This is a genomic window from Cupriavidus sp. GW822-FHT06G04, from assembly GCF_058799075.1.
Genome location: NZ_JBXALD010000009.1, coordinates 227,168 through 284,838 on the forward strand (window position 1 = coordinate 227,168; position 57,671 = coordinate 284,838).

Below are 57,671 nucleotides of genomic sequence, written 5' to 3' on the forward strand. Positions count from 1 at the left end.
CTCCGGCGACGGCGCACCGTGCACGGTCGGCACCGGCGCCTGCGCCAGGGCGATGACAGGAAGCAGAAGGCCGCACCAGCACCAGCATTTCACCCCGCGGCGCGCGGGCTTGCGCATGGCGATCACTTGGTCGCTCCTTGCTTGGATGGGTCAGCCGGTCTGCAGACGGCATTGGCCTCGTCGAAATAGGCATTCAGGTCCTGGACCTCCGGCAGCGCGAAATCAAGTACACACGATTTGCCGTCAAGGCTTTGCACTTTCATTCCGGCCGCCGCCTGTGTATTGGGCAAGAAAATGGTGCCGTCGTTAAGAACGGTCGTCAGGAAGGTGCCGGATGCATCGGTAACCGTGGCGTTGCGCGGCAGAGGCTTGCCTTCCGTATCGACTGCGTGCAATAGCAGGCGCCTTACCTTGACGACATCGAAATCGACGTAAGTGACCGATCCTCGGCCAGGATTGATTTGGCGGAAGGCGTTGGTGATATCGATATTGCGCGGCAATGACTTTGTGGCGACCTCAACCCGGCTCGACGTGTACGCGGGTTCGTTCGAAATCACCGCTTGCCCCCAAGGATCGGTCCACACGGGGCCTTGCGGCGTGGAAATCTTGATGCCCTGCACATCGCCGAGCGACGCGATGCCGAACGTATCCCCCACAGCGTAGGGCGAGAAGGTCACCCCGTGCTTGTGCGCGACAAGGCCGCCATTCATGCCGACGTTATAGGACGTACTAGAGCTGCCATATTGAGAGACGCCAAGGTTGAGATGCGTGTAGTAAGGCGTCATCGACGCAGTGGCCGATGCCGCAGCAGATCCCTCGGAAGGCCGCCCCTCCGCATTGACGCTATAGCTGAAGCCATCGTTGACCGCTTCGTTATACGTTGCGCCGATCCGGGTTTCGCCCTGAACCCGGTTGACATAGCCGCGCACGCTGCGGCGGCCAAGCGGAATCGACACGCTGGCGTAGATCGAATTGCCATTGTTTTCCCCGTCACCGCCCAGGGATTTCTCCGCGTTGATCGATACAGTGGCGTATTTGAACGACTTGCCCCACGAGGCGGTCACACGCTGCGTCACAACGTTGGTAAAAAGCGTGGACCGGCTATAGCTGATCGTGACGCCGCCCAGCAGTTGCTGACTCCAGGAAATGCCGGCCGAATACTGGCTGCGATAATGGTTGTCGACCCACGCGGAGGTGGTCTCCTGCGTGGTATCGGTCAGCGACCGGTAGCCTTCCGTCTGTTGCGTCGCCGAGGCATTGACGCTGAATCCATTACCGATCGTCGACGAAAGCGAACCCGTCAGCTGTGCGCCGCGCTCGCCCTGTCGCGTCGCATTGGAAAACAGCCCGCGAAGGCTGACATTAGTCGAGTTCTTGAACACTCTGGCATCGGCGCCTGCGCCCACACTCTGGTATTGAGTGCCGAACATCAGGCCGCCGGTCAACCCCACGTTCTTGCCCGCACGCCACGTCCCGGTGCCCGTGGCCATCCAGGGCTTGACCGGCGTTTCGTCACCGAGTTGTCGTAGCTTGCCGACGGCAAACGAATAACCCGGGGCGATCCCGAGCGAGCCAGCATTCAATTGCGCCGCAGGCACAACGAACTTCCGTGCCGCCCCGTTTGCCTCGATGACCGTGACTTCCACGTCATTGCTGCCGTTCAGCAGCGGCACATTGCTCAGCGTGAACGGCCCCGGCGGGACCATGGTGTTGTAGATCAACGCGCCGGCCTGGCGGACCTCCACGCGAGCCTGCGTCTGTGCGATGCCATCGATACTCGTGCCGTTACCCGTGCTGCGCTTCAGCGCCAGTTCGGGAATCCACTGCGCACCAGTGATGGCCGGGCCAGGAAAGATCGAATTCCCCACATTGATCTCGCCTGCCTGAAACACGGATTCCCGCTCGACGAACGTCCGTTGCGCATAGGCGTAGAGATGCGAAAAATTCGACGTATTGCCGTCATTGCTATAGGTGTTGCGATTGCGAACGATCCAGTCGCCCGCATTGAACCCAAATTCGTTGGCCGCGGAAAAATAGCGCGTGCTGCCGCCGTCGAAGCGGCTGCCCGTCGCCAGCAGATCGTAGTTGAGCAGCGCTGCCACGCCCCCCGTCGTGTAATCGACTTGATCTACGGCGTCGATCCGTAGCGCATCGGTCGGAACGAGCAGATCGACTGCAGAGCTGCTCGGCTTCAGCGTGATCACCGTGGCTGGCCACGCGCCCTTGAAGTCCAGGCACGACCCCGCCGCATCCGGGGCAGGTGCTTGCGGCGATGCAGATTTGCGATCGACGGCGTCGTCGCCTGGCATCCGAAGGCCGAGCCTGGCCACAAGCCGGGCGTCGAAACAGAGTTGCCCCTCGTCGTCGAATCGCGCCATGCCGGATCCCTTTGACTTCCCGTTGACCTTGAATGTCACCAGCGACATGCCTGGCGTAAAGCGCGCACCGTGCATGAAATAGTCGGCGATGCGCGGATCAATGCCGCGCGATTTCATCATGTCGAGGTCGAAACCCTTCGGTGCAACCGCTGCGGTGGGTTCGGCCGGTTCTGTAGTTTTTGTCGATTGGGTAGGTTCGGTCGGTTCAGCCGGCGCAGCCCGTTCAGCCGGTGCGGCAGACGCAGCCTGTCCGACTTCTGAAATATCCCCTCGTTGCGAACCGGGGCGGACCGGGGCGCTCGTTGCTCTGACGTCCGCCGCCTCGCGCACCTCCTCCGGGCCTGCCGGCATCGTTTGCGCTACCGCGTCCAACACGAAAATCCTTGCTAGGCCAAACGCAAGCAAGGCCAACTGCAGCGCGGTATTGCACAACCCCAATCTTCCGATTGCGCCGCGTGGGCGGCGCCGGATTTCCTTCTTATCAAGTTGCTCCATTGGTACTGCATCACTTCGATGTGCGTTCCGGCGAAATCGGCGCATCGAAGCTGTCGACTGCGAACCCGTAAAGCGTTGCCGGGTACAGGCGCACCGAAACTGGCTGGCCCGGGACCTTGCTCAACGGCACCTTGACAGTTGTTTCCGGCAGCACGTAGGGACGGGGCAGCTCCGCGGCTTCCTGCCCCGGCTGGAACTGCACCGATTGCGCCAGCCGAATGACATAGGGGCTTGGGTTTTCGACGATCAGTTCATCGCCGCTCACGCTGATCCGCAATCGCTTCCAGGGCTCGCGCTCGATCGGCAGACCCTTGGGATGAATCACCAGCGGAAGATCCTGGCGCACGGTCATCGTCACGCGCGCCTCCCCTGCCTTGTCGTCCTTGGGCGGAATGCCTTCGAACACCGCCCGCGCGAGCCGCTCGGTCTTCAGCGGCGTCTTGTTACGCAAGATAAAGCGCACGACCTGCGTATCGTTGCCCTCCACGCGCGTGACTGGCGGCGTCACCACCACAAGGTCCTCCTTGTCTTCCTCGATGTGGTTGATCGAGGTATAGAGCAATTGTGGCGAGGACTCGCTGTTCTTCACGTTCATGGTCGCCTCGCCGTCGGCCTCGTTGACCAACACCACCGATGTCTCCGGCACCATCCCCGTGGAAAGCGCGAGCGGCGAGACCGTCATCGCGCTCAACGCAAGCGCCAGCGAGCGAATTCTGAACATGGAGATATCTCTCATCGTCTTCACCCTTATATCCACCTAAAAAAGATTATTCAATTACGACCCTAACATTAGAATCGCAGCGAAGTTTGCACCTGACAATTACAGCGCCTGAATAGTAATTTTCTCAAAAATCACTTAATTTTCTGGCTTATAAATTCCATGACCATGGTCTTGTGACGAATCGTAGTAGACGTTCCGAAAAACTCCACAAGTTTCGGTAAATTGCGATGGACCCTGTTCATACCCAACCTTAGTGTCGTTATTCACCTCAAAACTCTTCACGGGCATCTTCTCAATGCGCAACAGATCCACAAACGAACCGGAGTCCGAACAAAGAAGGAAAACCATCCTTCATACCGCACAAGCCCAGGCCAATGCTCTGCATGGCATGTACCGCGAAACGCTGACCGAATTTCTGGCCGCTCCAAATGCCGTACCGCTTCCGCGAGCGGCGCGGGCGATGTTCTGGCTCGGAAGGCTGCGCCAATGGCGCGCCATCGAGCTCGACAGTGGCACCACTTGTTCGTCCACCAACTGGCTATCTCTGCAGCTTGGCGTGGTGGAATCCGTGGCGGCCACGCATGCGCTAGCCATTCACAAGGAACAGTGGAGCGGACCGGTCCGGCGTCAGACCTACGAACGCGATATGTCACTGCAGATCGCCATGCTGCTGGCGCTGGGGTGGAACGATCTCGCCGCGTTTGTCCTGCGGTCGTGGTTCGGCGTCGACAGCGACCCCACGGACATGATCGCGCTCAGCGGCATGACCGGGATGATCATCGCCGTGGCCGGGAAAGCACTCGACGTCCCCGTGCCGCAGCCGGCCTTTCAGAAAAGCGACGCCCTGCTGGGCCAGATCGTCGATAGCTGGCAAGCAGATGACAGCGTATTTGGTCCGCTTGCCAAGGAGCTGGCGGAGCGGCACCTGTTTCAGTGCCGGCTCGACACAGACGAGTCGCTCTTTGACTTCGATCACCCTCTAGAACAGGCAATTCCAGTGGAACTGTTGATGCTGCTACGTCAACGCGGCGTGACGCGAACACCCGACTGGCTGTCGCAACATGCGGCACTCGCGCATCCCGCCGCGGTTCTCGTGCAGACTGGCGCGCCAGTCCAGTCGCAGCGGTGCAAGGGCTTCGTCGAACGCGCCAGCCGATTACTGCCGCAGTATTGCGGGCTTACCGACGCCATCGCCAATCAGGCCCAAATCCTGGAGGCCCCTCCGCATTGATTCGACAGGCCAAGTTGGCCGCTCCGTCACAGGGCGCCGCCAGGAGTCGGCGCGATGTGGGGTACCCGCAGCCCGCGTGCTGCCGTTGGCCTCTCGTCTCCAGTCTTTCGCAGCAGATCCTCAGCGGCCGCATCCGCGCGGAAGAACGATGCGCGCAATTAGCTGAAATACGATTGCGGCACCTCTGTGTAACTAGTCAGAATCTTGCGCTCATCATCGGTATTCATCCTCAGATGTGGCGTTCGACATTTTTGAGGTTTCGTAATTTTCGACTTAACGCCCAGACTGCTCGCGTCAATCCTTCAGAATTTTCCAATACATATACGGAACCAGACGAGGAAAAAGGTTTTGTTGCCCCACCAGAAACGGACAGAATATGCACTCCTGCAGCGAGTCAGCCACCACCTAGACTAGTTCCTGCTTATTCCATCAATCTCTGATCGCACACAATGGAATTTTGTGGAATCGTGTGTTTTTCAGTTAACGATGGAGTATTTTCCTTATGTTCGCGAAAGCACGACTCTTTCACACGACGTTACCCCGGCGGATATCGCCGCTTGCCTGAAAAAAGGAATTTGAGGCATGCCTGCAAAAACCATTCGCGTTGCCCTGGCCGACGATCATCCGCTTGTTGTCATTGCGCTGAGAGATTGCTTGCAACGAACCCCCGGCTTTCAGGTCGTTTGCGAATGTACAAACGGTAGTGAACTGGTTGGAGCACTGGCAGAGTTTCCGGTGGACGTTGCCGTGACCGATTTCAGCATGGGCCATGGCGACTCATCGATCGACGGCTTCAACCTGCTGCGTCGGCTGGTGCGTCTGTACCCCGAGACACGTATCGTCATTGTCAGCGCGCAGACCAATCCCGGTGTGGTCACGCGTGCGATGAAGCTCGGCGCCCGCGCCTTCGTCAGCAAGGAGGACGAACTCGATGAGATTGTTCGTGCTTGCGTGCATGTGACGGTCAGCAACGGTCACTTCTATTCGCCGTCGATCCGCGCCGTGCTAGACAACGCGTCGGCGGCGGCCGCGCCCAGCACCGAGCTGACGCTTCGCGAACTGGAAGTCATCCGGCTATATGCGCAGGGGTTTCAACTGAGCGAGATCGCCAAAAAGCTCGGTCGCTCAGTCAGCACGATTTCCAGCCAGAAGACCGTAGCCATGCGCAAGCTCAACGTACAGACAAATACAGACCTGATTCGTTACGCCTACGAAAACGGACTGATCTGATCCTTCCATCGGGCCATGCAACAGATTCTCGACCGCACCCAGGAATCCCTGGCCCAATCCTTCCAGACGCTTGCCCGCAACGCGAGACGGCAGCAGCACCTCTACTACGTCACGGTTGGCCTGCTGATCGTGATCGTCATCGTGTCGGGGCTGTTGCTTGCGGGACTGGCGGCAGCCCGGCACCTCGATGTCAGGCGCAACCATGTGGCGCAGTACGTCAGCACCATTTCGCTTCAATTGCAGGGGGAAACGTCGCTGCTGCGGCGCACCGCGCTGACATTGCGGTTCTATCTCGAGACCGACAGCGTCGGACCGGTTGACGCGGCGGTATTCGATGGAATCCAGCGAAACGGCAAATTCTTGTCGGCAGACGGACGCTATGCGCTGCTTGTGCCACCGGCGACGCAACAAGCCTGGGGACACGCGACGGCGCAGCGCTTGTGGCAGCTTCAGCAAATCGCCACGGCGACGATCACTACGCAGATGGCGTTTCAACAGAACCACATTGCCTATATTGTGGATGCCGATGCCGCCTTCGCCATCATCTTGTCGCCCACGCGGCTGCCCGAATACGTGATCTCCAGCCTTGGGCCCGGCCACGTTTCTGTGCTGCGCGACGCGATAGCCCAAAGCGTACGCGAGCATCCGGGCCAGCCACAGCAACCCGCCTGGATTGGTCCGGTCGAAGACCCGCTGCTGAAAGAACAGGCTGTGACGGCCGTGCTGGCAACTACCACAGCGAACCGCCGGCACAGTGCCTACCTTGCCGCAAGCATTCCCGCAAGCGCCTTCCTGGCGCGCCTGAAGCGGCCGGCCGACCCTGCCATGCTGTTGCTGATCAACCCGGCGAATGTGCCGGTCGATGTGTCGCCGCCAATCAGCCCTGGCCAAATCCAAAGCATCCTGTCGAACGTCCCGCAGACGCCAACCGAATCGCTTGCGATCACGCGCTCTGGCCTGTTGCTGGTGCAGCCGTTGAACCCTGGATTCGGCTCGCTGGTCTATGCGCTGTCGTTCCGGACGCTGGCCGGATCGATTGCCGCAGAACTGATCGCCATTGGCGGCGTCGGCGTCTTCCTGATCGGCTGTATCGTTTTGGTAGCGCGATACTGGGACGTTCACCTGCTGCGCCGCGGTCACGCAGAAGCCGCACGTGCGCTCGAGAGTGAAACCATCAACCATGTTCTTGTGAGTGCCACGCCTATCGGGCTTTGCATCGTGCGTAAGCGCGATAACCAGATCATCACGTCGAATGCGGTCGCCAATGCGTTGCTTGGCCGCGCACAGGGCGCATCGCTGCCCGCCCATATTGCCGACGCGCTGTACGCCGCGTCCGCCGCCCCCGCGCAGCCCGGCCAAGGTGCGATCGCCCAGGTCACCGTCCCGGCATCGCCGGGCGCGTCGTCGCATGATGCGCCCGATGTGGCCGCAGCACTACGACAGTTTCTTCTCGTCACTTGCGCGCCGGTCCGCTATGGCGATGAGGATGTGCTGTTCTGCGCCATCCAGGATGTTACGGCGCAGCACCGGCTGGAGGACCAACTGCGTGCCGCCCGCGAAGCGGCCGAGGCGATGATGCGTGCGCGGTCCAATTTCTTCGCGGCGATGAGCCACGAGATTCGCACGCCGTTGAATGCGCTGCTTGGCAATCTGGAACTGCTGGTCCGCGCGGACGGCATGGGCGCCCAGGCCTCCCGGCTGCGCGCGCTGCAGGTGGCGTCGGACGGCCTGCGCCGGATCGTCAACGACATCCTCGATTTTTCGAAGATCGACGCAGGCGAGATGAAGTTGGCCAATGAATCGTTCCGACCGCTCGAGGATCTGGAAAGCCTGTCGATGTCCTATGCGCCGATGGTCGCGGAACGGCCCATCCGCTTCTACGTGCACCTGTCGCCCACACTGGATGGCGCGTTTTTTGGAGACCGCACGCGAATCTCCCAGATCATTGGCAATCTGCTCGGCAATGCCTTTAAATTCACGGCCTGCGGCAAGATCGTGCTGAGCGCGGAAATCACGGTCGATACCGAGCAGCGCACCATATTTGTCTGCCGCGTACGCGATTCCGGCATTGGCATGCCGCCGACGCTGGTATCCCGCGTCTTCCATCCTTTCGTGCAGGCGGAGCCGGGGACTTCGGCCCGCTATGGTGGAACGGGGCTCGGCCTTTCCATTTGCGCGCGCCTGACAGAACTGATGGACGGACATATCGGCGTGGAAAGCGTCGAAGGCGTTGGCAGCGCGTTCACCATCTCCATTCCGTTGCCGCAAGCGCCCGGTGAGCAGACGGCCCACGAGCCCGCTGTCCGCGGCAGCCAGGCGATGGCTCTGTGCCAGGAGCCGGAATCGGGCAACATTATCGAAGCATGGCTGCAACGCGACGGCTGGCGAACGCAGGTGTTCCACCAGATTGATCCGGCGCTTGGCTGGCTGCGCAACAATCGCCCGCACATCCTGATCGTGACAGGAGAATACAGCCTGCAGACGGTTCAGGCACTGCGCGACGTCCACGGCGCCCAGGCGGTTTGGATCACCCGCAATGGCCCGGAGCACCCGCGTGCGTGCGCGCCGGGGGTATTCGAAGTGACCACGTTCGATCATGCCGCCCTCCTCGCCGCAGCGCTCGCGGCACTGAATGCCGACGACACGCCCACCTTGGTCGATGTGTGCGAGCTTGACGGGGCAACGCGATCATCGGCACGGCTCGACGACCCGGACGCAACCGTCAGGCTGCAGGGTCCACCCCGTACGATCCTGGTGGCGGAAGACAATACGCTGAACCAGACGCTGATCGCCGAACAGCTTGAAGCGCTGGGCTGGCACGCGATCGTCGCCGGTGACGGACGTCAGGCCCTCGCGATCCTTGAGGAAGACGTGGCCGACGTCGACGTCGTGCTGACGGACATTCATATGCCCGTGATGGATGGCTACCAACTTCTGGCTGCTGTCCGTGCGCTACGGCCGGACCTGCCGGTTCTGGCATACAGCGCGGTCACGCGCGACGATCATGCTGGCGACTGGCTCGCGCGCGGCTTCGCCGGCCACATTGCCAAGCCGGCATCGCTGCGGTCGCTCGGCACCGCGCTGTCCGAAATTCCCGTACATCAATTGCACGACGAGGCAATTTCCATGGAAGAACATCAGGACGTCGCCGACGCTTCGCCAATTCCAGCATCGGAATGCGCGCGCTATCGCGCCATTCTCCGCGAGCATCTTCAGCATGACGAGCCCGAACTGGCCGACATCGTGCTTCGCCGCGATGTGGCAGCGCTGGGCCACTGGACCCATCGTTCGGCGGGCGCCTTCCTGATCGTCAGCGAAATCGCGCTCGTGGACATGTGCCGTGCGGTGGAACACCTGTGCGAGGCGTCCCCGCTCCAGTGGACGGACGACATTGCGACTTCGGCAGCGGAGTTGCTGGACAGCATCCGGGAGTTCAGTAACGCGCACGACGCCGACGATACCGCTCCCACATCCCAGAGCTAGCGGCCCAGGCGCCCATCTCGCACGGCGAGCGCCCCACCACACCACCACGCCCCAACACGCCACAACGGGCCCGCACGACCCGGGATTTGCGCAGGCGAGGCAGACGGGACGATAATGACGCGTCCAACGTCGCGCTCATTCTTTTAGCGCGACGATCGGCTTTCCTCCGCAAGTCATCGCCCCCTGTTCCATGCAGCCCCATCAAGGCCTACCCCGGCCCCAGCGTACCTGGGCCATCCATACCGTGTTCTGCGGCCTGATCATGGCCGTGCTGGATGGATCGATTGCCAACATCGCGCTTCCTTCGATCTCCCGTGAACTACACGCTGATCCGGCGCGCACGATCTGGGTGGTCAACGCCTACCAGTTGACCGTCACGGTATGTTTGCTGCCCCTTTCGTCGCTGGGCGATATCCTCGGCTACAAGCGCGTCTACCGTGTCGGACTCGCGACCTTTCTGGTGGGCTCGTTGCTGTGCGCACTTTCGGTCAATTTGCCGATGCTGGTGGCGTCCCGCGTGATACAGGGCATCGGCGGCGCCGGGATCATGAGCGTCAACACTGCACTGGTCCGCTATATTTACCCGCCGACGAAGCTCGGGCGTGGCATCGGACTCAACGCGCTGGTGGTCGGCGTGACGATCGCCGTCGGGCCTTCGCTGGGCGCGTTGATTCTCGGCATCGGCAGCTGGCAGTGGCTGTTTGCTGTCAACGTGCCCTTCGCCATTGCGGCCCTGGCCATTTCTCGTAGCGCATTGCCCGAAACGCCGCCGCAGCCGCATTCCTTCGACTATCCCAGCGCTGTACTGTCGGCCATCGTATTCGGCCTCTTTATCCTCGGTGTCGACGGACTTGGTCATGACGCCCTGCGCGTCGCGGGCATCGCCGGCGTGCTGCTGGCGATTTTCCTGGGATGGATTCTGGTCCGCCGGCAACGTGGGCGCACCGCACCGCTGGTCCCTGTCGATCTGTTCGCCAGCCGGGCCTTTACGCTTGCCGTGGGGACGTCCTTCTGCTCGTTCATGACGCAGATGCTGGCTTTCGTTTCCTTGCCGTTCTATCTCGAATACCAGTTGGGGCGCAGTTTGCAGGAGACCGGCCTGTTGATCACGCCATGGCCGCTCATGGTGGCGCTCATGGCCGTGGTTTCGGGGCGTCTGTCCGACCGCTATCCGGCCAGCATCCTTGCGGGCGCCGGATTGCTCATGCTGTCGTGCGGACTGCTCAGCCTTTCACTACTGGGACCCGACGCATCGAGCCTCGACATCGCGTGGCGCACGGCGTTGTGCGGTATCGGCTTCGGCTTCTTCCAGTCGCCCAACAACCGCGCGATGATTGGCGCCACGCCGCGCGAGCGCAGCGGCGGGGCCAGCGGGGCGCAAGCCACCACGCGCCTGCTGGGCCAGACCACCGGCACCGCGGTGGTGGCGCTGATGTTCAGCCTCGATCAACAAGGCGCCGCTCGCATGGCGCTTCATGTCGCAGCCATCGTGGCCGGCATCGGCGCGGCGATCAGCCTGAGCCGCCTGAGGGACCGACCGATTCCCGCGTCGACCACGTCGGCCGAGCCTGACGCCTAAGACGATTCGAGCCTTGCGTCGCGGAAACGCACGGCTCGTTCCGTCCGCCGCGCCACGGGCTCGCGGCGAATCCGTGTCGCCGTTATTCAGCCTTCGCGCCGGACTCCTTGACCACCTTGGCCCACTTGGCGATCTCGGCGCGCTGGTATTCGGCGAGTTTCTCCGGCGTTCCCAGCACCGGATCCAGGCCCAGCGTCTTCAGCTTGGCCTGGACGTCAGGCAGCGTGAAGATGCGATTCAGCTCCGCGTTCAGACGGCTGACGATTTCCTTGGGCGTGTTGGCCGGCGCAAAGACTGCGAACCACGACGTGGCCTCGTAGCCGGGCAGACCTTGCTCTGCGATAGTCGGGATGTCGGGCGCGGATGCCGAGCGTTGCGCACTGGTTACGCCCAGCGCACGCAATTTGCCCTCCTTCACCACCGGTAGCGCGGACGGCAGATTGTCGAACATCATGGTGATATGCCCGCCGAGCAGGTCAGGAATCGCCATGGCGCGGCCCTTGTATGGCACATGCGTGATCTTGGTGCCCGCCATCGTGTTGAACAGTTCGCCCGCCACGTGCAGCGAAGTCCCGACGCCTGGCGTGCCGAACGTCAGTTGACCCGGCTTTGACTTGGCCAGCGCAATCAGCTCCTGCACGTTCTTGGCGGGCACTGATGGATGCACGACGAGGACGTTGGGCGTCGAGGCCAGCAGGATCACCGGCACGAAGTCCTTGACCATGTCATAGGGCATCTTGCTGTAGAGCGCGCCGTTGATCGAATGCGTGCCGACCGTGCCCAATGCCAGCGTGTATCCATCGGGCGGGGCATGGGCTACGGCCTCGGCGCCGATATTGCCGCCGGCGCCGGGCTTGTTGTCGACCACTACCGGCTGGCCCAGAGACACTTTTTCAGAAAACAGACGCGCAAGAATGTCAGGCGCCCCGCCGCTCGGGAACCCGACCACCATGCGAATCGGCTTGGTGGGATAGGGCTCGGCGGCCTGCAATGCAGGCATCGCCACGACGGCTGCCGTGGCCGCCAGCATGGTCAGCACCCGCCGACGCGGGAAGGTTCTTGCGCGCATGACGTTGTCTCCTGTCTCGTTGTTATGGGCCAGACCGCAACTACACGGCGATATTGCCGAATTCCTTGCTGACCTGATCGTGCAGCCGGCGCATGCCGCGCAGCCAGCGATCGTAGTCCTGACCCTTGCGGCGATAGTACTCGAGCACTTCGGGATGGGGCAGTATGAGGAAACTCTCGTTGACAACGCCTTCGAGCGTCTTCTCGGCAACGTGTTCTGGCGTGACCGACCCCGCCTGCAAGAAGCCCTTGCGCTCGCCACTTTCGCCAAACAGCATTTTCGTCTGGACGCCTTGCGGGCAGATGCAACTGACCTTGATGCCACGGTCGCCGTACGTGATCGATAGCCATTCGGCAAAGCCGATCGCCGCATGCTTGGTCACCGCATACGGCGCCGAGCCGATCTGCGACAGCAGGCCGGCCGCGGACACGGTGTTGATGAAGTAGCCGTCGCCGCGCTCCAGCATCTGCGGCAGCGCGGCCTTTGCGGCATGGATGTGCGCCATCACGTTGATGTCCCAGATGCGTTGCCATTCTTCCGCACTGGCGTCGAGGCCCTTGCGCAGGATGATGCCGGCATTCGAGCAGAACACATCCACCTGGCCAAAGCGGCGCGTCGCGATATCGACCAGCGCCTGCACGGCTTCGGCATCGGCCACGTCCACGCGCTGCGCAAACAGCTGGCATTCCGGCGCGATCTTCGCCGCCTCCGCCGCCACCTGCGCGGCGCCGGCTTCGTCGATATCGGCCACCGCCACGGCGCGGGCGCCCGCCTTGGCGAAGGCCATCACCAACGCCCGGCCGATACCGGTGCCGCCGCCGGTCACGATCACTGTCTTGTTGCGAATATCCATGCTTGTCTCCTCATCGTTCTTGATTGCATTCGCATCACGCAGGCTGCCAAAGCCGCGTGGCAAGGGTGTCGGCAAGCTCGCGAATCCGCGGACCGAGATTGCCTTCGAGAATTTCCGGCGACAGCCGCGTCGACGCGCCACCGATGTTGATCGACAGCACTTCCGAGCCATCGGCCAGGCGAACCGGCGCGGCGGCGCCACTGACCGACCGATCCCATTCGGCGTGGGCCACGCAGAAACCGCGTCGCGCGTGTTCGCGCAATGCGCGGTCGAGTTTGCTGCGCACGCCAGCCCAGCGCGCGCCGTGATGACGTTCGAGCTGCTCAAGCACCGCGCCACGCCGCGCCGCGGGCAGCCCGGCAAGCCAAGCGCGCCCGATTGCCGACGTGGCCATCGGCAGCCGGGAGCCCGGTGTCAGGCGCATCACCAGCGCACCGCGCGGCTGGCAGACTTCCAGGTACAGCATGTCATGCCGATCCGGCGCGGCCAGCGCAACCGTACAGCCCGTAGCAAACGCCAGCGACTGCATCAGCGGCTGCGCGATATTCCGGATGCCGGCGCCGGACAGATATCGCTGACCAGGCAGCATTGCGCTCTGCCCGATCCGGTATTTCTCGTGGCCTTCCACATAAACGAGATAGCCAAGGCTGGCGAGCGTATAGGTGAGCCGCGACACCGTTGGTCGGGGAATACCCGTACGGCGCGACAACTCGGCGTTGCCAAGAAAGTCGTCTCCAGGCCCGAAGGCGCGCAGCAATTCGATTCCGCGCGCCAGCGCCGTGACGAAATTCCGGTCTTCACTGTCCGGCGGATGCGCGGCCTCGCCGGATACCAGCGCGGCATCGGTGGGTCGAGGAATCGAGGTCGTGCGTTTCATGTGCCTTTCATATCAGTTTCTGTGCCGGGGCAGCGGCGCTATGTAGCGAAAACATACGGGTCATATGCGCTGTACATAGGTCCCGCCGGCGGCAGATGAATGCGTTATCGCGCCACTTGCACGCTGAAATCAGGGAATACACCGACGATGCACGGCACTTCAAAGGGGTGCTATTTCGCACACCGGAATACTACGTCCGATTGCTTGACGGTCGCGGAAACGCTATGCAAAGTCGCCGAAAAAGAACGACCGTGCGAGAACACGACACGGCGTCAGAGACCGCGCGGGTGCCGTCCCGGTACACCATCGCAAGGAGACAAAGCATGGCCTTGTTTTTCCAGCAGTTACTCAACGGCCTGACACTGGGTGGCGTCTATAGCCTGGTGGCGCTAGGGCTGACCCTGGTCTACGGCATCCTGCACGTGCCCAACTTCGCGCACGGCGCGTTGTACATGGCGGGCGCCTACGTGTCGTACTACGCCATGACGACGCTCGGCCTGAACTACTGGCTGGCGATGCTGGCGGCGGCCGCGGTGGTTGCGGTGCTGTCGATGCTGGCTGACCGGCTGGTGTTCCACCCGCTGCGCAACGCGCCCGAGATCCACGACATGATCGCCGCGATCGGCATCCTGCTGTTCCTCGAAGCCGGCGCGCAGGCGCTGTGGGGCGCCGACTTCCACCGCATGCCGACACCGTATGGACAGATGGTCGAGATCTTCGGCCTGATCGCGCCGCTGCAGCGCCTGCTGATCATCGTCGCGGCGTTCGGCCTGATGGTGCTGCTGCATCTGTTCCTGACGCGCACGGTGACCGGTTCGACCATCATGGCGATGGCGCAGAACCGGGAAGGCGCGGCCCTGGTCGGCATCGACGCCACGCGCGTCACGCTGCTCGTCTTTGCCATTTCCGGCGCGCTCGCGGCGATTGCCGCAACGCTCTACGCGCCGATCAACCTGGTCTATCCCAGCATGGGCAATCTGGTGATCACCAAGGCGTTCGTGATCATCATCCTCGGCGGCATGGGCAGCATTCCCGGGGCGATTGTCGGCGGACTGATCATCGGCATGGCAGAGAGCTTCGGCGGCTTCTATATCTCCACGGACTACAAGGACATCATCGCCTTCGTGCTGCTCGTGGTCATCCTTTCGGTTCGTCCGCAGGGCCTGTTCGCCGGCAAGGCCGCTTAAGGAGAGACAGACATGAAAGCACTGCAAGGAAAGACCGGCTGGATGTTGCTGCTGGCAGCCGCCATCGCGTTTCCGCTGGTCGTGCCCAACAGCTATTTCTTGTCCGTGATGACGCTCGCGTTCATCACGGCCATCGCGACACTGGGCCTGAACCTGCTGACCGGCTACACCGGCCAGCTCAATCTGGCGCACGGCGGCTTCATGGCCATCGGCGCCTATACGCTGGGCATTCTCACGGTCGATCATCAAATGCCGTTCTGGCTCGCCTTCGCCTTGTCCGGCGTGGTGTGCATGGTGCTCGGCTATGTCGTCGGCGTGGTGTCGCTGCGGCTCAAGGGCCATTACTTCTCGATTTTCACGATGTGCGTGGGCTACATCATCTATCTGCTGATCGAGAAATGGGAAGGCCTGACGCACGGCGCGGTCGGTCTGATCGGCATTCCGGTGCCGGCCGCCATCGGGCCGGTCACGTTCGACAGCGTGCAGGCGCAGTACTACCTCGTACTGTTCTTCCTGGTGATCGGCACGTTCGTGATGCATCGCATCGTCGGTTCCCTGCTGGGACGCGGCTTCATGGCGGTGCGCAACAGCGATGCGCTGGCCGAAGCGCTGGGCATCAACCTCATGCGAACCAAAGTGCTGTCGTTCGTGCTGTCGGTCTGCTATGCCGGCATCGCTGGCGCGCTGTACGCAGGGCAGGTGCGCTTTCTGGGGCCGGACATCGCACGCACCGACGTCACGTTCGATATGGTCATGGCGATGCTGGTGGGCGGCGCGGGCACCCTGCTCGGTCCGCTGCTCGGCGCGCTGCTGGTGCCCTGGGTCACGCAGACGCTGCAGTTCCTGCAGGATTACCGGATGCTGGTGTTTGGCCCTGTGCTGATCCTGCTGATCATCTTCCTGCCCGATGGCATCGTGGGTTCGTACCTGAAGCGGCAGGCGCGCCGCGCCGCGGCGCAACGTCGCGGCCAGCTGGCCGCCGCGCGCACGGCACAAGCCGCGGCCCCGGTCGCCACTACCCGCACTGGAGCCGAAAATGCTTGAGATCCGCAACCTGACAAAGAAATTCGGCGGCCTGACCGCCGTGCACGATGTCTCGGTGAGATTCGAAAGCGGCCATATCAACGCCATCATCGGCCCCAATGGCGCGGGAAAGACCACCTTCTTCAACCTGATCGCCGGCACGCACGCGCCCACCACCGGCCAGATCCTGTTCAAGGGCCAGGACGTGGCCGGCCTGCGCGCCGACCAGATCGCGCGGCTTGGCGTGGCGCGCACGTTCCAGGCGACCGCGCTGTTCGATCGCGCCACCGTGCTCGACAACCTCATCGTCGGCCACCGCCTGCGCACAAAATCCGGTCTGGGCGATGTGCTACTCAACACGCGCCGCATGCGCGAGGAAGAAAAGCTGTGCCGCGAGAAGGCCGAAGAGGCGCTCGACTTCGTCGGGCTGTCGCACCTCGCGCATGAAGTCGCCGCCGACATTACCCAGGAGGCGCGCAAGCGTGTGGCGTTTGCGCTGGCGCTGGCCACCGATCCCGAACTGCTCCTGCTCGACGAACCTGCCGGCGGTGTGAACCCCGAGGAAACCGTGGGCCTGGCCGAGCTGATCCGCAAGATGGTGCGCCACGGCAAGACCGTCTGCCTGATCGAACACAAGATGGACATGATCATGCGGCTGGCCGACAAGATCATGGTGCTCAACTACGGCGAGAAGATTGCCGAAGGCACGCCTGCACAGGTCCAGCAGGATCCGCGCGTCATCGAAGCCTATCTGGGAGCCGACCATGTTGCAGCTTGAACGCGTCTCGCTGTCGTACGGCAGTTTCCGCGCGCTGGACAACATCTCGCTGCATGCGGGCGCGGGCGAACTGGTGGTGCTGCTTGGCGCCAACGGTGCGGGCAAGAGTTCGATCTTCCTCGCGATGAGCGGCATTCACCGCACCAGTAGCGGCAGCATGCGTTTCGACGGACGCGAACTTGGCGGCATGAAGCCGTCGCAGATCGTGCAGGCGGGGCTGGTGCATTGCCCGGAAGGCCGCAAGCTGTTTCCAGCGATGAGCGTCGAGAAGAACCTGACGCTGGGCGCCTACGTGCATCGCCGCGACCGCGCCGGCATCCGGACCACACTTGAAGAGGTCTACGAAATGTTCCCGATCCTGCGGCAGAAAAAGGACGACGCCGCGGGATCGCTGTCGGGTGGCCAGCAACAGATGGTGGCACTGGGCCGCGCGTTGATGGGCCGGCCGCGCGCGCTGTTGCTCGACGAGCCGTCGCTGGGCCTGGCGCCGCTGGTGGTCAAGCAGATGTTCGAAGTCATCCAGCGCATCAATCGCGCCGGCACGACAGTCCTGCTGGCCGAACAGAACGCCTACGCGGCGCTGGGCATTGCTCACCGCGCCTACGTGATCGAAAGCGGCCGCATCGTCATGGAAGGCGATCGCGACACGCTCTTGCGGGACGAAGGCATTCGCAAGGCGTATATCGGAGGATAGGGTTTTCTTCGCGCCGCGCGCCGGTGCAGTGCGAAGTCAGAACAAACGCAGTGAAAAATCCAAAGGAGACAGCACATGCAGCACAAGACATTGGGTCGTTTCTTCGCGCTGGCCACCTGCGCCGCCGCAGCCGTGATCGCTTCATCGCCCGCCATGGCGCAGGAAGTCGTCAAGATCGGTTACACCGGTCCTCTATCTGGCGGCGCCGCGCTGTATGGCAAGAACGTGCTGTCCGGCATCCAGATGGCCGTGGATGAAATCAACGCGAGCGGGCTCCAGGTCAACGGCAAGAAGGTGAAGCTCGAAGTCGTCTCGCTGGACGACAAATACGCTCCGGCGGAGGCCGCCATCAATGCGCGCCGTCTGGTGCAGCAATACAAGACGCCGGCCGTGTTCGTGCCGCATTCGGGCGGCATCTTCGCGCTGCAGGCATTCAACGAGCAGGAGAAATTCCTGGTCATGGCCTATTCCAGCGTGCCGCGCATCACCGATGCCGGCAACAAGCTGACGATCCGCATTCCGCCGGCCTATACCGGCTATATCGAGCCGTTCGTGAAAGCGCAGATGAAGCGCTATGGCAAAAATGTGGCGCTGGTGCCAGCCGATCATGATTATGCAAAGGCCTGGGTGCAGGCCTTCGTGCCCGCATGGGAAGGCGCAGGAGGCAAGATCGTCGGCAACAATCCGATGTCGTACACCAAGGCCACCGACTTCTATACCGGCGTGTCGCGCGCCATTGCCGACAAACCCGATGTGATGTTCGTGGGCGGCCCGTCGGAGCCAACCGCGCTGGTGGTCAAGCAGGCGCGCGAGCTGGGCTTCAAGGGCGGCTTTATCATCATGGACCAGGCCAAGATGGACGAGATGGCCAAGGTCACGAACGGCCTGGGCATGCTGGAAGGATCGATCGGCGTGATGCCGCTCGTCAACGATGCGCGCCCGGCTGCGCAGGCCTATAACGCACGCTACAAGAAGCTGCACGACGGCCGCGACGCCACCACCGAGATGTCGCTGAACTACACCATGACCTGGGCGCTGGCGAATGCGATGAAGCTGGCCGGCACGACCACCGATGCTGCCGCGATTCGCGCCAAGATGCCCGATGCCGTGAAGGCGCTGCCCAAGGAAGTGAATCCGAACGAAGTGGATGGCATCGACGCCAAGGGCGGATCCGTGGCGGATACCGTTGTGGGCTGGGTGCAGAAGGGCAAGATCGAACCGGTGCGTTTGTCCGAACTGGCCAAGTAAGGTCCGGACGTCCCGGTATCACGCGAGAGAGAGGCGGAGGGAGTACCCTGCTGGCGGGCTGACCAGCAATACAAAAGCAAGCAGAAAATCGTAAGTGGAGAGAAAGAGGGCGTCCGGCAAAACCGGACGCCCTTTGTCTTTTCGAGCGAATACGACGATCGCTCGGACGCGACGCCTTAGCGGCGCTCGTCGTTGCGCGCCTGCTGCGTGTGACGCGCCTGCTCCTGCTGCGCGCGCTGTTGCTGCTGTTGTTGCTGCTGGCGCTGCCGCTCCTGTTGCTGGCGTTGCTGTTCCTGAACCTGCCGCTGCTGCTCCTGCACCTGCCTTTGCTGTTGCTGTTGCTGTTGTTCCTGCATGCGGCGCTGCTGTTCCTGCGCCTGACGCTGCTGCTCCATCTGCTGACGTTGCATCGCCTGCTGGCGCTGCTGCTCGAACTGCTGCCGCTGCTGCTCCTGAGCCTGGCGCGCCTGCTCCAGCTGTTGACGCTGTGCCGCCTGCTGGCGCTGCTGATCCATCTGCTGGCGCTGTTGCTCCTGCTGCTGGCGTTGCTGGTCGAATTGCTGCTGACGCTGCTGCGCCTGGCGCTGCATGTCCTGCTGTTGCCGCTCCTGCTGCTGGCGTTGCTGATCGAATTGCTGGCGGTTCATTGCATCGCGACGCTGACTATCAAGCTGCCGCTGCTGTTCCTGGGACATGCGCTGCAGATCCTGTTGCTGGTTGCGACGCATGTCCTGCGCCTGGCGCTGCTGGTCTTGCAACTGGCGTTGCTGGTCATCGCGTTGTCTCTGCAGCGCCTGTTGCTGACGCTGCTGAAAATCGCCGGCCTGCCGCTGCTGTTCCTGCAGTTGCCGTTGCTGGTCGACCTGCTGACGCTGACTTTCGGGGGTCAGGCCGCGCATTTGCTCGGGCCGCTGGCCGCGCGCCGCGGCCGCCTGGCTCATGCGCACATCGGGCTGCCATGGCATCGCCTGCGCTGACGGCGCGTCGCGATACAGGCCCTGCTGCAACTGCTGGCGATTTGCCTGCGTGGGCGTTGGGCCGCGCCAAGCGGGTCCCGCGCCGGCCGTGCCGCCTTCGCGGGCAAAGCGCCGTGCCAGCTCGTCGGGCCCTATGTGCCCGGGAGGGTGCGCGGCAATGGCCTGCCGTGCGAATCCCTGACGCGCCATCGGCGGCACGTCTTGCGGCCTCGCGCCGCCGATCAGGCTTGCCTTGACCGGCGCCATCGGCGGCGCACCGCGCCCTTCTCCCACCGGCAACTGGCGCCATTCGTCACGATAGCTGCCGCGCGGCACCGGCCGGCCCTCGACGAAATTGCGTGACGGCATGCCCGATATGGCCCCCGGAACGTTACGGTTGACCCAGCGGTCGCGGTCGCCACCACGCATCCAGGTGTTGTTCACGGTTATGTTGTTGATCCGCGTGACGTAGGTAGGGCTTGTGCGATACACGGGCCGGTACACGTCGCGCGGGCCCAGCGGATACCACGCCACGCCCGGGCCGCCGCCGATGCGGATGGAGGTCGAGACGCCGCCGATAAAGCCAACCACGGCTGGCGCGTAGCACGGCCGCACTGCCACCGGGCCGGGCACCCAGCCCCAGCGGCTGCCGAAGTACGCCCAGCGTCCGTAGTGCGACGGCGCGAAGCCCCACGGCGCATCGTCGATCCACGTCCATCCCCACGGCGCCACCCAGGCCCAGTGCCCGGTGCTGTAAGGCGCCCAGCCGGCGGACACGGCGCGCGGAAACCATACGGCGCCGTATCCAGGGTCCTGCTGCCAGTCGCCGTAGTCGTCCAGCGCCGTATATCCGGTCATCTCGGCCGGTACATAGCGCGCAGTGGGCGAGGCGTCCTCGCGTGCATCGCGCGCCGCGGTCCATTGGTCGAACGCATCGGCCGGCGGATAGCTGCCCTGTCCCGCATCGGCCAGATCGGTTCCGGCAAAGCGCATGCGCTGCCCGCGCTCCAGTTCGACGGACCGAGTGTCCCCATAAAGCACCGCGCTGCCGTGGCGCATCGTCACCAGCGTGGTGGTGCCGTCCGGAGCCACATCGAGTCGATAGTCGCCGGGCTCGCGCGGCACGAATGCCAGATTCGGGGTGTCCACTTCCACCTGCTGGTCCGGCGGCAGCGCGCGCACCCGCAACTGCAGCGAGCCCTGCGTCAGCTTGATCTGCGTGGTCCGGTCGTCGAGATTCAGGATAGTGGCTGCGGAAGCGCCCCCGAGCCGTACCGCCGTGGCGCCGGCATGCAATTCCGCACGGCCGCCCGGATCCACCCACAGCCGGTCGCCGGTGGTAAACGGGCGGTTTGGCACCACCGCCGCCCAGTCGTCGGATCCCGCCGGCGCAAAGCTCAGACCGCCCGACATATCGGTGACGGTCGCGATCCGCGACGGCGGGTCGGTCACCGCCGCATCGGGATTGCCAAGCACATTGCCGTCGGCGGGATCGGGCCGACCATAGGGCTGCCCATATGCCGGCGGCGCGGCGGGGCCGTAGTTCTGCGCCTGGACGAGGCCTTGGCCAAGCAACGCGGCCAGGCCGATGGCGACGGGCGCCAGTGCGAAGCGATAGCGGGATGACATGATGAAAAGTGTGGTTCTGGGCCGCCGAGCCGGCGACCATCGCAGGGCGGCGTACACCCTGTTGCCACCCTATATCGGATAACGGGACCGAACCTGACCTGTGCACCTGACTTTGTAAGTACATATTTCCCGGCGCGGCCCGAGGGGCTTGCGGGACAAAGGTGGAAACAAGTCTTGCAGGCGATGTGGAAATCGGCGGCCGGCTGGAAACGGTCCGGCGGGGCGTATTGCTGCAGCGCCGCATTCGGATGCGCGGGCGCGCATCCGGCAAACCGGCTCAACGCGGCTGGTTGCGCAGGAAGTCGGTCAGGCGATCCGCTGGCATCGGACGGCCATAGAGATAGCCCTGCGCCTCGATGCAGCCATTGCGCAACAGGAAGTCGCGCTGAGCGGTGGTCTCCACGCCTTCGGCTACCACGCCGATCTTCAAGGTCTGCCCTACGTTGATGACCGAGCGGACGATGGCGGCGTCCACGCTGTCTTCGGTGACATTGCGGATAAACGACTGGTCGATCTTGAGCCGATCCACCGGGAACGACTTCAGGAAGCTGAGCGATGCGTAGCCGGTGCCGAAGTCGTCGCAAGTCAGCGTCACGCCGTCGCGGCGCAACGCCTGAAGCTGATCCGAGACTTCGTCGCCCTGCTGCAGCGCGATGGTTTCGGTGATCTCGATTTCCAGCAGGTTCGCCGGCAGTTCCAGCGCGCGCAGCACGTGCCTGACCTCCGTCAGCAACCGGCTTTCGGCCAGCTGTGCCGCAAACAGGTTGATTGCCACTCGCGGCGCATCGGGAAAGGTCAGCGACCACGCGCGCGCCTGTGCGCAGGCCGTGTGCAGCAGCCACATGCCGACGTCGGCGGCCACGCTGCTGGCAGCCAGCGCATCGATGAACGCGGCCGGCGTCAGCAGGCCCAGGGTGGGATGGCGCCAGCGCATCAGGGCTTCGGCGCCCACTACGCGCCCATCGCGCAGATCGACCTGGGGCTGGTACAGCAGTTCGAACTGGCGCTGCGCATAGGCTTCGCGCAGCGCCTGGACAAGGGACAGGCGCGTCGTGACATCGGCGCGCATCTGCGGCTTGAAGAAGCGGATGGTCCGGCCGCCATCGTGCTTGGCACGGGCCAGGGCCAGGCTGGCCGCCGCCAGCACGTCGGAGGCCGTGTCGCCGCCGGCCGGCATCACGCACGCGCCGAGACTGGCCAGCACATGGTGGCGGTTGCCGTCGAGTTCGTACGGGGCGGAAAGCATCGAAAGTATGGCGGCGCTGACATGCCGCACCAGCGTGGGGTCCGAAATCGACGTCAGCAGGATGCCGAATTCGTCGCTACCCACACGGCCGACCACTGCATCGCGCGGCGAGGCATCGCGCAGACGGCGCGCCACATGCTGCAGGATGGCATCGCCTTGCAGGTGGCCATGCATGTCGTTGAACGCGCGGAAATCGTCGATGCCTACCAGCAGCAGGGCAAAACGGGGCTTCGCCTCGCTTTGCAGACGCGCCTCCACCCGCTTGAAGAATGCCTGGCGGGCGACCACGCCGGTCAGCGAATCCACGTCCGCCGACGGCAAGGCGCCAGTCGCCTGTGTCCCCGACTTGGCCACCATCCCTGCCCTATCTGTAGTGATGAACATGTTTCCCGCTCAAGCTATTTGGCAAGTGTGACGAAAACCTTGAAAAAAGCAAGCGCTTCAGATTTGCGCATCAACCGCGCAACGGCAACGCTGGGGCTGGCCTTGTGCCGTTGAAATGACCCGGACGTTAAAGTACCCTACGCCGCAAATGCCTACCACCCAAACGAGGGATATCCGAATAAGGGATATCCCTTTGCTGGCGATGTCCGCCAGCATCCCGGCCACGCCAGACCCGACCACGCTGCGGCCGCCAACGAGAGACTCGCATCTACCGTGAACCACTGGACCATCCGCACCCGCATCCTGGCAAGTTTCACCTTCGTCCTGCTGGTCATGACGCTGATGGGCGTCGTTGCCTACAACAGGCTGTCCGCCATCGAGCACGAAACGACGGTGATGCGCACCGATGCGCTGCCCGGCCTGAACTACAGCGCGGGCATGCGCGGCGTGTGGGGCGAGATCTATGTGCTGGCCTGGCAGACCGTGACGGCGCAGGACGCCGCCCAGCGCGGCAGGCTGCAGGCGCAGGCCGAAGACGCCGAACGTCGGCTCGACAAGCTGCAGAAGCTGTACGAGGAGACGGTGCAGCGCGAAGACGACCGGCAGCGCCTCCGCGTGTTCGTCGAAATTCGCGAAAGGTACCAACAGGCGGCGCTGCCCTATCGTGATGCGGCGCACTGGAAAGACAACGCCACGGCCGAAGCGGCGCTGCGCGGCAGTGCACACGAAATCTGGGCGGAGGGGCGCAAGGCCCTGCAGGAGCTGGTGGACGACAACGCTGCCGTCAACGACCGTGCCGCCGCGGGCATCGTGGCTTCGGTGTCGGCCGCCAAGAGCAGCATCGAAATCGCCCTGGCGATTGCCGTGGTCGCCGCCGCGGTATGCGGCTTCCTGCTGATGCGCGCCATCAACCGGCCCATGCGCGACATCGTGGGACTGCTGGCGACCATGCGCGGCGGCGACCTGCGCCAGCGCATGGCGCTGAATCGCGGTGACGAATTTCAGGCCGTGGAACAGGGCTTCAACCAGATGGCTGGCGAACTGACGTCGCTGGTCGGGCAGGCGCAGCGCTCGGCAATCCAGGTCACCACCTCGGTCAACGAAATTGCCGCCACGGCGCGACAGCAGCAGGCCACTGCCACTGAAACGGCGGCCACGACCACCCAGATCGGCGCGACCTCGCGCGAAATCTCGGCCACCGCCCGCGATCTGGTACGCACCATGAGCGAGGTTTCGCACGCCGCGGAGCAGACCGCCGGCCTGGCCGGCACAGGCCAGGTAGGCTTGTCGCGCATGGAGGGCACGATGCATCTGGTGATGGAGGCGGCGGGTTCGGTCAACGCACGGCTGGCCACGCTCAACGAGAAGGCCGGCAATATCAACCAGGTGGTGACCACCATCGCGCGCGTGGCCGACCAGACCAACCTGCTGTCGCTGAACGCCGCCATCGAGGCGGAAAAGGCAGGCGAATACGGGCGCGGCTTTTCGGTGGTCGCCACCGAAATCCGTCGCCTGGCCGACCAGACCGCCGTGGCCACCTACGACATCGAGCAAATCGTGCGCGAGATTCAGTCCGCGGTGGCCGCCGGCGTGATGGGCATGGACAAGTTCTCGGAAGAGGTGCGCCGCGGCATGTCGGAGGTCACCCAGGTGGGGGATCAGCTTTCCCAGATCATCGGTCAGGTGCAGTCGCTGGCGCCGCGCGTGCAGATGGTCAACGAAGGCATGCAGGCCCAGGCCGGTGGCGCCGAGCAGATCAATCAGGCGTTGATGCAGTTGTCCGAAGCGGCGCAGCAGACGGTGGAATCGCTGCGCCAGTCCGGCCAGGCCATCGACGAGCTGACGCTGGTTGCCAACGAACTGCGCAGCGGCGTATCGCGATTCAAGGTCTGAGCGGCCCCGCTCCTGTCATGGCGCTCTATCTGCTGTTCCGCATCGGCCCCGACTTCTACGCCCTCGATAGCGCCGAGGTGGCCGAAGTCCTGCCCCTGAGCCCCGTCAAGCAGATTCCGGGCACACCGGCATGGGTCAGCGGCGTGATGGCACGACGGGGCCGGCCGGTGCCCGTGATCGACATGAGCGCACGCGCCACTGGCGTACCCGTCTGCCCGCGCACCAGCACACGTACCGTTCTGGTGCATTACCGGCGTCCCGGCGATGCGCACGCCGCACCGCATCTGCTGGGCCTGCGGCTTGAATACGCCACCGATACGCTGCGCTGCGATCCGACCACATTCGTCGATCCCGGCGTCGATCCCGGTGAATCGCGTTATCTCGGCCCCGTGCGCCAGGACGCGCGAGGCCTGGTGCAATGGGTGCGCGTTGCCGAATTGCTGCCGCACGACGTGCATGCCCTGCTGTTTCCGGAAGTTGACCCGGCATGACGGACCACCCTCACCCCACCACACCGATCGAAGCACTGCTGAAGGAACGCATCGGACTCGATGCGGCGTCGGTGGGCCCGGCGGTGATCGCCCGTGCCGTCGAAGAACGGCGCGTGGCGGTCGGCGCGCTGGATCCGGCCGAATACTGGAACATGCTGCATGCGGTGCCGGACGAACTCCAGGCGCTTATCGAAGCGGTCGTGGTGCCCGAGACCTGGTTTTTCCGGCATCGCGAGGCTTTGCTGGCACTGGGCCGGTTTGCGGCGCAGCGCCTGTTTGGCGAAGGCAAACGCCAGTTGCGCATTCTGAGCGTGCCCTGCTCCACGGGCGAGGAACCGTACTCGATCGCCATGGCATTGCTCGATGCGGGGGTCCCGGCAGAGCGCTTTTGTATCGACGGCGTGGACATCAGCGCGCGAGCGTTGGAACGCGCGCGCATCGGCTTCTATGGCAGCAACGCGTTTCGCGGCGCCCCGCTCGATTTTCGCGACCGCTATTTCACGCCAGCTGCCGGCGGCTTCCAGCTATCGGCAAAGATACGATCGCGGGTGCGATGGGTTGCCGGCAACCTCGTCACGCCGGGTCTGCTGATGGGCGAGGCGCCCTACCATTTCGTGTTCTGCCGCAATCTGCTGATCTATTTCGACCCCGATACGCAACGCCGCGCTGTGCAGACGCTGCGCCGCCTTGCGGCGCCTGACGGCATGATCTTCGTAGGTCCCGCGGAAGCCAGCCTGCTGACACGGGAAGGTCTTGCCAGCGCCGGCGTGCCTCTCGCCTTTGCCTTTCATCCCGGATCGGACCGGTTGCCCGCAGCGGCTGGCGCGGCGCCATGCGCTCCCGTACCGCACGCACCGCCCCGCATGCTAGAGCCGACGCCGAAGCCCCACACGCCAGCCGCACCGCGCGGGCCGGCGCGCACGGCCGTACGTGCAACGGCGCGTACCGGCCTCGCATCGCTGCCCCATCCCGCACCGGCCTCCCCATCCGCTGCCGCCGACGGCGCCGACTTGGCTGCGATCGCCGCGCAAGCGGATCGCGGCGACCTCGCGGTGGCCACCGCGGCATGCCTGGAGTTCGTGGCCCAGCACGGATCATCGGCCAACGGCTGGTGCCTGCTCGGCGTGCTGCACGATGCGGCAGGCCGCACGGCCGATGCGCACGCTGCCTATCGCAAGGCCGTGTACCTCGATCCCGGCCACGAGGAAGCGCTGTACCATCTGGCGGCATTGCTGGATAGCGAAGGGGATGCAGCCGGCGCGCATCGTCTACGCGAACGCGCCCAACGTCACGCCCGACTAAGCCATGAGTGATCCACTGGTTCGATCCTCCCTCCATGCATTGCCCGGCCTGGCGGCTGGCACTGTCGAAGACTGCTGGCGACACATCGGCACCGGCGGCGATCGGTCATGCCCGGAACTGGCCACGCACGTCCGATGCCGGAATTGCCCCGTGTACGCCCAGGCGGCGGTCACGGTGCTCGACTCGCTTTCCGCCGGAAGCCTGGCCTATAACGAAGACGCCGCATTGACTGCCGTCGAGCTCGACAATCCCGCCGGGACCGAGGAAGCCGACCGGCGGGCAGGCCAATCGGTGGTGATATTCCGCGTAGGCGAGGAATGGCTGGCTCTGCCTACCGCGGTACTGGGCGAGATCACGGCGCCCGCCCCGGTACATTCACTGCCTCATCGACGCCATGCCGCATTGCTCGGCGTGGCCGCCGTGCGCGGCACGCTGCTGACGTGCGTTTCGCTTGGGTTGCTGTTCGGCACGTCGGCCGGCGACGACGCAAGCCAGCGCGCTGCGCGATTCCTGATCCTGGGGCACGGACGCGACGCCATCGCGCTGCCGGTGGCCGAAGTGGCCGGCGTGGAACGGGTCATGGCGGGCGCGCTGCTGCCGCTTCCCGCTACGCTCGCACGCGCGTCGGCACGCTACACGCAGGCGCTGTTCGAGCATGACGCTCGTAGCATCGGCCTGCTCGACGCCGACCTCCTTCGCCAGGCCCTGGCGCGGAGCCTGTCATGAATCCGGACCAACTACGCGACGCGTCGCTGCTGGAACTGTTCGCGCTCGAAGCGGACGCACAGGCGGACGTGCTCAATACCGGGCTGCTGGCGCTTGAACGCGACCCGACCGCCGCAGACCAGCTCGAGGCCTGCATGCGCGCCGCCCACTCGCTCAAGGGCGCGGCACGCATCGTCGGACTCGACAGCGGCGTGGGCGTGGCCCATCTGATGGAGGATTGCCTGGTGGAGGCGCAGCGCGGCACTCTGGCGCTCACGCCCGCGCATATCGATGTCCTGCTGCAAGGCACCGACCTGCTGCAGCGCATCGGCAAGCCACCCGGCGGCAATCTCGACTGGCCGGAGACCGGAGGCAAGGCGCTCATCGAGGCATGGCTGACGGACATGCGCGAACTGCTCGCCAGCAAGGGCGGCCCAGCGCTGCCGAAAACGCGCCCCATCGATAACCCTGCTGTCGCTGGCGCGCGCGACACGGCCGTGGTCGGCGCCCAGGCTGACCTTTCAGCCGATGCCGGCGCCGCGACCCGAATCGACGCCAGGATCGGCGCGGCGAGTCCTGCCGCTGCATTGGCGCCTGACGCAAGCGAACGAATGCTGCGCGTCAACGCGGACCGGCTCGATCGATTGCTGGCGATGGCGGGCGAAGCGCTGGTGGAATCGCACTGGCTTGCCCCGTTCGGCGACGCGCTGCAGCAGGCGCGGCGGCAGCAGATGCGCGCGTTGCAGGCGCTGGACGGCGTCCAGGCACTTCTTGACGCGCCAGACACCTCGCCGGACCACGTGCCCGGCAGCGCGTCCCGCATACGGGCGGCGCTGACGCAAGCACGCGACGTTCTAGAGAAAAGCCACGGCCAGCTTTCCGCGCGCGTGGAGGATTTCGACCAGTACCATCATCGCGCCAGTCGCCTGTCGCGCCGTCTCTACGACACCGCACTGTCGTGCCGCATGCGGCCTTTGTCCGACGGCATTACCGGTTATTCACGCATGGTGCGCGACCTGGGCCGAAGCCTTGGCAAGAGTGTGCATCTGGCGCTGTCCGGCGAACACACGCAGGTGGATCGCGACATCCTGGAGCAACTGGATGCGCCGCTAGCGCATCTGCTGCGCAACGCAGTAGACCATGGCATCGAGAGCCCCGAGGTGCGCCGCGCGGCCGGCAAGCCCGCGGAAGGGCGTGTCTCGCTGCATGCACGCCACAACGCCGGGCGGCTTGTGATCGAGATCTTCGACGATGGTGCGGGCGTCGATCTGGATGCGCTGCGCGCCGCGATCGTGCGTCGCGGGCTGGCACAACCGGACACGGTCGGACGGCTTTCGCAGGCCGAACTGCTCGAATTCCTGCTGCTGCCCGGCTTCAGTCTGCGCGAAACGGTCTCCGAAGTGTCAGGTCGCGGCGTTGGCCTCGATGCCGTGCAGGACATGGTGCGCGCCGTTCGCGGCAACCTCAAGGTCTCGCAACAACCGGGCAGCGGCCTGCACTTCCATCTCGAACTCCCGCTTACGTTGTCGGTGGTGCGCGCGCTGCTGGTTGAAGTGTCGGGCGAATGCTATGCATTCCCGCTCGGGCATGTGCTGCGCGCGGCCGCGGTGCCGCGCGACAGCATCGAACAGACCGAACAACTGCAGCACTTCAGGCATGAGCAGCGCCCGGTCGGACTGGTAAGCGCCGCGCAGGTGCTGCAACGTCCGGAAACGCTTCGCGAAGGGGATGCCGTACCCGTGGTGGTGATCGGCGAACAGGATCGCGTCTACGGTATCGCCGTGGACCGCCTGCTCGGCGAGCGCATGCTGGTGGTGCAGCCGCTGGCGCAGGTGCTCGGCAAGATCAAGGACATCGCGGCGGGCAGCCTGACAGACGATGGCACACCCGTTTTGATCTTCGATGTCGAAGACCTGCTGCGCTCGGTGGAAAAGCTGGTGGCCGACGGACGCATCGAGCGAGTACGCCAGGCCGGCAACGAAGCGGCCAGCGTGCCGCGCAAGCGAGTACTGGTGATCGACGATTCGCTCACGGTGCGCGAACTCGAGCGCAAGCTGCTGACAAGCCGCGGCTACGAGGTCGCGGTTGCCGTCGACGGCATGGATGGCTGGAACGTCTTGCGCGCCGAATCGTTCGACCTGGTCATCACCGACGTCGACATGCCACGCATGGATGGCATCGAGCTGGTGACGCGCATGCGGGCCGATGCGCGGCTGGCGCAATTGCCGGTGATGATCGTGTCCTACAAGGACCGCGAGCAGGACCGCGAACGCGGCATGCAGGCAGGGGCGGATTATTATCTGGCGAAAGGAAGTTTCCACGACACCGCACTGCTCGATGCAGTGCACGACCTGATCGGCGAGGCCCGCACATGAAGATCGGTATCGTCAATGACTCCCCATTGGCTGTCGCCGCACTGCGCCGCGCGATCGCGCTGGACACCGCGCTGGAAATCGTATGGGTGGCGGCCGACGGCCAGCAAGGTGTCGCGATGGCAGCCAGGCAGACCCCGGACCTGATCCTGATGGATCTGATGATGCCCGTGATGGATGGGGTGGAAGCCACGCGCCGGATCATGGCCGCCACACCGTGCGCGATCGTGGTCGTGACGATGGATCTCGGGCGCAACGCCAACCAGGTGTTCGACGCCATGGGCCATGGCGCGATCGATGCGGTCGACACGCCCACACTGACGGAATCGAGCAGCCGGCTCGAGGCCGGGCCGCTGCTGCGCAAGATCCGCAATATCGGCCGCCTGCTCAGTGGCCGCGCCCAGGCATCGCACACGATTGCTGCCGCGCAATCCGCGCCGGCGGCACCGCGCCTGGTAGCAATCGGCGCTTCCGCCGGCGGCCCGGCGGCACTGGCCACGCTGCTTGGCGCATTGCCGGCAAATTTTGGCGCAGCCGTGGTCACCGTCCAGCACGTGGACGAAGCATTCGCGCAGGGCATGGCCGAATGGCTCGATGCGCAATGCCCGCTGCACGTGCGCATCGCACAGGCAGGCGAAGTGCCGCAAGCCGGCACGGTGCTGCTGGCAGGCACCAACGATCATCTGCGGTTGATTGCAGGGGCGCGCATGGCCTATACGCAGAAGCCCGGCGACTACCTCTATCGCCCGTCGATCGATGTGTTTTTCGAAAGCGTGGTGGAACACTGGCGCGGCGAAGCGGTGGGCGTGCTGCTCACCGGCATGGGACGCGACGGCGCGCAGGGTCTGCATGCCATGCGCGAACGCGGCTTTCTTACCATCGCGCAGGATCAGGCCACCAGCGCCGTTTATGGCATGCCCAAGGCGGCGGCCGCGCTGGGCGCCGCCTGCGAGATTCTGCCGCTGTCGCGCATTGCGCCGCGGCTGGTCCGCGCATGTGGCGGCCCGGACGCCAACCGGCACGTGGGATGACATCAATGCCAAAAATCAAGAATCCAACCGAAGCGATGGGCAAGAACGAATATATGGCCATGGTGCTGCTGGTAGATGACCAGGCCATCATCGGCGAGGCCATCCGGCGCGCACTGGCAAGCGAAACCGATATCGACTTTCACTATTGCTCGCAGCCGGAGGAGGCGGTGGCTGTGGCCGAGCGCACGCAGCCCACGGTGATCCTGCAGGATCTGGTGATGCCGGGCACCGATGGCCTGACGCTGGTGCGCCGGTATCGAGAGAATCCTGGCACGCGCGACATTCCGATCATCGTGCTTTCCACCAAGGAAGAGCCGACGATGAAAAGCATGGCGTTCGCGGCCGGCGCCAACGACTATCTCGTCAAGCTCCCCGACACGATCGAACTGGTGGCACGGATCCGCTATCACTCGCGCTCGTACCTGAACCTGCTGCAGCGTGACGAAGCCTATCGGGCGCTGCGCCAGAGCCAGCAGCAACTGCTGGAAACCAATCTCGAACTTCAGCGGCTGACCAATTCCGATGGACTGACCGGGCTATCGAACCGGCGGTACTTCGATGAATATCTCGGCGCGGAATGGCGTCGCGCTTGCCGTGAACAGACGCAACTGGCACTGCTGATGATCGATGTCGACGCGTTCAAGGCGTACAACGACAACTATGGGCACGTCGCAGGCGACGAAGTGCTGCGTCGCGTGGCAACGGTGATCCGCGAAAACTGCGCACGCCCGGCCGACCTCCCCGCGCGATTTGGCGGCGAGGAATTTTCGATGATCCTGCCTGCCACATCGCCAGGCGGCGCACGCCTACTTGCCGAGAAGGTCCGCCGCGCAATTGAGACGCTCGGGATTGCACACGCCGGCTCGCCGACCAGCGGCGTGGTCACGGTCAGCATTGGCGGCGCGGTGATCGTGCCGCACACCGAGGAAAATTCCAGCACGCTGGTGGAAGCTGCCGATAGCGGTCTCTACCAAGCCAAGCGCAGTGGACGCAACCAGGTGGTAATGGTGTAGATATTTCATCGTCGGCGCGACGTGCGGAATTACCGCAAACACGCGCGCCGGGATCGTCCAGATCGGCCTCCACGCAGCTCTCAAGCGGCGATGCATCCCAGGACGCGCGGCATGATGGTCGCGCGCCTTTGTATCGACTACCTGCGCCGCCTGTACGGCTGTGTGTCAGGTTTGCAACCAAATTGTGGGAATCTTCCGACAGGGATTTCGGAGCCGCGCGTCTGTCTGTGATTTCCCGTCCTGCCTATCTTTGCATCAGGCAAGTGCAATCCAGCATGACTGCCAGCATCGCAAACAAAATCGCGATCGCCGCGCGGCCCGCATCGCTCACAACGCAGCAGCCACCACCACACACACCGCCAGCCGGGTGGCGTGAGGATGGATCGTTGTGCCGACATGCTCCGCACGCTTGACTATCTGATCCAAACGGCAAGAGGTGAATCCATGACACAAATTAAGCGAAAAATCATTCTGGGCATGGCGCTGGCAACCACGGCAGTCCTGGCTGCATGCGGCGGCGACGACGGCATCGATGACCGCATCGGCATTAGCAAGCCGGCGGTGCGTGTGATCCATGCAGTCACGGCAGGTCCGAACGTCGATGTACTGCAGAACGGCGCACTGACCTCGCTGCAGAACATCCCGTACAAGACCGTATCGGGCTATTTCGACGTATCGACCGGCAACAACCTGTTCGCGTTCAACCTCGCCGGCACCTCGACGCAGGTGGCCTCGACCACCGTTGACGCACACACTGGCCACAAGTACACGGTGGTGGCATTGCCGGGCACCGCCACGCCGGACGTCGTGCAGATCGACGATCCGTACGGCAAGGGCCTGCTCGACACTTCGGCGCGCGTTCGTACCCTGAACGCATCGATCAACGCGCAGAATGTTGACGTGTACCTGACCACGCCGGCCGTCGACCTGAACTCGGTGTCGCCGAACATGGCTGCGGTGCAGTACAAGAACGCCGTGCCCGCATCGGGTCAGGACTCGCAATATGTGGACGGCGGCACCTATCGCCTGCGTATCACCACTGCGGGCACCAAGACCGTGATCTTCGATTCGGGCGCACTGACGATCTCCAAGAACGCCGACTGGCTGATCACCACGATCCCGGCCGACGGCTTCGGCGCCGTGGTGCCGAACAAGATCAAGGTGCTGGTGGCACAAAGCAATACCAGCAACGCGACGGCTCAGGAACTGGTGTCGCAGTAATCCGCTTCGTAGCTTGCGCCAGCGTTCTTCCAGGACGCTGGCGCGCAAAAAAAAAACGCCGCCCCTCGCATACCGAGGGGCGGCGTTCTTGCATGGACTGCACGCGCAGGGCACGTGCCTCGCGCGCTCAGTCAGCCGAATCCTTGACCTCTTCCTTGAGCACGTCGAGGTGCGAAAGATAGGCGTCCAGCTCGGCGCGGCCTGCGTCGGTGATGCTGTAGACGCGGCCGTTGCCTTCGACCAGCTCGGCAGTGATCGCGCGCGCCATCATGAGGCTGCGCAGGATCGGGCGCAACGCGCGAATGTTCTTGTCGATACCTCGTTCGCGCAGCCGTTCCATCAGGTTGAAGACGGTGGCAGGGCTGGCCTGAACGAGCTTCAGGATGTAGAGCCGGGAAACGATCCGGTCGAGCGAAGGCGGTTTCATGGGCGCAGTCGACGCAGCCAGAGGTGCGGGAATTCGGATCATGATGCGCAGCCCATGACTGCTGCCGCAGTCGGGCATCTCTCTCGTAATGCTTTAGAAAAACGGGGTGCGCATTGGCACCCCGAAAGCTTGCTATGTACGCGCCACCGCGGTGGCGCATGCGTTCAGGAACGTCACGGAGCGTTATTCTTCCTGGAACGCTTCTTCACGCTTCGCCTTGATCGACGGCAGCGCAACCACGGCAACCAGAGCGGCAGCGGCGATCAGCAGGCCCATCGACAGCGGACGCGTCACGAACACGGTGAAGTCACCACGCGACAGCAGCAGCGAGCGGCGGAAGTTTTCTTCCATCATCGGTCCGAGCACGAAGCCCAGCAGCAGCGGTGCCGGCTCGCACTTCAGCTTCAGGAACAGATAGCCGATCACGCCAAACGCGGCCGCCATAAACACATCGAACGTCTGGTTGTTGACCGAGTACACGCCGATGCAGCAGAACGTCAGGATCGCCGGATACAGGAAGCGATACGGCACGGTCAGCAGCTTCACCCAGATACCGATCATCGGCAGGTTCAGGATGATCAGCATCAGGTTGCCGATCCACATCGAGGCGATCAGGCCCCAGAACAGCGAGGGGTTGCTGGTCATCACCTGCGGGCCCGGCTGGATGTTGTGGATCGTCATCGCACCGACCATCAGCGCCATCACGGCGTTAGGCGGAATGCCCAGCGTCAGCAGCGGGATGAACGACGTCTGCGCCGCGGCGTTGTTGGCCGATTCCGGACCTGCCACGCCTTCGATCGCGCCCTTGCCGAATTCGTGCGCATACTTCGACGTCTTCTTTTCCAGCGAGTAGGCCGCGAATGACGCCAGCGCTGCGCCACCGCCCGGCAGAATACCCAGCGCCGAACCGAGCACCGTGCCACGCAGCACTGCCGGAATCATGCGCTTGAAGTCTTCCTTGGTCGGGAACAGGTTGGTCACCTTGTTCGTAAAGGTCTCGCGGGCTTCCTTCTGCTCCAGGTTCGCGATGATTTCCGCGAAGCCGAACATACCCATGGCGAGCGCCACGAAGTCGATGCCATCGGTCAACTCCGGCACGTCGAACGAGAAGCGCGCAGCGCCCGAGTTCACGTCAGTACCGATCAGGCCCATCAGCAGACCCAGCACGATCATCGCGACAGCCTTCGGCAACGAGCCCGACGCCAGCACAACGGCGCCGATCAGGCCCAGCACCATCAGCGAGAAGTACTCGGCGGGACCAAACTTGAACGCCAGTTCCGACAGCGGCGTAGCAAATGCGGCCAGGATCAGCGTGGCCACGCAGCCGGCGAAGAACGAGCCGAGGCCGGCAGTGGCCAGCGCCACGCCCGCACGGCCACGACGCGCCATCTGGTAGCCGTCGATGGTGGTCACCACCGACGACGATTCACCGGGCAGGTTCACCAGAATTGCCGTGGTGGAGCCGCCGTACTGTGCGCCGTAGTAGATACCGGCCAGCATGATCAGCGCGGCCACCGGCGGCAGCGTGTAGGTCACGGGCAGCAGCATCGCGATCGTGGCCAGCGGCCCAAGGCCCGGCAGCACGCCGATCAGCGTGCCGAGCACGCAGCCCAGAAACGCGTAGGCCAGATTCTGCAGCGACAACGCCGTGGAAAATCCCAAGGCAAGGTGTTCGAACAATTCCATTTGGTGCGACTCCTTAGCCGGTAATGAAAGCCGGCCACACCGGCATCTGCAGGTTGATGCCGTACACGAATGCACCGAGGCTGATCAGCACCAGCACCACGCCGTTGAGCAGCGCGCCCTTCCAGCTGAATTCATGGCTGGCCATCGACGACACCAGTACCAGCACGAACACCGACAACACCATGCCGAGCGGCTTGAGCAGCAGGCCGAACAGCACGACAGAACCGAGAATCCACAACAGGATCTTCAGATCCCAGCGGGCGAGTTGATCGTCTTCACCCTTCGACGACAAGGAACCGATCGTCACGAACGAACCCAGTACGGCAAGCACCAGACCGAGCAGGAACGGGAAATAACCGGGACCCATCTTGGCGGCTGTCCCCATGGTGTAGCCGCGCGCGACGAAGGAAAAGCCCAGACCGACCAGGATGAACATCAGGCCGGAGGCAAAGTCCTTTTGGCTGCGTATGCGCAAAACGATTCTCCTCAAAGTTGTGAAAAGCGGTACTGCGTGGCTCGCCGGCTCTGACGCCCACGCTGCGAACGCGCAGAGTCAGACACGTTCGACGCGATGGTGCGAACGATAAAAAGGCGAACTTTCAGCCGCCTTTCATTTGTCTGGGGTTTAGGGTATTTCCCGATCCTGCGAACGTATCGGACATCTTCATTTGCATCACAACGTGATGCAATTCCTGCGGACGATGCGCATCAGCGTAAGGCGACCGAAAGGTGCCACCGCAAGGAAGGTGAAAGGAAACATCGAGGCGTGAGGCGGGCGTGACCCGTAGACACGCCCCGCATTCTTTCAGGACGCTTACAGCGCCGAGGCAGACATCCTCGCAAAGACCATATGTCTGCTCATTCTGAAACGCAGCAGCATGTATGCCTGCCCCTTTTCAAGCTATCGCGCGGCTTCGACGCCGGCGTCAGCATCTTCGCAGGGGGGTGCCATGCTCGTATCGGCCACTTGGCCAAGTGCTTGGGCGTGCGGCGGCGTCGGCAGGATATGGCTGCCGCGCCAGTTGCCATAGCGGTAGTAGCCGAACGCGAGCACCACCGACACCACCGAACCGAGCGGAAAGCTCCACCAGATCGATTCCGCGCCAATGCGGGGCGCCAGCATCCACGCAAATGGCAGACGGATGACCCACATCGAGATGAACAAGATCACCAGCGGCGCCATCACGGCACCGGTGGCGCGCACCGTGCCGAACACGACGATCGTGAAGCCGAACAGGATGAACGACCACAGCACCACACGGTTGATATGCTGCGCGATCTCGATGGCAACGCCATCGTCGCCAAGAAACAGACCCAGCGAATGACGGTTGAACAGATAGATCAGCGCCACCAGCGCGCCGGTGATCACCACGTTGAACAGCAGGCCCACCTGCGTGATGCGCGCCACGCGCGCCCACAGTCCCGCTCCCACGTTCTGCGCCACCATCGAAGAAACGCTCGCACCGACCGCCAGCGCGGGCATCTGCACATAGGTCCACAACTGCGAAGCCACGCCGTAAGCCGCGGTGGTTTGGGATCCGTATGTGTTGACGAGCGACATCATCACGATGGCCGACGACGAGATCACTACCATCTGCAGCCCCATCGGCAAACCCTTCATGACCAGCGCGCGCAGGATCGCGGCGTTGGGCACCAGCAGTGCAAGCTGGTGCCGATGCAGCAACAGGAAATGCTTGCGCCGATAGAGCAGCATGATCATCGCCGCCAGACTGGTCAGCTGCGCGATTAGCGTGGCCAGTGCGGATCCTGCAATGCCCAGCGGCGGAATCGGCCCCACGCCGAAGATCAACACCGGATTGAGCACCACATCGAGCACTGCCGACAACAGCATGAAATAGAACGGCGTGCGCGAATCCCCTGCGCCGCGCAACGTCATCATCACGAAGTTGTAGAAGTACATGAACGGCAGCGCAACGAAGATGATGCGCAGATAAACCACCGCCAGCGGCGCCGCATCCTCCGGCGTGTGCATGGCCGCCAGGATATGCGGTGTGAAGATGAAACCGAGGGCCGAAGCAATCACCGACAGTCCGACAAAGAAGGTGGTACTGGTGCCCACCACGCGTCGCGCCTCGTCGACATCGCGCGCACCGATCGCCTGCCCGATCATGATCGTATTGGCCATGCTGATGCCAAACACCACGCCCAGCAGGAAGAACAGGATGATGTTGGCGTTCGACGTCGCCGTCAGCGCCGCCTCGCCCAGATAGCGGCCCACCCATACGGAATTGATCGAGGCGTTGAGCGACTGGAGAATGTTGCTGCCGAGCACCGGCAGCGAAAACATCAGCAGTGTGCGGCCAATCGGGCCGGTGGTCAGTCTGGCGTCTGGCTTCATCTGTGGGGATTTTCCGCACTGCAACAGCGCGTCGTTTCGGACCTGTCAGTCTAGTCCTCACGGGCGAGCGGTGCCAGCGCCGGCCACCGCTCCGCCCCGGCCGATAATCGCCCGCATCGCGCTGTGCGAAATCCGGCGCGACGCGTTAAGCTTGCGGCTTTGCCACCGGCCGTCCGCGGCACGCCTGCTTCCGGCGCACCGCCCTATCCCGCACAGGAGAATTTCATGACCTATCAGGATCTCGCTCTCTATATCGATGGTGAATTCGTCAAGGGCGGCGACCGTCGCGAGCAGGACGTCATCAATCCGGCCACGCAGGAACTGCTTGGCAAGCTGCCGCACGCCACCACGGCGGACCTGGACCGCGCCCTGGCGGCCGCCCAGCGCGCCTTCACGTCGTGGAAGAACACGTCCCCGCTCGAGCGTTCGGCCATCCTGCGCCGCGTGGCGCAACTGACGCGCGAACGCGCTCGCGAAATCGGCCGTGACATTACGCTGGACCAGGGCAAGCCGCTGGCCGAGGCCGTCGCCGAAGTCACCATCTGCGCGGAGCACGCGGAATGGCACGCCGAGGAATGCCGCCGCATCTACGGCCGCGTGATTCCGCCGCGCAATCCCGCCGTGCGCCAGATCGTGGTGCGCGAGCCGATCGGCGTCTGCGCAGCCTTCACGCCCTGGAATTTCCCGTTCAATCAGGCCATCCGCAAGATCGTGGCCGCAGTGGGCGCGGGTTGCACGCTGATCCTGAAAGGCCCCGAAGACTCGCCCAGCGCCGTGGTGGCGCTGGCGCGCCTGTTCCACGACGCAGGGCTGCCCCCGGGCGTGCTGAACATCGTCTGGGGCGTGCCCGGTGAAATCTCGACCTACCTGATCGAATCGCCGATCGTGCGCAAGATCTCGTTCACGGGATCGGTGCCGGTGGGCAAGCAGCTTGCCGCGCTGGCCGGCGCGCACATGAAGCGCGTCACGATGGAACTGGGCGGTCATTCGCCGGTACTGGTCTTCGACGACGCCGACATCGAACCCGCGGCCGAAATGCTGGCCCGCTTCAAGCTGCGCAATGCCGGCCAGGTATGCGTGTCGCCCACGCGCTTCTATGTCCAGGAAAAGGCTTACGACAAGTTCCTGGCGCGCTTTACCGAAGTGATTGGCTCGATCAAGGTCGGCAACGGCCTCGACGACGGCACGCAGATGGGTCCGCTGGCCCACGAGCGCCGCATCGCATCGATGGAGCAGTTCCTGGACGATGCCAACCATCGCGGCGGCAAGGTCGTGGCGGGCGGCGCACGCATCGGCGACAAGGGCTTCTTCTTTGCGCCGACTGTCGTCACCGACCTGCCCGACGATGCCAAGCTGATGGTCGACGAACCGTTCGGTCCGGTAGCGCCGGTCACGCGCTTCAAGGACACCGAAGAAGTGCTGCGCCGCGCCAACAGCCTGCCGTTCGGCCTGGCATCGTACGTCTTCACGAATTCGCTGAAGACGGCGCATCAGGTATCCAACGGGCTTGAAGCGGGCATGGTCAATATCAACCACTTCGGCATGGCCCTGTCCGAAACGCCGTTTGGCGGCATCAAGGATTCCGGTATCGGCAGCGAAGGCGGCCAGGAAACCTTCGACGGCTACCTGGTGACGAAATTCATCACGCAGGTCTGATGCCTGGCGCCCCTGCACCGTCCCCGGTGCAGGGGCGCCCGCCCTACTTCGCGCTGGTGGCCTGGCGGTAATCCTCCGCATACTGCTTCCACTGCGCCAGCGACACGTCGCGCCCATGCCGCGCCAGACGTAGCGCCTTCGACTGCCAACGCCCGCCCGCCGCAAAATCCTGCAGCGCCTCGATACGATCGGCCGCCTGATGGCCGCAGCCTCGCAGGTGCGCCCAGGCCGCCGCGCGGGCCATGGTGGTCAGCACCATCAGCAGCGCAGGTTTGTCGCGACAGTGCGCCAGGTCCACACGGTCCGAGGTCGGCTGCAGGCTCTTGACCAGGAACGAGTCACGCTTGTCGAGCGCCACGCAGGAAAGCAGCGCTGGCGATGCGGCCTGCATGATCTGCTGCGTCGTCGTCACGCGCTGCGCGTCACTGTTCCAATGCGGCTGTCCGTGCCTGTGCATCGCCACCCAGGCGCTCGGCGCAGCGCGCTTGATATCGATGAGCCGTCGAGCGGACGGGTCCCCGGCTTCATGCGCCAGTACCACGTAACGCTCCAGGCCAAGGCTGCCGACACCGGCCACGCGTCGCGCCACGTCTTCGACCACGAATCGGTGACCATGCTGCGATGACTTCGAATACAGCGCGAGGATACGGGCTGCACGCTCCCGCTGCGCCTTGTCCGCGCGCAGCGCACGCCGGTCGATTTTGATGCGAGGGCGACCGTCGCGGATGGTGGTGCGCGCTGCCAGCAAAGCGCCGCGCTTGCGTCGCTTCACCTGCCGCAGCAGCGTGGCCACGAGACCCATGGCCGTTGCACGTTCGATCCAGCGCGGCTTGCCGGTGCGCAACGTTGCAACGTAGGCCGCGAGCATGTGGTCGCATACCGCGCGCGCATCGCCGTCCGACAGGCCGAAGCCATGCCCGGCCACCAGCACGCTTGACAGCATGCGCACGAGGTCCACCGTAAACGGCGCCACCAATGCATCGTCGAAATCGTTCAGATCGAAATAAACCAGGCCGTTGTCGCCCTTGAACGAGCCGAAATTCTCCACGTGCAGGTCGCCGCAGACATAGGTCAATGGCGCTTCGAGGCCGATTTCATCGCTCAGCGAGGCCGCGTAGAGATGATTGGTGCCACGAAAGAACGCGAAGGGGTCTGCTGCGATCGCTGCCAGCTTCAGGGTCAGGCGTTCCGGATCGCGGCCGTGGTTATAGTGCAGGATGCTTTCGGTGACGGCATGCATTGGCGAAGTCCTTCCATGCGGCATGCGACGTTCGCCGCCACAATGGAGGCGCTATCGGAAAAACATGCCGCGAGTCAGGAAAGTGTAATCCGCTTCGGTTGCCATGAGCCACACCAATACGAGCAGGCAAAGCGGCGGCAACAGGATGGCACAGATCAGCGCCAGCCGTTCCCACGCCATGTGCATGAATACGGCGACGATCAGGCCCGCCTTCAGCACCATGAACAGCAGGATCAGGATCCAGCGCAGCATGCCGGACAAGTGAAGGTAGTCCACCATGTATGACATCGTGGACAGGATGAAAAGCAGCACCCAGACTTTCAGATACAAGCCGATCGGGTGCGCTTGTCCGCCGTGGCTTTCTGCTGGTTCGACATCGCCGGGCGCGGCGCGAGCGGGAGTGGTAGCCATGTTCGGCCTCACCAAAGATAGAACAGCGCAAAGATAAACACCCAGACCAGATCCACGAAGTGCCAGTAAAGCCCGGCGATCTCCACGGGCTGGTAGTTGCCGCTGAGGTCGTAGTGTCCGCGCAGCACCTTGCTGGCGATGAACAGCAGGTAGATCACGCCACAGGTCACGTGAAAGCCGTGAAAACCCGTGATCATGAAGAACGTCGAGCCAAACTGCGCGGCGCCGAGCGGATTGCCCCATGGTCGCACGCCTTCCACAACGATCAGCTTGGTCCATTCGAACGCCTGCATGCAGACGAACACTTCGCCGAGCCACGCCGTCACGAACATCAGCTTGGCGCATGCCATGCGGTCGCGCCGGTAGGCGCAGTTGACGGCCATCGCCATCGTGCCGCTACTGGTGATCAGCGTGAAGGTCATGATGGCAATCAGCAGCAATGGCACCGGCTGACCGCCGATCTCCATCCCGAACACTTCGCTGGGATTCGGCCACGGCACGGTGGTCGCCATGCGCACCGTCATGTAGCCCGTCAGGAAGCAACTGAAGATGAAAGTGTCCGACAGCAGGAAGATCCACATCATCGCCTTGCCCCACGACACCTTGAACGCGTGGCGGTCCGAGGACCAGTCGGCGACCAGACCTCGCACTCCGCTCGGCAGCGTGTCGTGCGATGCAACGGAGGAAGGAATTTGCGAACTCATCGATGCCCCCTTGCGTCAGCCCCGGCCGCAGATGTAGTTGACGATTTCCGGCGTCAGCCAGCCGAGCGCAACCAGCAGGACCATCCACAGGGCAAGCAGGAAATGCCAGTAGCGCGCGCAGAGTTCGATGCGGGCCAGCGTGCGCGCACCGCTGCCGCGGTCGGCGGCAACGATGCAGAAGGCCGCCAGTCCGCCGATCACGTGCAGGCCATGCATCGCCGTGAGGAGATAGAAGAAACTGCCGGCGGGATTGTTGGCGGGCACCACGTGCGCGGCATACAACGCGCTCCATGCCCACAGTTGGCAGGCGACAAAGGCGGCGGCCCCGAGTCCGCCCAGACGCAGTGCCACGCGCGCCCGCGCCATGCCGCCGCTACGCGCCGCGCGGGATGCAATAGCCATGGCCAGGCTGGCCAGCGCCAGCAGCGCGGTAGACAGCCAGGCCTGCCACGGCAAGGCAATGCGCTGCCAATCGGGGCTGTCCATGCGCATGACGTAGGCCGCCAGGAACAATGTGAACAGCGCGGTGACAACGCCCATGAACACCCAGAGGCCGACGCTTTCCGGCGCGCGCCGTCCGCCGCCGTGCATCGCGTGGCCGCCCGAACCGCCGCCCGGCGATTCACGCGAGACGCGAAATACGCCCGTGCCGGCGTCGACGGCAACCGGGTCGGCTTTCATGCCACGGCTCCGCGACTTGGATGCGGTTCCGGCGCGGCACCGCCGGCCTCGGGCGGCGCATTCTGCGCGATGAAGTCTTCCGCCGCACCCGGCACGCTGTACGCATAAGCCCAGCGATAGACGACGGGCAGATGAGGCCCCCAGTTGCCATGCACCGGCGGCGTCTGTGGCGTCTGCCATTCGAGCGACGCGGCCCGCCATGGATTCGATCCCGCATGCCTGCCGTGCCGCAGGCTCCAGAACAAATTGAAGACAAAGAGCAATTGCGCGGTCGCCACCACGAATGCGGCAATCGAGATATACATGTTCATGGTGTGCGCGGACTCGGGAATGAAGCTGTAGTTGTCCCAGGCGTAGTAGCGCCGTGGCATGCCAAGGATGCCGAGGTAATGCATCGGGAAGAAGATCGCGTAGGTGCCGATGAACGTGACCCAGAAATGCACGCGGCCCAGCGTATCGTCGAGCAGGCGGCCCGTGACTTTCGGATACCAGTGGTAAATGCCGCCAAACACCACCAGGATCGGCGAGACGCCCATCACCATGTGAAAGTGCGCCACGACGAAATAGGTGTTCGACAGCGGAATGTCCACGCTGACATTGCCAAGGAACAGCCCGGTCAGGCCGCCGATCACGAATGTGCTGACGAAGGCGATGGCAAACAGCATCGGCACCGAGAAATGAATGTCGCCGCGCCACAGCGTGATCACCCAGTTGTAGACCTTGATGGCGGTGGGCACGGCAATGATCAGCGTGGTGGTCGCGAAGAAGAACCCGAAGTACGGATTCATGCCGCTGACGAACATGTGGTGCGCCCATACCACCACCGACAGCAGCCCGATCGCCAGAATCGCCCAGACCATGGTGCGATAGCCGAAGATGCTCTTGCGCGCATGCACGCTGATCAGGTCCGACACGATGCCGAATGCGGGCAGCGCAACGATATACACCTCGGGGTGCCCGAAGAACCAGAACAGGTGCTGGAACAACAGCGGACTGCCACCCTTGTAGCCGAGCTGCTGCCCCATCGACACCATGGCAGGCATGAAAAAGCTGGTGCCCAGCGTCTTGTCCAACAACATCATCACGCCCGAGACAAACAGCGCCGGAAACGCCAGCAGGGCAAGGATGGTGGCCATGAAAATGCCCCAGACCGAAAGCGGCATGCGCAGCAGCGTCATGCCCTCGGTGCGCGCCTGCAGCACGGTGGTGACATAGTTCAGCCCGCCCATCGTGGCCGCCACGATGAAGATCAGCAGCGACACCAGCATCAGGATGATGCCCCAGTCGTGCCCGGGCGTGCCGGGCAGAATCGCTTGCGGCGGATAAAGCGTCCAGCCGGCGCCGGTCGGTCCGCCCGGCACGAAGAAACTGGCCAGCAGCACCAGCACCGACAAGAAGTAGACCCAGAAGCTGAGCATGTTCAGGAACGGGAACACCATGTCGCGCGCACCGACCATCAGCGGAATCAGGTAATTGCCGAAACCACCGAGGAACAGTGCCGTCAGCAGGTAGATCACCATGATCATGCCGTGCATGGTGACGAACTGGTAGTAGCGATTGGCGTCGATGAAATCGAACTTGCCCGGGAAGCCCAGCTGCATGCGCATCAGGTTGGACAGCGCCACGCCCACCAGCCCAACCACGATGGCAACCAGCGTGTACTGCACCGCAATCACCTTGTGGTCCTGGCTCCAGACGTAGCGCGTCCAGAAACCCTGTGGGCCGTGGGCATCGTTGGCATAGGCCATCGTTTCCTCCTTGCCTATTTCCCGCCCTGTGGCGCTGCGGCAGTGCCGGAGCCCAGCGAGTGGATGTAGGCGGTCAGTGCCGCCACCTCCGCATCCGTGACGGGCAGTTTGGGCATCACCGGCCCGAAGCCCTTCACGATGCGTGCCTGCGGGTCTTCGATCTCCCGCTTCAGGAAAGCGTCGTCTACCGTTGCGCTGCTGCCGTCGGTGAATGCCTGCGTGCTGCCGAACAGGCCTTTCCACGTGGGTCCCACGCTTGCGCCGCCGTCAACGCTATGACATGCCGCGCAGCCCTTGCTTTGCGCAAGCGCGCGGCCCTGCGCGGCAAGGTCGCCACCTGTCGATGCATCCGCGGCAGCCGGCTGGGCGGCCTTCGCCATGGCCACCGCAAAGGTCTGCTGCTTGGCCAGCCAGCTGTCGAAAGCCGCCTGCTCCTCCACGATCACGTAGCCGCGCATGTTGTAGTGACCGACACCGCAGAGCTGCGCGCAAAGGATGTCGAACTTGCCTGCCTGCGTGGGCGTGAACCAGAACGACGTGACCATGCCAGGCACCATGTTCATGCGCGCGCGAATCGGCGGCACGTAGAAATCGTGCAGCACATCCTTGGACCGCAGCAGCACCTTGACCGGCCGGTTCAACGGCAGGTGCACCTCCGGCCCGACGACGATGACGTTGTCCTGCCCGCGCGGATCGTCGGGATTCAACCCAAGCGGATTGCTGGCGTTGACGAAGCGCGCATCCGTGGTGCCGAGCTGGCCGCTCTTGCCGGGAAAGCGGAAGGCCCATTGCCACTGCTGGCCGACCACTTCCATCTGCATGGCGCCGGGCGGCGGATGAACATAGTCGGCATACACGATCAGGCCGGGCGCAAGCAGCGCCATGATCCCGACGGTACTCAGCCCGATCAGCCAGCGCTCCAGCCGCGCGTTTTCCGGCTCATAGGCGGCGCGATGTCCTTCGCGATGGCGAAAGCGCCAGACGATATACGCGACGAACAGGTTGATAACGACGAAGAAGATGCCGGTAATGACGAGGGTAATGGTGAGCGTGTCGTCCATCTGCTTCCAGTTGGACGCCAGCGGCGTGGCCCACCACGGGCTCAAGAAATGGAAGAGCACCGAAGCGGCAACGATGATGACGAGCGCAATTGCAATCGCCATGTCCCCTCCTCGTGTGCGCTGAGCCAGGCGGCAAAGCGCCCGCGTACGCACGTGGAATAAGACTAGTGCATCGTCTCAGGTCACTGCAAGGCGACATGCTGCGCATGCAGTAAGGCACCGCTCACAGCGTTCTGCACCTATCCGCGCGGCGGCGCGCCACCGCAACGCAGCAAGAAGAAAGGCGGATGAGGACCGCGCCTCATCCGCCTTGCATCGCCATATGATGCGTGTGTCTCACGGCTCCACCCGGGCAGTCGCGCTAATGGATGACATCGCGCGATTCGAGCTTCCAGTAGCACAGCGCAATAGCCATGCCGAAAATCAGATGGCCCGCCAACGTGTGCCAGCCCCGCGCATCGACGAACCAGGGAAATGCGGACGTCATCACGTAGAAGTTGAACACGTAGATCACGAGGCCGAACACCGCGCCGACCAGCAGCGACATGCCGGGGCTCGAATCGAGCTGGAAGGGTGCCATGATGGCACCGAGCACCACGCCGAGGATCGTGCCGAGCACAAAGTGGATGATCAATGCCATCGCCACGGTGCTCACGCTGAACATCGATGTCTGCAGCACGTCGCGTCCCATCACGATCGCCGCGATCATGCGCGTGGTGGCCCACGGATGTACGCCCGCGACCATGGTCGCCCAGAACATCTCCACGACGACCACCAATGCGCCTGCCGCAAGTCCCGACACTGCCGCCGCGGACCAGTCGGGCCGGCGACGCACGTAGTGGTGCGAATGCATGTGAAGTTCCATGGTGTCCTCCATCCTTGCGCGGCCAACGATGGCCATCAGGTAAAGCATAGGACAGCCTCTGCCGAGGTGGAGATCTGCAGAAAGCGCATGCGCACGCGGCGATACTGACCGGCGCGCGGAAAGTCGCTCGCACGGTACATGAGGCGAAGCATTGCCCACACACGTTTCAAACACTGCGGGACAACCCTGATGCCTGCCGCCTTGTATTCGGCACACACGACCTATACTGGAAAACATAAAGAAACAAGACAGGAGACCGCCATGGTGCATCTGCAGGCGCACGATCTTGTATTTCTGATCCCCATGGCACTCGTCGGCCTTTTGGCGATGGGTGCGATTCCGGTGGCCGCCAAGGCCCTGCGTATCAGTTGCCGTTGCGCGGGCGCCATCATCGGCGTGCTGCTCGGGGTGCTGGTATTGGAAGCGCTGCCGCTGCTGATATAGCGCGGCAAAGCGGAATCGAGGCGCCTTTTTGAGAGAAGGAGGCGAGGATGTCGCTGACACTGCTCGCCGCCGTCATGGCGGCGTTACTGGTGCTGACCGTGGCTTCGGCGCTATGGCGCTGCAGTCATCCATATCGAATGCGCTACCGGCGCTGCGCCCGCCGTCGCGCGCGCGCCGGCATTTGCCGGCAAATGCCGCGCCGCCAGCCCTGACGACTTACGGCCGCGGCGCGCTTCAGAGCTCGATCATCGAGAAGTCACTCTTGCCGACATCACATTCCGGGCAGCGCCAGTCTTCGGGAATGTCTTCCCAACGGGTGCCCGGTGCGAGGCCTTCTTCAGGCAGGCCCTGTTCTTCGTCGTAGACCCAGCCGCAAATCAGGCAAACCCAGGTCTTGTAGGCAATCGTTTCCTGCTCCAACACGCGCTCCCAAGTGATTTCGAAATTCCGTTCGGGGCGAATGATACGCGACTATGCGCGGCGTTTAGCGGCGACCGCGTTCGAGCCTTCCGTCCAAACGCCGTGCGCCACATCATGCCGGTCGATGCCGCCTACTGCCGGATCGAGAAATCGACGCGGTTGGGAGCACCTTTGTCCTTGATCCCTTCGGCCGTGAGCTTGGGCGCGGTCAGGAACAGCTTCGAGTCTGCAACCTTGCCCTCGCGTTCGAGCGATTGCTTGACTGCCAACGCACGCTGGTCGGCCAGCGCGCGCAGTTCGGCATCGGTCACGGGGGCGTTTTCCAGCAGCAGCTTTTCCATCTCCGCCGGCGGCAACGATTTGTTCAGGCCGATAAAGTTCTTCGGCTTCTTGAACGACTCGCGCTTGTAGACCGCCTCGAGATACTTTGGATACTCCTGCTTCGTCACCGTCACGCGCGCGCCCTGGTCGCCGCCTTCGCCTTCCTCGGCCTGGCTGCCCGATTGCGCGGAGCGACGCAGATCGCGCTGCTTGGCATCGGCAACGCGCTGGTCCAGCCACACGCGACGCGCACCGTCCGCGTCAGTGGCAGGATCGATACGCCCGCTGATCTCGAGCCGCAGCGATGGGCGGTCGTTCAGCGCTTTGCCGACGGTTTCGATCTTCTTGTGCGCGTCGTCGGTAAGCGTGGACGAACCCGGCGCGAACTCGATGTAGCCCAGTTCTTCACCGCTGCCGCCAAACGCCGACGCAATCAGCGAAAACGGTGACGTGATGGCTTTGGTGAGCAGATTGACGATCACGCGCAGGATCACGCCGCCGATGCTGAACTCGGGATCCGACAGCGACCCGGAAACCGGCAGGTTGATATCGATGACACCGTTGCGATCCTTGAGCAGCGACACCGCCAGCAGCACGGGCAGCTTGACCGCATCGGGACTATCGGTCTTTTCGCCGAACGTCAGTTGATCGAGGTACAGATGGTTCTTCGCATCGAGCTTGCCGTTCTCGATCTTGTACGCCACATCCACCGTGAGCTTGCCCTTGGTGATCGGATAGCCGGCATATTTCGCGGCGTAAGGCGTCAGCCGCGTCAGTTCCACGCCGGCCGCCTTGGCGGCAATGTCGAGGTAGAGCTGCTCGCCCAGTGGATTGAGCTTGCCGCTGATGCTGACCGGCGCATCGTCATCGAGCCGGCCATCGAGCACAAGGTCGGCCGGTGTGGGATCGCCCGACGACACCTTCGACACCGAACCTTTCATGTCGGTGAGATTGGCAGAGTAGTTGGGCTTGACGAAAAAGTCGGAAAAATTGATGTTGCCCTTGTTGATCGATACGCCGCCGAGCCGGATCTGCGGGCGCGGACCGCTCGGTGCTGGCGGCTGCGCCGGCGCCTCTGCGACGGGCGCGCTGGCTGGCGGCGCCGACGCGGCGTTGGCTTGCGTCAGGCTCGTGGATGGCGCGGCCTCGCCTTTTTCGGCACCACCTGCCATCACGTCCTGCAGGTTCAGCCGGCCGTTCGCGTTCAGGATCACACGCGCATAGAAGTCGGACAGCGCGACATGATTGATCCCGACCTGCATCGGCCCCTTGGCTTCGTTCATGTTGAAGTCGATGCCGCTGACCGCCAGAGCGCGCCAGCGCAGGAAGTCCTCGCCCGTAATGCGGTCCACCGTGCGCACGTTGCCAGCCACGGCATTGCCGTTGAACTGCACCGCAATCGGCTTGCCAGCCGGCGCGTTATAGCTGGCGCGCCCCTTGAGCGTCATGGTGCCGCTGCGCAGCGCCGCATTGAAGCGATCAGCCAGATACGGCTGCAGCGGCGCCATATCGAGGTCGCGCAGATCAAGCTGCAATTGCGCGGCCGGGGCGGTCGGCATGATCTGACCATCGATATTCATCACGCCCTTGCGGCCGCTTTCTGCATGCAGCTTCATCGGCAGTGCGCCCGGCGACAGCGGCCATGTGATCGTGCCCGTGTTCAGTCCGATATTGCGGAACTGATGAATAACGGGTCGGCCGCGATTGGCGTCGGCCGGCGCATAGTCGGCGATGCGCGCCGCACCGCCCTCCACCGCCACCTTGCCTAAGCGTACTTTCCACCCCGGAGGCGCCGGCTTGCCGCTGGCTTGCGCAGCCGGGGATGCGGGCGGCGGCGCATTTCTGTGCGCGGCTGCGTCCGAAGCGGACTCTGCCGCCCAGATCTGCGCGGTCTCAAGCAACTGTCCGCGATGGTCGCGCGTGGCCGAGATCTGCGGCTGCACGAGCGCGACCTGCCCCGCCTCGGATGTCTGTTTGGCAAGGTCGAGCTGGATACCGTCGAGCACGAGCTTGCTGGCCTTGATCAGCGGAAGGCTGGCGCCTTCGCTGTCCGCCACGCGTACGGCGCGCGCCGCACGCACGGTACGCGCACCCTTGCGCACTGGCACGGCCCGGGCGCTGTCGTCGGACGCAGCCGGCGCGGCGGTGGCCGGCATGGCAACCGGCTCGCGTGTGCTCACGTACACGGGAGACAATTCGAGGCGCGATTTGTCGAGCGTGAACTGGAAGACTGGCTGCGACCATGCCATGGCATAGTGCAGTTCCGCGTTGACGCCGGTGTCACCGAACTGGCTGCGCAGCTCACGCGGCCACCACGCCGAGAATCCTTGCGGGCGCAGTCCGGCGGTTTCCAGCGTGCCCTTCAGCGTGCCCGGCTTCAAGGCCAGTTCGCCGGTGTGCTTGATGGTCTGCCCGTTGGCAATCGTGATGTTGGCGTCGAGCTTCGCCGGTTTGTCGCCTGCGCTGGCCAAGTCGGCGATATCCACGTTGACCGGGCCGATTTCGAGCTTGCCAGGCCCGGACGGCGCGAGTTCGTCGACAAACCCGAGCGTCGCATCCTTGAGTGCGATCCGGTCGACGGCATAGGCCCACGGCGCCTCCTCTGGACGCGCTGGCGGCGTCTGGATGCCAGCCGCGGCCGGCGCCGATGCCGATGCCGATGGCACTGATGCGGCGGGCGGCGTCTGCACCGCCGCCGTTTTCGAGGCGGGCGGCGTTGCCCTCGCCGCTTCGGGCAGAAAGGCGGTGGCCAGATTCAGCGTACCGTCGGCTCGGCGCAGCGCTTGCAGGCCGAGCCCTTCCAGTTCCACGCTCTTCACATACACGCGATGCGCGAGCGGCTCGATGCGATCGAGATCCACGGCCAGACGGCCGGCCTTGATCAGCGGCGCGCCGGCATGCGTCTGCACATCGGCATCGCGCAGCGTGACCGTGCCGGACACGTAAAGGTCCTGCTTGTCCTTGTCCTGCCGAAAACCGACCTTCAGGCGGGTATCGACCCGCCCCGCGGTGACCTGCGCGTCCTTGAGGCGCGGCGCGAACGCCATGTATTTCGCGATCTCGAGGCCGTCCAGATTGACATTGAGATTGGTCTCATGCGTTTCGGCGAACGGCTGCGACGTGCCTTCAAGCGCCAGCGGCGACCCGTTGATCTTGGCAAACAGCGACGGACGGGTGTTCACCTCGACGTCGTGCGGCAAGTTGGACAGAAACGGCAGCGTCAGCGTGAAGTTCTCGACACGCTGCACGGTATCGCGCGGCTTGTCGTCATAAACGAAGCTGCTGTTGGTCACCGCGATATTGCTGACCGAGAAACGCGCGGGCTTGCTGTCGGCCGGCTTGGGCGGCTGCGCAGCGAAGCGCTCCTGAATATCGGCGAAATTCATCCGACCGGCGGCGTCGCGCACCACATGCACGGCCAGGCGGTCGATATGGAGAAAATCGACTACCGGCGCCAGATGCCATATCGACGCGGCCGAGGTATTGGCCTCGATTTCTCCCAGCGTCACCATCGGCGTCTTGCCGTCCGCCTCGAATATCGTCAGGTCGGTTGCCGTGGCGGCCAGTTCGAAAGGCCGGACATGCGCCGCGCCCAGCGTTACCTTGCGGCCCAGCGCCTCGGTGGCATTCTTCTCGACCAGATATTTGATAAGCGGCGGCCCGCCAAAATAGCCGGCCAGCCCGAAAATCGCCACGGCGGCCACCAGGCCGCCCGCTACACGCAAGGCCACGCGCCGGCGCGGCGTTGCCACGGCCGCCCCTGTCGCAGCCTGGATCGAATCCTTGAAAGCCATGTCACCCCAGAAAGTCTGACCCCGCGCCCGATGCGAGCCGTGCGCTTTGTGCCCCGGATTTCACTTGAATTTGTATTATGGAGACGGATTATGGCAGCGCAAAGAACGATTTAGTATTCGATTTGCTGGAAATGGCAGGGCGCCAGGGATCGATCTGGTATCTTTACGCCTTTGCGAAGCGTCCGTCGTGCCCGCCTGCTTACCCGCCGGCCCCGGTTCGCCAAGTTCGTGTCGTCATCCTTTCGGCCGTCTCCCTCCACGTCACCCGTGTTGCGCGCTTCGTATGTGAAGAATTTGTCCATGCGAGTCTTTTCATGTCCTCCTCCAGCAGTACTGCCGGGGTAACGGGCGCGCAAGGCGGTCAAGCCGCCCGCCCGTTGACCGGCCAGGATTACAAGACGTTGGCTCTTGCAGCGCTTGGTGGCGCGCTCGAGTTCTACGACTTCATCATTTTCGTTTTCTTCGCCAAGGTTATCGGCCAGCTGTTTTTCCCGGCGTCGGTGCCGGACTGGCTGCGCCTGCTGCAGACGTTCGGCATTTTCGCGGCCGGCTACCTGGCGCGCCCGCTCGGCGGCATCATCATGGCGCACTTCGGCGACCTGCTTGGCCGCAAGAAGATGTTCACTCTTTCCATCCTGCTGATGTCGGTACCGACGCTGCTGATGGGCCTGCTGCCAACCTATGCGACCGTCGGGCTGCTGGCACCGATGGCGCTGCTGGTACTGCGAATCCTGCAAGGCGCGGCCGTCGGCGGTGAAGTGCCCGGCGCGTGGGTATTCGTCTCGGAACATGTGCCGAAGCGCCATATCGGCTACGCCTGCGGCACACTGACCGCTGGCCTCACGGCCGGCATCCTGCTCGGCTCGCTGGTTGCCACCGGGATCAACGCGGTGTTCGATCCGCAAGAACTGCTGTCGCATGGTTGGCGCGTGCCGTTCGTACTCGGCGGCATTTTCGGCGTCGGATCGATGTACCTGCGGCGCTGGCTGCATGAGACGCCGGTTTTTGCCGAACTGCAGCAACGCAAGGCGCTGGCCGCGGAAATGCCGCTCAAGACTGTGGTGCGCGATCACGGTGGCGCCGTACTGATCTCGATGCTGCTGACGTGGATGCTGTCGGCCGGCATCGTGGTGGTCATCCTGCTCACGCCGACCTACCTGCAGACGATCTATGGATTTGACGCCCGCACAGCACTGGTGGCCAACAGCGCCGCGACGCTGACCCTGTCGATCGGCTGCGTGGTCGCCGGGGTACTGGCGGACCGCATCGGCGCGCGCCTGACGCTGTCCGTCGGCGGCGTATTGCTGGCCGCCAGCGCCTATGCGCTCTACACCACGGTCGGCGCGCGCCCGGACCTGCTGCTGCCGCTGTACGCGCTGGCCGGCTTCTTTGTCGGCACCATCGGCGCGGTGCCGTACGTGCTGGTTCACGCGTTCCCGGCGCAGGTTCGATTCTCGGGCCTGTCATTCTCGTACAACGTCGCCTACGCGATCTTCGGCGGCCTGACTCCGGTGATCGTCTCGCTGATGTTGAAGAACGATTCGCTCGCGCCCGCGCACTACGTGGTGGGCGTCTGCGCGATCGGCATTGTTACGGCGATGTTCGTGCGCAAGCGCCACGCCTGAACGCGGCCGCCGCGCAAATGTAAAAAGGGGAAGGCTCGCTGCCTTCCCCTTTTGATTTCCAGCCCTCGCCTGCGCGTTACGCGGCCCGGCGGTGCTGCCTGAAGAACTGCCACATCAGCCAGCTGGCATCGGGGCCGAGATCGCTGTGATATTGGATGCTGGCGTCGCCGCCGCTCCACGCATGATCAAGGCCCGCTACTTCCACCAGTCGTACCAGATCGCGATTCCAGCGGCCAAAGCGCACGTCGCGACAAGCGCCGTCGTCGGGCCCAGGGCCATCGTCATCGTTGGCGCTTTCCAGCCGTTGATCGAGCTTGTCGGCTAGCCCGTTGTACGCGAGAAACTGGCGAGCCAGCAAGCGCCCGTTAAGCGGATTGACTGCCTCGTCCGCCGTGCCATGGACTACGATCGCCGGCATCTCGGGCCCGCCCGGGCTGACGCCGGCCGCTTCGAGCAGCAGCGCAGGTTCAATCGCCGAGCCATGGCGCATGGCCTTCAGGCCGCCGCGCGGGTTATCGGCCGCGCCGATCACGACCCCCGAATGCATGCCGACCGCCGCCACCTTTTCCGGATAGCGCAGCGCCACCACCGCGGCCATGGCCGCGCCAGCCGAGAGACCTGCCAGGTAGATTTCGCCGCGCCGGACGTCAGGCCGATTGCCCAGTTCGTCGATCAGCATCGACACCGCCTGCGCCTCGCGGCCGCCGACGCCGGCGCCAAGGTCGAACCACTGCCAGCAGCGGTGCACCGACCGCCGCAGCGGCTGTTGCGGATAGGCGACGATAAACCCCTCGCGCTCGGCCAACGCATTCATGCGCGTGCCCGCCGCAAGGTCCTCCGGCGTTTGCTGACAGCCGTGCAGCATCACCACAACGGGCAGCGCGCCTTTTGCCCCGGATGGGATATAGAGCCGATACGAGAGCTGGGGCACGAGTTCGCCGGGCAGCGGTGCCAGCTTCAGCTTGTGCGATTGCCAGGCCCCGGGAAGGTCTCCAGGGGCGGGTTCGCCGGGCGCGGGATACCGCAGGCGGCGCGCTGCCGGATAGTCGTTATCGGGACGACCCAGCCAGCTACGGATTTGTTTCACGGTCTGGATCGGAGCGCGACCGATGGGTCGCCACTGCGTCTCCCAGACCGGAGATAGGCTTTTGGCCATATGAAGACTCCTGTTCAGCTTGGAACGGGCCTCCTCCTGTTATTTGTGCGATGCAGCATAGCACAGTCGGCCGCATCGATCTGCCGTATTGTCTGCAAGACACAACATGAGAATTGGAAACAATTCTGTCCTTGGTCGCCGCCCCGCGCCCCCAGCGATCGAAGAAATTTACTTCCCACGGACAAAAGAATGCAGAACGGCGAAAGATAGACGAATTTGGATGGGATTTATACTGAGGATCACAAAAAATCCGAAGGCAACCTTACGCGGCAATGCCCGACAATCGCCCTCAATCCGGTATCGTATCGTGCGCCCTGTGCCCCTTTCAGAAGGTGTGTCGCAACTTCATGGGCGGCGCAGGCATCACATCGGCGACTGGCATCTCGCCCGGCAGAGTCCACTTGCAGGCCGGAGAAATACTATGCGAGCAGGGACGGCCGGCACTCGCGGTGTATCCGGTCCGGACGGGCGGCCTCAAAGGTGTGTACGAATCGCAACTGGGCTGGCGTCAGGTCAGCCGCTTTTTTCTGCCCGGCGATGTGCCCGGGCTGGAAGCCCATGATGCCCCCGCGTACGGCATCAGCGTCGTCGCCTTGCAGGATACCGAGTGCTGCGTGGTACCGGTCGAAGCGGTGCAAGCGGGGTTCGCCCATGCCGACCTGCGCGCCGCGGCCCTCGACATCTTCCGGCGGCAAACCCGGCGACAGTCCGAGCTGCTGATCGCCATCGGCTCGATGAAGGCGGCGCAAAGGCTGGCAATGCTGCTGCTCGATCTGGCTGGCGAGCAGGCGCGGCGAGGCATGGCGGACAGCGTGCTGACCCTGACCATGACCCGCAACGACATCGCCAGCTATCTGGGCCTGACATTGGAAACGGTGTCGCGACTGCTCTCGCGATTCCGCTCGGCCGGGTTGATTACGGTCCGGCACCGCTTGCTGCGCATCGTCGACGAGGCTGGCCTGGCCGCCGTGCACGCCGATCCCGAGCGCGTCACATTGCGGAACCCTGACGTCGACTGAGCCGACCGTCTTGCGTATACCGCTCATGCGCGCCGCGGCCCCCCATCGGCGCCACGCTCAGCGCGCTGGCGCGAAGGCCAGCAGGCGGCACGGATGCGCCCGGCGCGCCTCGCTGACACGGGCGCACCGGCTTCCGGCAAGCGCGTTCTAGCGCTCGCCGACGCGCTGCCAGCCTTCGGGCGAGAACGTGCGGATCGCGGCCGCGCGGCGCGCGGTGTCTTTGCCAAGATCGCGTTCGTAGAAACGCTGCTCACTATCGAGCAGGAATGAATGGACACCGCTTTGCCCATATCGCGCCGGCCATGCAACGAACGCGAACTTTGCGTCGCTGCCCTTTGGCGGCGCGATCACGCGAAAGCGATATCCGAAGAACGCCTCGTCCGCGGGCGTTTCCGGCCCCATCGACAATGCATCGGGGCCCAGCGGACTATCGTTGTCGGCCGACGCCGAGGGCCAGTACAGACCGTCGGTTTTCGCCGGACTGCTGACCAGCTTGCCCGCGTAGGCGCCCCGCCCCACCTGCTTCGCGTATTGCTGCTGGGCATCGGCGAGTTGCTGCAGGGTGTCCATGGCGACGATTTCATTGCGGCCAATCGTGCGCACGCGCACTTCGCGCTCGCCAGCGGGGAGGTCGAACTGCCATCCCGACTTCCGCTTGACGATTGGCACTGGAAATGTCCAGCCGCTGTCACCGACTTCGACGCTGGCGATGTCGTCGCCTTCCTTGCGGATGGCATGGTGGCTCGCCCAGGCGCCGAGAAAGTCGTAGACGTCCTGCTGGTCGAGATGAGGCGGCAGCAGCTTCGGGTATTGCGCGCCAAGCACGCGCGTCAACGCCGCCGGATCGCTGCGGGCGACGCCGTCGCCCAGCGCGTCCATCGCCGCTTCAGGCGTGGGATAGACCTGCTGGGCCAAAGCCGGCGCCACTGCGCCGAGCAGCGCCGCCGCACACAGCGCGCGTAGCAGACGCAGCATGAATGCGGATACTACCGATTTCCGATTACGCATCATTGCTACCTCCGACCATGACCAAAATGACCGCCGCCGGCGCCTCCGCCCAAGGCTGGCCCGCCGCCGCCGTGGAAGCCGCCGCCCGAGGCAGCCGGCATGGCGCGCGGCGTGCGGCCGGTATCGCCACGGACCGCGCCGCGATCAACCTGCTGACGCATGCGATCGCCATTTCCGGCATCCCGGAAGGCGTTATTGCGATTGCTGTCGCGCGCACGATTACGCGCTTCGGCCTGATCCGCCCGCTGCCGGTTCGCATCTGCGGGCCGGGGATTCTGGCCGCCTGCCTGACGATTGACGTTTGGCGCGCCATGGCCAGAAATCGATTGTCCGGTGCGCCCCTGGAACGATTGCGCCGCACGCTCGCGAGCCGCGTCGCGCTGGCTTTGCTCGCCGGATCCGCCCTGTCCTAGACGCTGCGTCCCGCCAGCGCCGCCGAGCTGGCCGGCACGCGGATTCTGTACACCGCCGCCTGCCTGCCCAAGACGCTGACCACCGCCGGCCTGTCCCGCTCCGGGACGGTTCGCCAGCGCCTGCTGGCGCTGCGCGTCGTAACGGCCGGCAACGTTCGCATTGTTGTACGGCACATTGCCGCGATTGGCCGGATTGTGCTGCCAGTTCACGTTGGCCCGGTTCACGTCGAGCCGCTGGTTCACGTTAATGTTGTTGTAGCGATTGACGTTGATATTCACGTCGTGATGGCCCCAGTCGAAACCGCCCCAAAGCGAATTGACCGCGGCAACACCGAGCCCGAATCCGACGCCGGCCACCAGCGCCCCGGCAAAGACGGATCCCGGCGGCGGCGGATAGTAGGCCGGCGGATAAGCCGGATAGGGCCACGCGCCATAGACCACGGTCGGGTTGTAGGTCGGCACATAAACCACCTGCGGATTGGCCGGCTCGATCTGCACGATCGTCGTGCCGCCAGTCTGCTGCGTCACGACCTTCTGTTGTTCCGTCGTCTTCAGGCTGCCGGCCTTCTGCGCTTGTACGCGCAGACGCTGCACGGAATCCATCACGTCATCGGGCTGCGCAAGGAATGCGTCGCCGACCGACTGGACCCACTGAGGCTGACGTCCGAGCATATCCATGACCGACGGAAACGCGACCAGCGACTGCACGCTTGGATCCCACCGCTCGCCTGCAACGGCCTTGGTCGCTGCGTCACCCGACAAACTGGGATTCGACTTCGACCATTGCGCGGCGGCTGCCACATCAGCCGGGTAGGTCGATGCCATCAACACCTGCGACAACAGTGCGTCGGGATAAAGCGCCACCGGCGCCAACAGTTGGTCCAGATGCGGCGGATCGAGCTTAGCCTGGGCCATCGCATTGCCCGTGCCGGCCAGCAACGTCAGCCCGAGCAGCCAGGCAAGGAATCCTCTTGCGCGGAACATGTTCGCTCCTTGTAAAGACGGATGAGACCGCTACGTTCGATGTATCCGCGCATGCTGCCCCGTCTGTGTAGATGCGCGGACGCGCGGCTTACTTGCGCTCCTGCGCACATTCCTGGCGATAGGCCTCTTCCAGCCGCTTGCGATCGGGTGCGCGTTCGAGCGTCGGGTAGGTGAGCCCTTCGGCGGTCTGCACGGAGGACTTTCCTTTGGACCATTGCGGCGTCGATGGGATGGCGTTGAGCTTATCGAGCAGTTGACGGCAGTGCTCTCTTTGCGACGTACTCAAATTACCTTCGACGTCTTCCACCGTCGAGGTGGCCGGATCAAGCATGCGCGGCGGAACAGGCGCCGTCATTGGCGATGCGGGATCGATTGGAGGCGCGGCCTGAACACTGAACCCGAACAAGCCGATGCATCCCACTGCAGCCATGGCTGCGAAAACCTTTTTCACAAAAACTCCAGAATCCTGTGGCAATGCATTGATTGCCATGCGATAGACGCCGGTCGGCGGGAGCAAACGAGTAACGATCAACTCGACATTGCCGGACCGAGATCGAGCA

General features: G+C 63.9%; 46 protein-coding genes (1 of these 46 cut by a window edge). 21 read left to right on the forward strand and 25 right to left on the reverse strand.

The features are described from left to right. The 3 genes in view from AC1RKI_RS20965 to AC1RKI_RS20975 are tightly spaced (at most 10 nt apart) and all read right to left on the reverse strand, a layout consistent with a single transcriptional unit that may run on beyond the window. Nucleotides 1-126: the start of a DUF1120 domain-containing protein gene (locus AC1RKI_RS20965; protein ID WP_492919058.1), read on the reverse strand. The gene continues 495 nt to the left of window position 1, outside the view; 126 of the gene's 621 nt are visible here — the first part of the coding sequence; its start codon is at nt 124-126; the stop codon falls past the left edge of the window. Further along, the gene (locus AC1RKI_RS20970; protein WP_492796822.1) at nt 123-2,873 is read right to left on the reverse strand and encodes a fimbria/pilus outer membrane usher protein; all 2,751 of its coding nucleotides are present in this window, start codon (nt 2,871-2,873) and stop codon (nt 123-125) included. The genes AC1RKI_RS20965 and AC1RKI_RS20970 overlap by 4 nt, the downstream gene beginning before the upstream one ends. 10 nt (nt 2,874-2,883) lie before the next feature. Further along, a complete protein-coding gene (locus AC1RKI_RS20975; RefSeq protein ID WP_061958113.1) occupies nt 2,884-3,594 on the reverse strand; it encodes a fimbria/pilus chaperone family protein in 711 nt (236 codons plus the stop codon). A 253-nt stretch (nt 3,595-3,847) separates the two neighbouring features. Between AC1RKI_RS20975 and AC1RKI_RS20980 the strand changes: the two genes are divergently transcribed. The 4 genes from AC1RKI_RS20980 to AC1RKI_RS20995 all read left to right on the forward strand — a co-directional run bounded on the left by AC1RKI_RS20980 (nt 3,848) and on the right by AC1RKI_RS20995 (nt 11,117). Beyond that, the gene (locus AC1RKI_RS20980; RefSeq protein WP_227461381.1) at nt 3,848-4,825 is read left to right on the forward strand and encodes a hypothetical protein; all 978 of its coding nucleotides are present in this window, start codon (nt 3,848-3,850) and stop codon (nt 4,823-4,825) included. 582 nt (nt 4,826-5,407) lie between these two features. Next, nucleotides 5,408-6,055, forward strand: coding sequence for a response regulator (locus AC1RKI_RS20985; RefSeq protein WP_061958111.1), 648 nt, complete (start codon nt 5,408-5,410; stop codon nt 6,053-6,055). A 15-nt stretch (nt 6,056-6,070) separates the two neighbouring features. Further along, on the forward strand, nt 6,071-9,538 hold the full coding sequence (locus AC1RKI_RS20990; protein WP_492796820.1) for an ATP-binding protein: 3,468 nt from the start codon (nt 6,071-6,073) through the stop codon (nt 9,536-9,538). A gap of 190 nt (nt 9,539-9,728) precedes the next feature. Next, complete coding sequence (locus tag AC1RKI_RS20995) at nt 9,729-11,117, forward strand: MFS transporter (RefSeq protein ID WP_492796818.1); 1,389 nt, start codon at nt 9,729-9,731, stop codon at nt 11,115-11,117. Nucleotides 11,118-11,199: 82 nt separating this feature from the next. Here the strand turns inward: AC1RKI_RS20995 and AC1RKI_RS21000 are convergent, their stop codons facing one another. From AC1RKI_RS21000 to AC1RKI_RS21010, 3 genes are read right to left on the reverse strand one after another with little or no spacing between them, the layout of a single operon-like run. Further along, complete coding sequence (locus AC1RKI_RS21000; RefSeq protein ID WP_490713732.1) at nt 11,200-12,186, reverse strand: Bug family tripartite tricarboxylate transporter substrate binding protein; 987 nt, start codon at nt 12,184-12,186, stop codon at nt 11,200-11,202. Between the two features lie 40 nt (nt 12,187-12,226). After that, on the reverse strand, nt 12,227-13,039 hold the full coding sequence (locus tag AC1RKI_RS21005) for an SDR family oxidoreductase (protein ID WP_061958149.1): 813 nt from the start codon (nt 13,037-13,039) through the stop codon (nt 12,227-12,229). A 34-nt stretch (nt 13,040-13,073) separates the two neighbouring features. After that, a complete protein-coding gene (locus AC1RKI_RS21010) occupies nt 13,074-13,916 on the reverse strand; it encodes an IclR family transcriptional regulator (protein WP_061958107.1) in 843 nt (280 codons plus the stop codon). Nucleotides 13,917-14,239: 323 nt separating this feature from the next. On the opposite strand from AC1RKI_RS21010, the gene AC1RKI_RS21015 reads away from it, so the two are divergent. The 5 genes from AC1RKI_RS21015 to AC1RKI_RS21035 all read left to right on the forward strand — a co-directional run bounded on the left by AC1RKI_RS21015 (nt 14,240) and on the right by AC1RKI_RS21035 (nt 18,846). After that, nucleotides 14,240-15,103: a branched-chain amino acid ABC transporter permease gene (locus AC1RKI_RS21015; protein ID WP_492796815.1), complete on the forward strand. Its 864-nt coding sequence runs from the start codon at nt 14,240-14,242 to the stop codon at nt 15,101-15,103. A gap of 12 nt (nt 15,104-15,115) precedes the next feature. Continuing rightward, nucleotides 15,116-16,147 (forward strand): branched-chain amino acid ABC transporter permease, encoded by a 1,032-nt coding sequence (locus tag AC1RKI_RS21020; protein ID WP_061957154.1) that lies wholly within the window; start codon nt 15,116-15,118, stop codon nt 16,145-16,147. Then, nucleotides 16,140-16,904 (forward strand): ABC transporter ATP-binding protein, encoded by a 765-nt coding sequence (locus tag AC1RKI_RS21025; protein ID WP_061957153.1) that lies wholly within the window; start codon nt 16,140-16,142, stop codon nt 16,902-16,904. The genes AC1RKI_RS21020 and AC1RKI_RS21025 overlap by 8 nt, the downstream gene beginning before the upstream one ends. Continuing rightward, nucleotides 16,891-17,598 carry an ABC transporter ATP-binding protein gene (locus AC1RKI_RS21030; protein ID WP_150979897.1) on the forward strand — a complete coding sequence of 236 codons (708 nt, stop codon included), beginning with the start codon at nt 16,891-16,893 and terminating at the stop codon, nt 17,596-17,598. The genes AC1RKI_RS21025 and AC1RKI_RS21030 overlap by 14 nt, the downstream gene beginning before the upstream one ends. 75 nt (nt 17,599-17,673) lie before the next feature. Beyond that, entirely contained in the window at nt 17,674-18,846 is a 1,173-nt protein-coding gene (locus tag AC1RKI_RS21035) for an ABC transporter substrate-binding protein (protein WP_061957151.1), read from the forward strand. A gap of 176 nt (nt 18,847-19,022) precedes the next feature. Here AC1RKI_RS21035 and AC1RKI_RS21040 read toward each other — a convergent pair whose 3' ends face one another. Beyond that, nucleotides 19,023-21,431 carry a DUF6600 domain-containing protein gene (locus AC1RKI_RS21040; protein WP_492919059.1) on the reverse strand — a complete coding sequence of 803 codons (2,409 nt, stop codon included), beginning with the start codon at nt 21,429-21,431 and terminating at the stop codon, nt 19,023-19,025. 277 nt (nt 21,432-21,708) lie between these two features. Next, nucleotides 21,709-23,034: a putative bifunctional diguanylate cyclase/phosphodiesterase gene (locus AC1RKI_RS21045; protein WP_061957148.1), complete on the reverse strand. Its 1,326-nt coding sequence runs from the start codon at nt 23,032-23,034 to the stop codon at nt 21,709-21,711. A gap of 300 nt (nt 23,035-23,334) precedes the next feature. Here AC1RKI_RS21045 and AC1RKI_RS21050 point away from each other — a divergent pair, with 300 nt between their 5' ends. The 8 genes from AC1RKI_RS21050 (at nt 23,335) to AC1RKI_RS21085 (ending at nt 33,089) form a co-directional block, all read left to right on the forward strand. Beyond that, nucleotides 23,335-24,954, forward strand: coding sequence for a methyl-accepting chemotaxis protein (locus AC1RKI_RS21050; protein ID WP_061957147.1), 1,620 nt, complete (start codon nt 23,335-23,337; stop codon nt 24,952-24,954). A 17-nt stretch (nt 24,955-24,971) separates the two neighbouring features. Next, on the forward strand, nt 24,972-25,445 hold the full coding sequence (locus tag AC1RKI_RS21055) for a chemotaxis protein CheW (protein ID WP_227461386.1): 474 nt from the start codon (nt 24,972-24,974) through the stop codon (nt 25,443-25,445). Further along, the gene (locus AC1RKI_RS21060; protein ID WP_244788686.1) at nt 25,442-26,758 is read left to right on the forward strand and encodes a CheR family methyltransferase; all 1,317 of its coding nucleotides are present in this window, start codon (nt 25,442-25,444) and stop codon (nt 26,756-26,758) included. Before AC1RKI_RS21055 ends, AC1RKI_RS21060 begins: the two co-directional genes overlap by 4 nt. Beyond that, nucleotides 26,751-27,473 carry a chemotaxis protein CheW gene (locus tag AC1RKI_RS21065; RefSeq protein WP_492796809.1) on the forward strand — a complete coding sequence of 241 codons (723 nt, stop codon included), beginning with the start codon at nt 26,751-26,753 and terminating at the stop codon, nt 27,471-27,473. Before AC1RKI_RS21060 ends, AC1RKI_RS21065 begins: the two co-directional genes overlap by 8 nt. Then, on the forward strand, nt 27,470-29,827 hold the full coding sequence (locus AC1RKI_RS21070; protein ID WP_492796807.1) for a hybrid sensor histidine kinase/response regulator: 2,358 nt from the start codon (nt 27,470-27,472) through the stop codon (nt 29,825-29,827). The genes AC1RKI_RS21065 and AC1RKI_RS21070 overlap by 4 nt, the downstream gene beginning before the upstream one ends. Further along, nucleotides 29,824-30,855: a chemotaxis response regulator protein-glutamate methylesterase gene (locus AC1RKI_RS21075; protein ID WP_492796805.1), complete on the forward strand. Its 1,032-nt coding sequence runs from the start codon at nt 29,824-29,826 to the stop codon at nt 30,853-30,855. The genes AC1RKI_RS21070 and AC1RKI_RS21075 overlap by 4 nt, the downstream gene beginning before the upstream one ends. A 5-nt stretch (nt 30,856-30,860) precedes the next feature. After that, the gene (locus AC1RKI_RS21080; RefSeq protein ID WP_061957141.1) at nt 30,861-31,868 is read left to right on the forward strand and encodes a response regulator; all 1,008 of its coding nucleotides are present in this window, start codon (nt 30,861-30,863) and stop codon (nt 31,866-31,868) included. A gap of 444 nt (nt 31,869-32,312) precedes the next feature. Further along, the gene (locus AC1RKI_RS21085; protein WP_061957140.1) at nt 32,313-33,089 is read left to right on the forward strand and encodes a DUF4397 domain-containing protein; all 777 of its coding nucleotides are present in this window, start codon (nt 32,313-32,315) and stop codon (nt 33,087-33,089) included. Between the two features lie 127 nt (nt 33,090-33,216). Here the strand turns inward: AC1RKI_RS21085 and AC1RKI_RS21090 are convergent, their stop codons facing one another. The 4 genes from AC1RKI_RS21090 to AC1RKI_RS21105 form a co-directional block, all read right to left on the reverse strand. Continuing rightward, nucleotides 33,217-33,516, reverse strand: coding sequence for a PadR family transcriptional regulator (locus tag AC1RKI_RS21090; protein ID WP_150979890.1), 300 nt, complete (start codon nt 33,514-33,516; stop codon nt 33,217-33,219). A 183-nt stretch (nt 33,517-33,699) separates the two neighbouring features. Next, nucleotides 33,700-35,202 (reverse strand): tripartite tricarboxylate transporter permease, encoded by a 1,503-nt coding sequence (locus AC1RKI_RS21095; protein ID WP_404993705.1) that lies wholly within the window; start codon nt 35,200-35,202, stop codon nt 33,700-33,702. 13 nt (nt 35,203-35,215) lie between these two features. Continuing rightward, entirely contained in the window at nt 35,216-35,677 is a 462-nt protein-coding gene (locus AC1RKI_RS21100) for a tripartite tricarboxylate transporter TctB family protein (protein ID WP_061957137.1), read from the reverse strand. Nucleotides 35,678-36,103: 426 nt separating this feature from the next. Further along, nucleotides 36,104-37,561 (reverse strand): MATE family efflux transporter, encoded by a 1,458-nt coding sequence (locus AC1RKI_RS21105; RefSeq protein WP_492796801.1) that lies wholly within the window; start codon nt 37,559-37,561, stop codon nt 36,104-36,106. 225 nt (nt 37,562-37,786) lie between these two features. Between AC1RKI_RS21105 and AC1RKI_RS21110 the strand changes: the two genes are divergently transcribed. After that, nucleotides 37,787-39,217, forward strand: coding sequence for an NAD-dependent succinate-semialdehyde dehydrogenase (locus tag AC1RKI_RS21110; protein ID WP_061957135.1), 1,431 nt, complete (start codon nt 37,787-37,789; stop codon nt 39,215-39,217). A gap of 43 nt (nt 39,218-39,260) precedes the next feature. On the opposite strand, the gene AC1RKI_RS21115 is transcribed toward AC1RKI_RS21110, so the two are convergent. From AC1RKI_RS21115 to AC1RKI_RS21145, 7 genes are all read right to left on the reverse strand, one after another. Continuing rightward, complete coding sequence (locus AC1RKI_RS21115) at nt 39,261-40,457, reverse strand: DUF2252 domain-containing protein (RefSeq protein ID WP_492796799.1); 1,197 nt, start codon at nt 40,455-40,457, stop codon at nt 39,261-39,263. 51 nt (nt 40,458-40,508) lie between these two features. Further along, nucleotides 40,509-40,868, reverse strand: coding sequence for a cytochrome C oxidase subunit IV family protein (locus AC1RKI_RS21120; protein ID WP_061957133.1), 360 nt, complete (start codon nt 40,866-40,868; stop codon nt 40,509-40,511). A gap of 8 nt (nt 40,869-40,876) precedes the next feature. After that, on the reverse strand, nt 40,877-41,572 hold the full coding sequence (locus AC1RKI_RS21125) for a heme-copper oxidase subunit III family protein (protein ID WP_061957132.1): 696 nt from the start codon (nt 41,570-41,572) through the stop codon (nt 40,877-40,879). A gap of 15 nt (nt 41,573-41,587) precedes the next feature. After that, nucleotides 41,588-42,253, reverse strand: a complete 666-nt coding sequence (locus AC1RKI_RS21130; RefSeq protein WP_061957131.1) for a cytochrome c oxidase subunit 3 — start codon at nt 42,251-42,253, stop codon at nt 41,588-41,590. Next, complete coding sequence (gene ctaD, locus AC1RKI_RS21135) at nt 42,250-44,001, reverse strand: cytochrome c oxidase subunit I (RefSeq protein ID WP_061957130.1); 1,752 nt, start codon at nt 43,999-44,001, stop codon at nt 42,250-42,252. Before ctaD ends, AC1RKI_RS21130 begins: the two co-directional genes overlap by 4 nt. A 14-nt stretch (nt 44,002-44,015) precedes the next feature. Continuing rightward, nucleotides 44,016-45,164, reverse strand: a complete 1,149-nt coding sequence (locus AC1RKI_RS21140) for a cytochrome c oxidase subunit II (RefSeq protein ID WP_492796796.1) — start codon at nt 45,162-45,164, stop codon at nt 44,016-44,018. Between the two features lie 259 nt (nt 45,165-45,423). Further along, complete coding sequence (locus AC1RKI_RS21145) at nt 45,424-45,927, reverse strand: hypothetical protein (RefSeq protein ID WP_061957150.1); 504 nt, start codon at nt 45,925-45,927, stop codon at nt 45,424-45,426. 261 nt (nt 45,928-46,188) lie between these two features. Between AC1RKI_RS21145 and AC1RKI_RS21150 the strand changes: the two genes are divergently transcribed. After that, nucleotides 46,189-46,371, forward strand: a complete 183-nt coding sequence (locus AC1RKI_RS21150; protein WP_061957128.1) for a hypothetical protein — start codon at nt 46,189-46,191, stop codon at nt 46,369-46,371. Between the two features lie 234 nt (nt 46,372-46,605). Here AC1RKI_RS21150 and AC1RKI_RS21155 read toward each other — a convergent pair whose 3' ends face one another. Both AC1RKI_RS21155 and AC1RKI_RS21160 read right to left on the reverse strand, forming a co-directional pair. After that, the gene (locus AC1RKI_RS21155; RefSeq protein WP_490713720.1) at nt 46,606-46,791 is read right to left on the reverse strand and encodes a rubredoxin; all 186 of its coding nucleotides are present in this window, start codon (nt 46,789-46,791) and stop codon (nt 46,606-46,608) included. Between the two features lie 131 nt (nt 46,792-46,922). After that, complete coding sequence (locus tag AC1RKI_RS21160; RefSeq protein WP_492796794.1) at nt 46,923-50,906, reverse strand: DUF748 domain-containing protein; 3,984 nt, start codon at nt 50,904-50,906, stop codon at nt 46,923-46,925. Nucleotides 50,907-51,220: 314 nt separating this feature from the next. Here AC1RKI_RS21160 and AC1RKI_RS21165 point away from each other — a divergent pair, with 314 nt between their 5' ends. Further along, nucleotides 51,221-52,531, forward strand: coding sequence for an MFS transporter (locus AC1RKI_RS21165; protein ID WP_061957125.1), 1,311 nt, complete (start codon nt 51,221-51,223; stop codon nt 52,529-52,531). A gap of 76 nt (nt 52,532-52,607) precedes the next feature. On the opposite strand, the gene AC1RKI_RS21170 is transcribed toward AC1RKI_RS21165, so the two are convergent. Then, nucleotides 52,608-53,687: an extracellular catalytic domain type 1 short-chain-length polyhydroxyalkanoate depolymerase gene (locus AC1RKI_RS21170; RefSeq protein WP_492796792.1), complete on the reverse strand. Its 1,080-nt coding sequence runs from the start codon at nt 53,685-53,687 to the stop codon at nt 52,608-52,610. Between the two features lie 272 nt (nt 53,688-53,959). On the opposite strand from AC1RKI_RS21170, the gene AC1RKI_RS21175 reads away from it, so the two are divergent. Then, nucleotides 53,960-54,706 (forward strand): Crp/Fnr family transcriptional regulator, encoded by a 747-nt coding sequence (locus AC1RKI_RS21175; RefSeq protein WP_492796790.1) that lies wholly within the window; start codon nt 53,960-53,962, stop codon nt 54,704-54,706. Between the two features lie 147 nt (nt 54,707-54,853). Here the strand turns inward: AC1RKI_RS21175 and AC1RKI_RS21180 are convergent, their stop codons facing one another. From AC1RKI_RS21180 to AC1RKI_RS21190, 3 genes are all read right to left on the reverse strand, one after another. Then, the gene (locus AC1RKI_RS21180) at nt 54,854-55,717 is read right to left on the reverse strand and encodes a DUF2950 family protein (protein WP_492796788.1); all 864 of its coding nucleotides are present in this window, start codon (nt 55,715-55,717) and stop codon (nt 54,854-54,856) included. A gap of 2 nt (nt 55,718-55,719) precedes the next feature. After that, a complete protein-coding gene (locus tag AC1RKI_RS21185; protein ID WP_492796786.1) occupies nt 55,720-57,111 on the reverse strand; it encodes a DUF3300 domain-containing protein in 1,392 nt (463 codons plus the stop codon). An 88-nt stretch (nt 57,112-57,199) separates the two neighbouring features. Next, on the reverse strand, nt 57,200-57,601 hold the full coding sequence (locus tag AC1RKI_RS21190) for a hypothetical protein (protein WP_227461399.1): 402 nt from the start codon (nt 57,599-57,601) through the stop codon (nt 57,200-57,202). Nucleotides 57,602-57,671 lie beyond the last annotated feature (70 nt).

What these genes read in the sequence shown, in the direction of transcription:
- AC1RKI_RS21165 (WP_061957125.1), top strand. Translation starts at nt 51,221, where the DNA reads ATGTCCTCCTCCAGCAGTACTGCCGGGGTAACGGGCGCGCAAGGCGGT.
- AC1RKI_RS21125 (WP_061957132.1), bottom strand. Translation starts at nt 41,572, where the DNA reads ATGAGTTCGCAAATTCCTTCCTCCGTTGCATCGCACGACACGCTGCCG.
- AC1RKI_RS21065 (WP_492796809.1), top strand. Translation starts at nt 26,751, where the DNA reads ATGAGTGATCCACTGGTTCGATCCTCCCTCCATGCATTGCCCGGCCTG.
- AC1RKI_RS21000 (WP_490713732.1), bottom strand. Translation starts at nt 12,186, where the DNA reads ATGCGCGCAAGAACCTTCCCGCGTCGGCGGGTGCTGACCATGCTGGCG.
- AC1RKI_RS21035 (WP_061957151.1), top strand. Translation starts at nt 17,674, where the DNA reads ATGCAGCACAAGACATTGGGTCGTTTCTTCGCGCTGGCCACCTGCGCC.
- AC1RKI_RS21130 (WP_061957131.1), bottom strand. Translation starts at nt 42,253, where the DNA reads ATGAAAGCCGACCCGGTTGCCGTCGACGCCGGCACGGGCGTATTTCGC.
- AC1RKI_RS21105 (WP_492796801.1), bottom strand. Translation starts at nt 37,561, where the DNA reads ATGAAGCCAGACGCCAGACTGACCACCGGCCCGATTGGCCGCACACTG.
- AC1RKI_RS21010 (WP_061958107.1), bottom strand. Translation starts at nt 13,916, where the DNA reads ATGAAACGCACGACCTCGATTCCTCGACCCACCGATGCCGCGCTGGTA.
- AC1RKI_RS21080 (WP_061957141.1), top strand. Translation starts at nt 30,861, where the DNA reads ATGCCAAAAATCAAGAATCCAACCGAAGCGATGGGCAAGAACGAATAT.
- AC1RKI_RS21045 (WP_061957148.1), bottom strand. Translation starts at nt 23,034, where the DNA reads ATGGTGGCCAAGTCGGGGACACAGGCGACTGGCGCCTTGCCGTCGGCG.
- AC1RKI_RS21150 (WP_061957128.1), top strand. Translation starts at nt 46,189, where the DNA reads ATGGTGCATCTGCAGGCGCACGATCTTGTATTTCTGATCCCCATGGCA.
- ctaD (WP_061957130.1), bottom strand. Translation starts at nt 44,001, where the DNA reads ATGGCCTATGCCAACGATGCCCACGGCCCACAGGGTTTCTGGACGCGC.
- AC1RKI_RS21055 (WP_227461386.1), top strand. Translation starts at nt 24,972, where the DNA reads ATGGCGCTCTATCTGCTGTTCCGCATCGGCCCCGACTTCTACGCCCTC.
- AC1RKI_RS21070 (WP_492796807.1), top strand. Translation starts at nt 27,470, where the DNA reads ATGAATCCGGACCAACTACGCGACGCGTCGCTGCTGGAACTGTTCGCG.
- AC1RKI_RS21115 (WP_492796799.1), bottom strand. Translation starts at nt 40,457, where the DNA reads ATGCATGCCGTCACCGAAAGCATCCTGCACTATAACCACGGCCGCGAT.
- AC1RKI_RS21015 (WP_492796815.1), top strand. Translation starts at nt 14,240, where the DNA reads ATGGCCTTGTTTTTCCAGCAGTTACTCAACGGCCTGACACTGGGTGGC.
- AC1RKI_RS21180 (WP_492796788.1), bottom strand. Translation starts at nt 55,717, where the DNA reads ATGATGCGTAATCGGAAATCGGTAGTATCCGCATTCATGCTGCGTCTG.
- AC1RKI_RS21190 (WP_227461399.1), bottom strand. Translation starts at nt 57,601, where the DNA reads ATGGCAATCAATGCATTGCCACAGGATTCTGGAGTTTTTGTGAAAAAG.
- AC1RKI_RS20985 (WP_061958111.1), top strand. Translation starts at nt 5,408, where the DNA reads ATGCCTGCAAAAACCATTCGCGTTGCCCTGGCCGACGATCATCCGCTT.
- AC1RKI_RS21025 (WP_061957153.1), top strand. Translation starts at nt 16,140, where the DNA reads ATGCTTGAGATCCGCAACCTGACAAAGAAATTCGGCGGCCTGACCGCC.
- AC1RKI_RS21075 (WP_492796805.1), top strand. Translation starts at nt 29,824, where the DNA reads ATGAAGATCGGTATCGTCAATGACTCCCCATTGGCTGTCGCCGCACTG.
- AC1RKI_RS21085 (WP_061957140.1), top strand. Translation starts at nt 32,313, where the DNA reads ATGACACAAATTAAGCGAAAAATCATTCTGGGCATGGCGCTGGCAACC.
- AC1RKI_RS20975 (WP_061958113.1), bottom strand. Translation starts at nt 3,594, where the DNA reads ATGTTCAGAATTCGCTCGCTGGCGCTTGCGTTGAGCGCGATGACGGTC.
- AC1RKI_RS21120 (WP_061957133.1), bottom strand. Translation starts at nt 40,868, where the DNA reads ATGGCTACCACTCCCGCTCGCGCCGCGCCCGGCGATGTCGAACCAGCA.
- AC1RKI_RS21005 (WP_061958149.1), bottom strand. Translation starts at nt 13,039, where the DNA reads ATGGATATTCGCAACAAGACAGTGATCGTGACCGGCGGCGGCACCGGT.
- AC1RKI_RS21145 (WP_061957150.1), bottom strand. Translation starts at nt 45,927, where the DNA reads ATGGAACTTCACATGCATTCGCACCACTACGTGCGTCGCCGGCCCGAC.
- AC1RKI_RS21185 (WP_492796786.1), bottom strand. Translation starts at nt 57,111, where the DNA reads ATGTTCCGCGCAAGAGGATTCCTTGCCTGGCTGCTCGGGCTGACGTTG.
- AC1RKI_RS21170 (WP_492796792.1), bottom strand. Translation starts at nt 53,687, where the DNA reads ATGGCCAAAAGCCTATCTCCGGTCTGGGAGACGCAGTGGCGACCCATC.
- AC1RKI_RS21175 (WP_492796790.1), top strand. Translation starts at nt 53,960, where the DNA reads ATGCCCGACAATCGCCCTCAATCCGGTATCGTATCGTGCGCCCTGTGC.
- AC1RKI_RS21040 (WP_492919059.1), bottom strand. Translation starts at nt 21,431, where the DNA reads ATGTCATCCCGCTATCGCTTCGCACTGGCGCCCGTCGCCATCGGCCTG.
- AC1RKI_RS20970 (WP_492796822.1), bottom strand. Translation starts at nt 2,873, where the DNA reads ATGGAGCAACTTGATAAGAAGGAAATCCGGCGCCGCCCACGCGGCGCA.
- AC1RKI_RS21020 (WP_061957154.1), top strand. Translation starts at nt 15,116, where the DNA reads ATGAAAGCACTGCAAGGAAAGACCGGCTGGATGTTGCTGCTGGCAGCC.
- AC1RKI_RS21030 (WP_150979897.1), top strand. Translation starts at nt 16,891, where the DNA reads ATGTTGCAGCTTGAACGCGTCTCGCTGTCGTACGGCAGTTTCCGCGCG.
- AC1RKI_RS21160 (WP_492796794.1), bottom strand. Translation starts at nt 50,906, where the DNA reads ATGGCTTTCAAGGATTCGATCCAGGCTGCGACAGGGGCGGCCGTGGCA.
- AC1RKI_RS21110 (WP_061957135.1), top strand. Translation starts at nt 37,787, where the DNA reads ATGACCTATCAGGATCTCGCTCTCTATATCGATGGTGAATTCGTCAAG.
- AC1RKI_RS20995 (WP_492796818.1), top strand. Translation starts at nt 9,729, where the DNA reads ATGCAGCCCCATCAAGGCCTACCCCGGCCCCAGCGTACCTGGGCCATC.
- AC1RKI_RS21060 (WP_244788686.1), top strand. Translation starts at nt 25,442, where the DNA reads ATGACGGACCACCCTCACCCCACCACACCGATCGAAGCACTGCTGAAG.
- AC1RKI_RS20990 (WP_492796820.1), top strand. Translation starts at nt 6,071, where the DNA reads ATGCAACAGATTCTCGACCGCACCCAGGAATCCCTGGCCCAATCCTTC.
- AC1RKI_RS21140 (WP_492796796.1), bottom strand. Translation starts at nt 45,164, where the DNA reads ATGGCGATTGCAATTGCGCTCGTCATCATCGTTGCCGCTTCGGTGCTC.
- AC1RKI_RS21090 (WP_150979890.1), bottom strand. Translation starts at nt 33,516, where the DNA reads ATGAAACCGCCTTCGCTCGACCGGATCGTTTCCCGGCTCTACATCCTG.
- AC1RKI_RS21095 (WP_404993705.1), bottom strand. Translation starts at nt 35,202, where the DNA reads ATGGAATTGTTCGAACACCTTGCCTTGGGATTTTCCACGGCGTTGTCG.